The organism is Collinsella aerofaciens, assembly GCF_040910185.1.
GTDB classification, from domain to species: Bacteria; Actinomycetota; Coriobacteriia; order Coriobacteriales; family Coriobacteriaceae; genus Collinsella; species Collinsella aerofaciens_BF.
Genome location: NZ_JBDGBA010000002.1, coordinates 41472 through 99142 on the forward strand (window position 1 = coordinate 41472; position 57671 = coordinate 99142).

The window sequence follows — 57671 nt, forward strand, 5'->3', positions numbered from 1 at the left end:
GGACCTGTAGCTCAGTTGGTTAGAGCGTCCGGCTGATAACCGGGAGGTCACAAGTTCGAATCTTGTCAGGTCCACCACTTTCTTTCGCAATAAACACCCCAGCGAGAGCCGAGTCGCCGCTGGGGTGTTTATTACTGTCTCCGTGGGGGTTTAGCTCAGCTGGGAGAGCGCGGGCTTTGCAAGCCTGAGGTCAGGGGTTCGATCCCCCTAACCTCCACCATGATGGACCTGTAGCTCAGTTGGTTAGAGCGTCCGGCTGATAACCGGGAGGTCACAAGTTCGAATCTTGTCAGGTCCACCATCAAAACTGTGAAGAGCCCTGAGGCGTTGCCTCGGGGCTTTTTTCTTGTCTGCGATAAATCTCATTTTGGTTTTGTGTGCTGTGCGAAAGATTGGGTAGTATAGCTATTCAATGCGGTGGAGCTGCCGCGTGTTAACCGCTACGTACCGGAGGTGTTCCATGGTTCGTGTCGACATAGAGACCATCGTCATGGCCGCCGGTCCCGTGCCATCGCTTATCGTGCTTCGCGAGCGCTGCAGCAAATTGGACTCGCCCGCGCCGCTGCGTTCCCTTTCCATTCAGACTGGTTCGTTTGAAGCTGCTGCCATTAGCCGCGGCATCGATAGCGGTCGCGCCGAGCGCCCGATTACCCATGACCTGTTGCTCGATACTGTTGGTGCCCTGGGTGCCAAGCTCGAACGCATCGAAATCGTTCGCGCCGAGCCGCCCGTGTTTTACGCGACGGTTGTCGTGTTGGCCGATGGCAACGAGCATAAGATCGATGCGCGTCCGAGCGACGCCATCGCCCTCGCCGTACGCAGTAATGCCCCCATGTTCGTTGAAGACGACATCATGAATCGCCTGGGCACCGTTTCTGCCCATGCCGAGGAAGTCGACGACGAGCAAGAGTTCGAGAAGTTCGACGAGTTCGTCCATACGCTCTCCCCCGATGACTTCTAAATGCGGGGCGTCCAGGCTGCGGAGCGTTCGCTGATGGCCGGCGGTATGTCGGCTGAGGCGGCGGCCATTGCGCGCGAGGCCCAGATGCGCTCGGAGGCTTCTGAGGCGGCTCGCATTGCCTATGTGACGCAGGCCCGCACGCTTCGCGAACGCCGCGGCTCGTTTATCAAGATGGTTGTCGTCTCTGCCCTTGTCGCGGCAATCTGTTCGCGCCTTCGTGGTACAGTTGGTGCGCTTGGGTTTTCGATCTCTACGGGCCTTATGATCTGGGGCGTGGTCGATGCGGTCATGCTGACCAGTCAGATCAAGGTACTCGACAAGCGCGCGATGGATATGATGCGCGCCCGCGACGCTGCCGCTAAGATCGCTGCTGAGGCACAAGAACTGTAACGACGCCAGACTCGATGGGAAGGTCTAAAGATGGCACAGGATATGCAGGACGCCGGTAACGTCTCCGCCGAGCTCGACGCCATGGTGTGCGATCTGATCGGCGCGTTCTTGGACGACCTTGCCGCCGGTGAAAACCCTGGCGTGGTCGTGGCAATTGAGGACGCCGCTTCCAACCGTTATCTGGCGGCGCTCGACGAGGATGGCGAAGAGGCGTGCCTCGAGGCGGCCACCAACTTTATCTCCGAGCACAAGATGGGTCTTAAGGACGAGGGCCTGGGCCGTATCGCTCGCTATGCCATCGGCTACACCGGCTGCGTCGAGATTGACGGCGGCTATCACGATGCTCTGCTCGTGAGCTTCTTCGAAACCACGCTCGAGAGCGGTTTTTCGGCATATGTGCTGTATGAGGGCATGGGCGCCGGCGATGGTTTTATGTGGAGCGACCCTGAACCTGCAGGCGAGGAAACCCCTCTCATCTAAAATCGCTAAAATAAACGAGTTTTCGGTAAAAGGCTCAATATTCCCGCTGAGCGTTGTATCGCTGGGCGGGCCGCATACGCGTGCCGTTTGTATATGGATAGAAGATAGGGGAACTACATGCGCGTAGACAATCTGAGGAACATCGCCATCATCGCTCACGTCGACCACGGCAAGACGACGATGGTCGATAAGCTCCTGCGTGCCACGGACGCCTTCCGTGCCAACCAGCAGGTCGAGGACCGCGTCCTGGACTCTAACGACCAGGAGCGCGAGCGCGGCATTACGATTCTCGCCAAGAACATCTCTATCGAGTATAAGGACGTCAAGATCAACGTCATCGACACCCCAGGCCACGCCGACTTTGGCGGCGAGGTCGAGCGCGTGCTGCGTATGGCTGACGGCGCCCTGCTGCTGGTTGACGCTTTTGAGGGCCCCATGCCCCAGACCCGCTTCGTGCTGCGTCACGCTATCGACACCGGCCTTAAGATCATGATCGTCATCAACAAGATCGACCGTCCGGGCGCCAACCCCGAGAAGGCCTACAACGACTGCCTGGACCTCATGGCCGACCTGGGCGCCACCGACGACCAGCTTGAGTTCGCCATGGAGCACGTGGTCTACGCCAGCGCCATGAACGGCTTTGCCCGTCTTGACCCCAACGACGGCAACATGGACATGTACCCGCTGCTCGATATGATTATCGACGACATGCCCGCGCCCGAGGTTGACGAGAACGCTCCGCTGGCCATGCAGTGCGTGACCATCGACCACTCCAACTTCGTCGGCCGCATCGGTATCGGCCGCGTGTACTCTGGCGCCATCCACCAGGGCGACCAGATCCTGGTTGTCAAGAACGACGGCTCCAGCGCTACCGCCACCGTCAAGCAGCTCTTTACCTTCGACTACCTGGGCCGTACCGAGTGCCAGGAAGTCGGCGCCGGCGACATCGCCGCTGTCGTGGGTATCGACCGCACCGATATCGGCGATGTCTACACCGATCCCGAGAACCCTGTCGAGCTCGAGCCCATCGAGATCGACCCGCCGACCCTGTCCATCGTCTTTGAGGCTTCGACCTCCCCGCTTGTCGGCCGCGACGGCGACATCGTGGGCGCCCGTCAGCTCAAGGAGCGCCTGTTCAACGAGGCCGAGAACAACGTGACCATGAAGATCGAGGAGCTCGAGGATAAGAGCGGCGTCGAGGTCTCGGGCCGCGGCATTCTGCACCTGTCCGTTCTGATGGAGTCCATGCGCCGCGAGGGCTTTGAGTTCCAGGTCGGCCGTCCCCGCGTTCTGTTTAAGAAGGACGAGAACGGCAACAAGATGGAGCCCGTCGAGCAGGCCGTCGTCGAGTGCCCGGACGAGTACTCGGGCAAGGTCGTTGAGGTCTTCGGCACCTCCGGCGGCATCATGACGAGCATGGATACCTCGGGCATCGTGACGCACCTCGAGTTTAAGATTCCGACCCGCGGCATCATGGGTCTTAAGAACCGCATCATGAACGTCACCCACGGCGAGGGCGTGTTCTACCACACCTTCCTGGAGTACGGCCCCTATGCCGGCGAGATCGGCAACCGCCAGAACGGCGCAATGATCTCTATGACCACCGAGAAGGCCGTTGCCTATGCCCTGGGTACGCTGCAGGAGCGCGGTCAGCTGTTTGTTGAGCCAGGCACCGAGTGCTACGAGGGCATGATCGTGGGCGAGCGCAGCAAGGCTGGCGACATGGTCGTCAATATCGCCCGTACCAAGAACCTGGGCAACCAGCGCTCCTCGACCTCCGATATCTCCGTTCAGCTGGTGCCGCCCCGCACCTTCTCGCTGGAGGAGGCGCTGGAGTACATCGCCGACGACGAGCTGGTCGAGATCACTCCCAAGAACATCCGCCTGCGCAAGCGTCTGCTCAACGCCACCGACCGCAAGAAGGCTGCCGTTCGCGCCGGCCAGGTCAACAAATAAGCGCTGGGCTTTATAGCGACTAACAAGAAAGGGCGTCGACCATCGCGGTCGGCGCCCTTTTTGTGCAGTGGACAGGTTCGTTTGCACCACAGCTGGGGCGGTTATCCCTCCGAGCGGCTTTCCGGTCAAAGTTAAGTTGTTTAAACATATACATAATTCTACAGAATATAGTCGATATGATACAAAACTGTTAACAGGTAAATATCAACTGGTATTAAATTAAAAGACCTCTTGACCTGCGGTTTACATGATTGGTATCTATATTATATTTTATGCATTGTGGCATAGACGAACCGTCTTAGAAGGTGCTCCCCAATGGGTTCTTGCAATGCGCTAGGTAGGTTCTCGTTGATGTTGGGGCTTGTGTTCGATCCGACGATTCGCCGTATTCCACGCTGTGTTGTAGGAATTAGGGGACAACTATGGACGCACACCGCTCACGGTCACTGGGTATGGCGACCCTGGTCTTCATTTTAATTAGCCTCACCGCCGCAGTTTTTCACGGTGCAGCCCCCGTGCGCGCCGAGGATGCGACGACACCGACGCCGATTGTGATTGATGAGAAGACGGCGACGGTTGATGTCAAGCTGTATAAAGATGGCAGTCGTACAGAGCTTTTGGGCAATGACGCCGTGACTTCAGTTTCGACCCTCTACGGAACCTTCTCGGCGAACTTTCTGACTGGTCAGGCACCTACGTCTAGTAACTATGTCGCCGTCTATAAATTCCCTGACACCATTGACGTCGGTAACAATGATGGCGGCGATTTTAGGGATGGGCCCGGTGCTGACGCTGAAAAAGCCGGTGTATGGAAGATTGAAGACAATAAGGTTGTCTTTACGTTTGACAAGGGTTGGCTTGAACGGAATCCTGCGAACATTCGTGTCGCGGCAAACTTCTCGTTCCAGCTTAAAAACAAGGATGTCGGTTCTGGTGGCAACGCATCTGTCGTGTTTCCCGGTACGGGTGAGACGATTAGTATCCCCGTCAAGGACGGCAAGGTCACGGGGACGAAGGCGGGGGTCTTCTCCCAGGGATCCGATGGCGTAGCCAAGGTTACCTGGACCGTTACACTTACCGTTGAGTCGTACGCCACGAATGTCAAGTTAACCGATACGCTGGGCGAGAACTTTGAATTTGCGAACGACAGCTTTATGCTCGACGGAGAGAAGCTCAATCCACAGCCGAAGATCGACGGCCAGACCGCGACCCTCGACAGCATAGGCAACCTTTCCCACGGAGACCATAAGATTACGTATGAAACGGTGCTGAAAAGCGGCGTTTCTGTGAGCAACGGTGAATTTATCGACAAGCAGGAAGCATCCAGGAACACGGCGTCGTGGGGATGGGACGGTGCCGATGATCCCCAGAAGCCCACGGCTACGGCGTTCCCCAGCAACTTTCGCTACGACATGATTGGCAAGTCTAGCGACCGCAATAGCACGCCGTCCGACATCACGTGGACGGTCACACTCAACCAAGGCGAGCTCAAAGCCGACATGAGCGGCTACGTGTTCACCGACAAGCTGGACGACAAGCAGATGTATGCGGGGAACTATACGGTTTATAAAGGCAGCTCGGGGTCGACTGTTCTTGCCACCGGTGAGCTCGATCAGTCTGAGAAATCCTTTACCTACAAGTTCTCGGACAACCTTGAGGATAAGTACATCACCTATCGCATTGTTTATCACACCAAGATGAATGAAACGGGTTCGTATGACACCGTGCGCAACAGCGCAACGATCGAGCACGATGGTTCCGTTTCCGGCGCTGGTAAAGGTGAGTTTACGCCGCAGTTGGTGGACACACCGATCACCAAGGAACTCGTGGGTCGAGAGAACGCTGCAACAACTGGCGAGGCGAAGTGGAAGACGCGCGTGGCGCTGAAAGCTATTGTCAATGCGGGCAACCTTGATAAGGTGACGGTGAAGGATACGTTTCAATCGGCGTGGAAACAAGATATCGGTGTTGATGTCAACTCAATAAAGATCAAGATTGGTGAAACTGAGCTAGTTCGAGGCGACGACTGGAAGCTGACGACAAATGAGCTGAAAGATGGAAATAACGTTGTGCAGAAGGATGGGCACAAAAGAAACTTCAACCTCGACATAAACATTAACGACAAGGTGAAGGCGGCTCTCGCGAACGAGGATTACGCCGACATCACGTACACCACCACTTCTGATGCGCTGCCGGGCTGGTACTCGAACTTCGCATCTGTTACGGTGCCGGGGCAGAATGGCGGTTGGCCGTACTACACCGATAGTCCAATGTATGTTGTCAACAAGGAAACGACGCCCGCGGTCGAGAAGCCGGAAGCTGAGGCGAAGGTGTCTTGGAAGGAGGGCTTCGAATGGAGCGCCGTCGACGGCTCGGAAGAGAAGGGCGCATGGATTGTTGAGTGGACGGTGTACGCGAACCGTCACAAGAGCGACGCCGGAGAATATTATGGAGCCGGAAAACTCTACGGTAAATCGCTGAATATCGTTGACAGCCTTCCGGACGGCATGAGCTATGTTGTGAATTCCGCCAAGTACACGCTCGTGCAGAACCCCTATGAGCAACATATGGGGCTTGGGCGCGGAGGCGAGGCCAAGGAGGTCGTTACGGGTCGGACGCTCGCCGACGACAACGTCAGCAGGAATGGTAAGACGGTCACCTTCTCCATTCCCACAACAGAGCTTGATAAGTATGCCGGTTACGCCAAGCTTACGTACCAGACGGCGGTCAAGCGTAGCGAGCTCGACACCTCCACGAACGAGGTGAAGTTCACCAACTCGGCCAGCGCGGGGTCAGGAGATAAAAAGTTCGATTCCGGTAACGGTACCGTCATCATTAAGAACAACGTCATCAAAAAGTCCGGCGAGCAGGTTGCCAGTAGCAATCGCATCAAATACACCATTCATGTTAACGAGTCTGCCGTTGCCCTTAAAAATGGCACCGACTTCCTTGAGCTCGTTGATACCATGGATGCCAAGTGCACGCTGGTTCCGTCGACGCTTAAGGTCTATGAGCGTCTGAACGGTGACTGGGTTGCGCTGTCCCAGAAGGACTATCCATCGAAGATGGAGCAGGTCCCAGACAAAATTGGCACACGCACGAAGTTGACGCTTAATGTGCCCGACGAGAAATACCTCAAGGTCGAGTATGAGGTTATCCCGACTGGAAACCCCGGTGAAGAGGTGCCTCTTTCCAATACCGCCGAGCTTACGGGTGTGACGGAAGGCTCGGCGATCGACGAGAACACATGGACCATCCAGAGTGCTTCCGCCAGTGCGGGCGGCAACGGCTACGGCATCACGATGACCAAATACGATGCGCAGCAGGTTGGAGCGACGCTAGGGGGAGCTGAATTCACGCTCTATAGCGTGAACATGGATCAGGTCGCAAGGGTAGGTATCGAGAATGCAAGGACTAGGTTTGAAACCGCTAAGACCGACGCCAATGGCAAGATCTCATTCGGTACAAGAGACAAGGCGATGAGCAATGGCGTGCTCTACCAGCTCGTGGAGACGGATGCGCCCGAAGGCTACGCTGTGGCAAGCCCCACGTGGATCATGCTCAAGGGCGGCGTGAGCGACGAAGATTATCAAACTGCGCTAGCTAAGGCGAAGACCATCGCCGGCGGTGCGGAGATCATAGGCGATGACAAAAAGGACGAGATTTGGGTCTATGACAATCGTCTAAAGGGATCCGCAACAATTCGGGCTAAGAAAGTGCTTGAAGGGGGCACATTCAAGAAGGGGCAGTTCTCGTTCGCACTCAAGGACGCCGACGGCAAGGTGCTCCAGACGGTGACCAACGACGCCGAGGGCAACGTCTCCTTCAACGTCGACTACAACAAGGCCGATACCTACACTTACACCATCTCAGAGGTCGAGCCCGAGGGTGCCGTCGACCATGTTAAAGATCACATCGCCTATGACACGACCCCGCGCAAAGTCACGGTTAAGGTGACTAATGGCACGGACCAGCTCAACGCCGTAGTTACCTATGACGAGGGCTCTACAACCCCGCCGACTTTTATCAACAGGTATTCGACCATGCTTCCTGAGGCGGGCGGGGCTGGCTTGACTATGACATATCTTGCTGGCGCTTCGTTGCTGTGCTTCGCCGCGACGTGGATGCATGCTCGTCGCCATCGCGATCTGGATCGAGGTGATCACCATGAGTAGGCTTAGCCGCAGCTTGTTGGCTGTCGCGACGATAATCATGGTCGCTATTCTGTCTTTCGCGATTGCTCCTGGGGCGGCCCGTGCTGCCGATACCGGAGCCATTACGGTGGACGGTACAGTCGCGACGCGTTACGACGCGTACCAGCTCTTTTCGGCGACCGTTGTCGACGATGACGATGCTGGCCAAAAAATTGCAACTGACGTAACGTGGGCGAATGGCGCGGTTCGTCAAGCCGTTCTTCCGGTGCTTCATGATGCGGGGCTCGATAGCTCGGCATCGACGGCGCAAGCGGCAGCCGAATGGATGAATGCCGACGGGCATATGACGACCGCGCTGACGGCAAAACTTGCTCGCGCGATTTGCAATGTCGGCGCAACTTCCGTGGCCCTTAACGCGGACACGGCGGCCGAGCTGCCCTGCGGCTACTGGCTCATCGTCGCCGACGACGACGCCATCGCCCAGGGCGAGGCCGGCACCGCGCCGATCATGGCCCTGGTGGGCGGCAGCGCCGTCACCGTCAAGCCCAAGGCGGCGACGCCCAAGGTCGCCAAGCACGTGCTGGAGGACAGCACCGCCGCATGGCAGAAGGCCGCCGACGCCACGGTCGCCGACGACCTGTACTGGCGCCTCTCTGCCACGGTCCCGGCGGGGCTCACGGCCTACGACACCTATACGGTGCGGTTCGTCGACACCATGGGCGCGGGGCTCGACTCCTCCAAGGTCGCCGCGAGCATGCGCGTGTACGTAGCGGCGGGCGCGGACGGCGGCTTTGACGCCGTCTCGACCGGTAAGGACGGCCGCGCCGGCATCGAGCCCGCGAAGGGCTGGACCGACATCACGGCCCAGTGCGCCACCAAGGTAGCGGCCGACGGTAAGACCTTCACCGTGCGCACCGGCGACCTGATCGCCGCACTCGGCGGGGCCGACGCCTTCACCGCGGGCGCCCGCGTGGTCGCCGTGTACAACGCGCCGCTCAACGGCGCATGCAGCCACGGCATCGCGAAGGGCAACCCCAACGAGGTCTACCTGCGCTACCCGCGCTCTCCCTTTGCCGACCAGTCCGGCGACGCCGGCTTCACCCGCACGCCGAGCGATGACGCGTGCGCCTACACCTGGGGACTCAGTCTGATCAAGCGCTCAAGCTCGGACGATAAGCCGCTCGCGGGCGCCAAACTGCGCATCATCGACGACCGTGGGCGCATTCTAACGACTGACGGCTCGTGGTCGACGGATGCCGACGCGTGCGTCACCACAGGCGCGGATGGCCATGTGGAATTGAGCGGTGTGGACGCGGGTCTCTACACCGTCGAAGAGGTCGCGGCTCCCAAGGGATACACCGCCTTTGAGGGCAAACGAACGGTAACGGTTGCGTCCGAGGGTCTGGACGTTAAGCAGGTAGCAGCCGCGAAGCCCAAGGTGACCGTGTCGGCCGAAAGCCCTCTGCGGGTTGATACCGCCGATGCCGGGACGGGTTCGATCGAGCTGTCGGTGCTCAACACCCCAAGCAAAGAAGCAAGTCGAGGCTTTATGCCCTCGACGGGAGATAGAACGTTGGTACTGGTGGCGGTTTTGGCTGCCATCGGAGTGGCGGCTATTGTTGTCGCGCTCGTCATCAAGCGGGGAGCAGGTCGCGGTGAAAAATGATTGTCCCCTGCTCGGTGGCGTACTGCCTCCGTAGCGAGTGATGCGCAGGCCTAGCGACCTGATGGTCATTGGTTTTGAAAAAGTTACTAGAGAACCCTCCAAGAAAAGCGGGGCACCCGGTCGATATGACCGAGTGCCCCGCCTCGTTTGTTGGTGCAAAGTAACCTGACCCCTTTGCACCAACACAAAGGTGTCTGTCCCCTTTGTGGCGGTTGGTGGCTAAGCGGTGGGGAGTCCTGGCGTGTTAGCCGGCTGCTGCGGCTTGAGGCGGGCGTTTCGCCAGATGATCTGGATAACGTAGCCGAGCATAAAGACAAAGGCCACGCCGCTGATGAAGTCACCTACGAGGGGAAGCCCCGTGAGGGCGCCTGCGATTATGCCGCCCACGGCTGCCATGGCGTAGCGGTTCTGGTTGTGTCCGACCATGCGGGCGAGCGCGCACCCCGAAAAGGCACTCGACACCAATGCGATGCCGATAACGCCGCACAAGAGGGTTCCAGCAAGCGACAGACCAGCGATAGAGATAATCAGCAGTAGGACGGCGGGGGCGATAGCAATCGTGCCCAGAAGACCGCTCACCCACAGGGGCATGGGGCGCTGGTGGAGCATGCCGGCGGCGCCGGCGGTCGCGCGCGGAAAGACGAGCTCGAGCAGCAGAGCGACAAAGCAGGTCGAGAGTGCCGCGGCGACGATGCCGCCGATGACATCGTTAACGGTGGAAGTATCCTCGTTCTCGGTGCGGTCGATCTTGAGCGCGCCGACCTCGGCTCCCGCGGCACGCTCGGGGTCCTCGGAGACGTGCGCGTTCACGGTGCCGGTGATGTGGGCGTTCTTGCCTAGGATGAGTTTGTCGGCCCAAACCTCGACATCGCCATCGACGGTGCCATCGATGGTCACCGTATCGCCCGCGAGCGCTGCCGACTTGGTGGAGCCTCGCAGAGCAACCGTCTCGCCTATCGCGTAGAAACAGTTGGCGGTGCTGTCGGAATTGAGCACGACATGCTGGCCAGCGATGGTCACGCTGCCATCAACCGCGGTCTTGGCAATGTCGATGGTGCGTGCCGCCAGACGGACGGCGCCGCCCACCGTGCAGTCGCGGATGGAGAGGCTCTCGCCTGCTGCAATTATGTCGCGGCCGATGGACGCATCGTCCAAGTTGAGGGCCTGACCTGCCCAGTACAGGTCACCTTCGACGCCGGACGGATTGGCGTCATTGTCGGTCGCAAGTACGTTGCCTGCGGTGTCCGTGCCGGCGAACGACGCCGTGGGAAGCGCGGTGATCGCCAGCGCGATGAGCGCGAATGCCATAAGCAGGCAGCGACGCATCTTGTGTGACGGCGCCGCCGCGGTTTGATTGAAAGCCATGGTTGATCCTTTTGTTAGGTGTTTGGCATATACCTAACAGGGTACCCAACGCGCGGGCGCTCTAAAAGAACCTCTCGGTTGCATTTCGAAGGATGGGCCCGCGCCACCTATTTTTTGCGGTGCAAAAAGCGTGCGATGTCTTCCTCGGTGGGGCTTTTGATGTCAAAGCGCAGCGAGAGCCAGCGCAGACCCATGGTCACGACAACGCATACGACCAGCGCGGCGACATTGCTCATGATGCCGCTCATAACGAGACACACATAGCTTGTCGATCCGGCGATGGCGGCGATGGCATAAAAGTTAGTACGTTGGAAAATGCCCGGAACCACGCCCATAAAGCCGTCGCGCAACATGCCGCCGCCCACCGCGGTAAAAAAGCCCATCATGATGCACACCGCCGGTGCAAAGCCGTAGACCAGCGCCTTGTCCGCTCCGGTGGCGGCATAGATGCCGACCGAGATGATGTCGAGCAGGGGAATGAGTTTTTCGGGTTTGTCGACGATTGCCGGGAAAATGTAGATGATGGCTGCCGTGGCAATGGAAAGCGGCAGCGCCATTGGCTGGTTGAGGATGTAGACGTTGCCCACCTGCAGCGTCATGTCGCGTAAAAGACCGCCGCCCAAGCCACAGACCACGGCGAGCGCAACTGCACCCACCAGGTCGAGTTTGTGCTCGCGCGCGACCAACACGCCCGAGATTGAAGCCGCGACGACGGCGAACATTTCGAGCCAAAACGGGATGGCGACCATGGCATCCGTGGCGTGTGAGGTAACGGTCATAGCGGCGACGACGGGCAAGATGGGGTCCTTTGGGTTGTGGGTTTAGACAATGCCCGTACATAGTACATGGTTGGTGAGCGTGGCGACCCTATTGCTCGGTAAACGGTTGGGATCGGGTGGGGGCGTAGGTCCCATGTTTGGGGATCTGGACTGATGCTGAACGCGATGGGGGCGTGGCTGAATAGGAGGGATGTTCAAATTTTGAGCTTTGCTCAAAATTTATCCGGTCGGCTTACGCCGACCGCGCTGCGCTAAAAACGCGCCACGGGCGCGTTTTCTTTACGCGTCGCGCCCTGGCGGGTTCGAATCCCTCCTCCTCCGCCGTATTTGCTTGTTAGAGACTCAAAACAAAAAAAGCTCCCATTCTTGGGAGCTTTCTCAACCAAAATGGCGGAGGAGGAGGGATTCGAACCCTCGTGACCTTATACAGGCCAAACGGTTTTCGAGACCGCCGCATTCAACCACTCTGCCACCCCTCCGCGTGGGGTAAAAACAAAGCAGGCTCAAAGGCCTGCTTTGGAATTAACTGGCGGAGAGTCAGGGATTTGAACCCTGGAGACGCTTTTGACGCCTACACGATTTCCAATCGTGCTCCTTCGGCCACTCGGACAACTCTCCGTTAAATGCGAAAGTCAGTATACACGAGGAATCGCAAAGTGCAAACAGAAAAGTTGGCATTTTTTAAAACGCTTGGCCGCGCTTGTCGTTGCAGTGGGGTTTGAGGTGCCAAAAAACGGCTTCCGAACAGCGTGGTTGATTAACTCAATTGTTCAAAAGGGGTATTCATAAGCGACTTGGCAATGAATTTAAAAAATCTTTGGGTGGTGCTGTGGACCACTGGTATGCATTTTGCGACCACGGCCTTGTGCCCGTTGACCTGCGGCTTGACTCAGCTTGTCCCCGCGGCGTCGTATCTTGTCCACAAATCCGTCAAGCTCTTGGTCGGCATTTGGTTGGAATGCGCATGAAACGTCGTGCGAGTATGGACATATGTGGAGGTCATGAGGTTGTAGCTGCATATTCTTGCGGCCTGGGAGGTTGAAAGATATTATTACCAAGTCTTTTCCTGCTTCAGGCGCACCTTCACGACCTGAAGCCACATTTGCCCAGAGGAGGTGACAATATGAAGGCTTATGAACTGCTGTTCTTTGTTGACCCGTCGCTCGACCCCGAGACTCGTCTCGCTGTTATGAAGCGTATCGATACCACGATCGCTGAGGGCGCTGGCAAGGTCGACTCCGTTGACGAGTGGGGCAAGCGCAAGCTCGCCTACGAGATCAACGACCTCACCGATGGTGACTACACCCTCATCAACTTCCATGCAGATCCTACCCAGATCGCCGAGCTTGATCGCGTCCTGCGCATCACCGACGCTGCGGTCCGCCACATGATCGTCCGTCGCGACGACCAGGAGTAAGACTGTCGTTTTGGACTGGGCTTGTGCCCCAAGAGGAAGTAGTGAGTTATGAGCATCAATCGAGTGAACATCACCGGTAACCTCACCCGCGATCCCGAGCTGCGCGCCACCGCCGGCGGAACCCAGGTTCTGTCCTTTGGCGTCGCCGTGAACGATCGTCGCCGCAACGCGCAGACTGGCGAGTGGGAGGACTATCCCAACTTTGTCGACTGCACCATGTTCGGCACCCGCGCCGAGGCCGTGAGCCGTTTCCTGGCAAAGGGAAACAAGGTCGCGATCGAGGGCAAGCTGCGCTACAGCTCTTGGGAGCGCGACGGCCAGCGCCGGAGCAAGCTTGAGGTCATCGTCGATGAGATCGAGTTTATGAGCTCCCGTGGTGGCCAGGGTGGCTACGATCAGGGCGGTTACGCCCCCGCAGCTCCCGCGCCCGCAGCACGTCCTGCCGCACCGGTGGCTACGCCGCCCGCGGTCGACGTCTACGATGAGGACATCCCGTTCTAAGGGTTGTTCACCTATTTTTGAGTGAGAGGCGGCTTCGGTTCGCCGAAGTTGCCAAACGAAAGGTATTTTGACATGGCTAATGATTTTTCTGCACGTCAGCCGCGTCGTAAGTACTGCCAGTTCTGCAAGGAGAACACTGAGTTCATCGACTATAAGGACACTCAGCTTCTCCGTAAGTACATGACCGACCGTGGCAAGATCAAGCCCCGTCGCGTCACTGGCGCTTGCACGCAGCATCAGCATGACATCGCCAACGCCATCAAGCGCGCCCGCGAGATGGCTCTCCTGCCGTACACCGTCCCCGTGGTTTCCTCTCGTGGCAACCGCGACCGCGGCTAAGAAGGGAGACGCATCATGAAGGTTATTCTTCTCGATGAGATCAAGGGCAAGGGCGGCGAGGGTGACGTCGTAGAGGTCGCTCAGGGTTACGCTGAGAACTTCCTGTTCCCCAAGAAGCTCGCTGTTGCCGCCACCAAGGGCAACCTCAAGCAGCTTGACGAGCGTCGCAACAACATCGCCAAGCGCGAGGCCGTCCGTCTGGCTACCGCCAACGAGACCAAGGCTGCCTTCGAGGGCAAGACGGTCACCGTTGACGTCAAGGTCGGCGACGAGGGCATCCTCTTTGGCTCCGTTACCGCCGCTATGATCGCTGACGCCATCAAGGCTCAGCTCGGTATGGACATCGACCGCAAGCGCGTCGAGCTCGGTAAGCCCATCAAGGTTGCCGGTGCCCACACCGTTGCCATCTCGCTGTACCGCGAGATCAAGGCCGAGGTTGTCGTTCTCGTCGGCGTTACCGCCGAGGAGCTCGCTGCCGAGGCTGAGGTCGAGGAGGCCGCTGAGGTCGCCGAGGCCGAGACCGCCGAGGTCGAGACTGAGGCTGCTGCCGAGTAGCATTTGCTGCAACGCAACAATCTTGTTCTAAGAAGGGCGCTCTGGGAAACCAGGGCGCCCTTTTGTTTTTTTGCGCTGAGTGAGTGTCATAGTGAACGTCGCGTCGAAGTCCTATGTGCAGGACCGTTCATCCGTTTGGTTCGGTGATGATTGGCCGCGCGCGGCGCGTTTTGGGACCGTGGCTGATACTATGGATGCTCGCAAGCGATATGAATGAGGATGCTCATGGCATATGACGATAGGGAGATCGGGCTGACGGTCGAGGACCGCGGCTCAAAGTTGGGTCTTCCCCAAAACCAAGATGCAGAGGCCAATGTACTGGCCGCTATGCTGCTATCGCCCGAGGTGGTCGAAGAGGCCCAGGTCGAGCTGCAGCCCGATGACTTCTACCGGCCCATTCATAAGACCATCTATACCGCGATGGTCGATATGTACAACAGTCGCATTCCCATCGACTCCATCTCGCTGATCGATTACCTGCGAAGCATCAACAAGCTCGATGCCGTGGGCGGCGAAGCGTACATTTTGGAGCTGATGGGTCAGACCCTGTCGCTCGTCAACTGGCAGCACCATGCCGCCATCGTGCGTCGCGACTCGATGCTGCGCGAGTTGATCGGCGCCACCAACGAGATCAACGCGCTGGCCTATAACGCCCCTACCGACACCAAAGAGGTCGTGGAGCTGGCCGAGAGCAAACTGCTTAAGGTCACGGCACGCGAGGTCAAGTCGAGCTACAAGACGCTGACCGAGTTTATGGTCGAGGCCTATAACGAGGCCGAGGAAGTGTGCCAGGCCGGTGGCCAGGCTGCGGGCGTGCCCACGGGCTTTCCGTCACTCGACCGCATGCTCATGGGTTTTCGCGAGGGCCAGCTCATCATCATCGGCGCCCGCCCTGCCGTGGGTAAGACGTCGTTCGCTCTGAACTTGGCGCTGAATGCCGCCGCTGCGGGCTATACCGTCGGCTTCTTCTCACTGGAGATGTCGGGCAAGGAAATTGCCCAGCGTCTGATTTGCGCCTACGCCATGATCTCGATCAGTGACTTCCGCATGGGCCGCATTAGCCCCGAGCAGTGGGCCAATATCAACGAGGCCACGCAGACCTTGTCCAAGCTCGATATTCTGATTGACGATACGCCCGGCACCACAGTGACCGAGATTCGCGCCAAGAGTCGCCGCATGCTCCATAACAAGGAGAAGGCAATCATCATCCTGGACTACCTGCAGCTGGTGAGTCCTCCGCCGGGACGTCGCTCCGAGAGCCGTACTGTCGAGGTCTCAGAGATGTCGCGTGGTCTGAAGATCATGGCCAAGGAGCTCAAGATCCCACTCATCGCACTGTCGCAGCTCTCGCGTCAGGTCGAATCCCGTACCGGCAAGCGCCCGCAGCTTTCCGACCTTCGTGAATCGGGCTCCATCGAGCAGGACGCCGATATCGTTATGTTCTTGGACCGCTCCGCCGACGAGGCCGAAGCCTCGCGCGACGATCGACCCGACGAGGGCGTTACGCGTATCGTCGTGGCCAAGAACCGTTCGGGCCCGATCGGCGACGTCGACCTGATGTTCCTGCCGGCATCCACCAAGTTCTATGAGCTTGATGGGGCACATGCCGAGGAGTAGGACAGGCGCCCGTTGCACGGGTATACTGGGAATGTTTTGTGCTTCTGCGTGCCGGCATGGCGCGTAGACAGGCCATGAATGTAAGGAGTAAACATGCCGTCAACCGTTTTGGTCGGTGCCCAGTGGGGCGATGAGGGCAAGGGTAAGATTTGCGACCTGGTCGCCGGCGACTTCGATGCCGTCGTGCGCTACTCGGGCGGCAACAACGCCGGTCACACCATCGTCGTCAACGGCAAGAAGTACGGCCTGCACCAGGTGCCTTCCGGCATCATGTATTCCGACCACGTGTCGGTGATCGGTAACGGCTGCGTCGTCAACCCCAAGGTTGTCCTTGAGGAGATTGACATGTTCGAGGCCGACGGCATCACCACCAAGAACCTCAAGATTAGCGGCAACGCGCATGTCATCATGCCGTACCACATCGATCTGGATGGCGCCTTTGAGCAGAAGCTCGGCAAGAAGAACATCGGTACCACCAAGCGCGGTATCGGTCCGTGCTATCAGGACAAGATGGCCCGCATTGGCCTGCGCATGCAGGATATGCTGGACGAGACGCTGTTCCGCGACAAGCTGGAGACCGCTCTCGCCCGCGTGAACCCCGAGCTCGAGCTCATCTACAACCTGCCCACCTACACCGTGGACCAGATTTGCGACGAGTACCTGCCGATGGCCGAGCGCCTGCGCCCCTACATCACCGAGACGAGCCTGCTGCTCAACAACATGATCGACGAGGGCAAGGACCTGCTGTTTGAGGGCGCCCAGGCGACGCTGCTCGACATCGACCACGGCACCTATCCGTACGTGACGTCTTCCAACTGCACCGCCGGCGGCGCCATTACCGGCTCCGGCGTCGGTATGAAGAACGTCGACCGCGTGCTGGGCGTCATGAAGGCCTATATCACCCGCGTCGGTTCGGGCCCCATGCCCACCGAGCTTTCCTATGAGTCCGAGGCTGGCCACACGCTGACCGAGGAGGGCTATGAGTACGGCGTGACCACCGGTCGCCGTCGTCGCTGCGGCTGGTTTGACGGCCCTATCGCCAACTATGCCTCGCGCGTCAACGGCCTCACCGACATCGCCGTGACCAAGCTCGACGTGCTTTCGGCCTTCGACACCATCAAGGTGTGCGTGGCCTACGACGTCGATGGCGAGCGCTACACGAGCGTGCCCGAGCATCAGGTGCGCTTTGAGCATGCCAAGCCCATCTACGAGGAGCTCCCTGGCTGGAAGTGCGATATCACCGGTTGCCGCAGCTTTGACGAGCTGCCGCAAGAGGCTCAGGACTACGTGGCGTTTATCGAGGATCTGGCACACACCCGTGTGACGTTCATTGGCGTTGGCGCTGGTCGCGAGCAGATCATCAACCGATTCTGGAAGTAATCGGGACTATTTGGTTATTGCGATATACCCCTTTGCAGCCCGGACGGGCGGCCGAGGGGTATATTTGCTTGCAAAGGGCTCGCGCGGAGCGGGCCATTCATCCATAGAGGAGGCACCCTTGAAGGCGGACACTCAAACCATCGACATCCTGTTGTTGGGCAGCGGCGGCCGTGAGCATGCTTTGGCAGCCAAGCTCGCAGCATCACCGCGCGCCGGCAAGCTCTACATTGCGCCGGGTAACGGCGGCACCGCGAGCTGTGGCGAGAACGTTGTTCTCGACGACTGCGATCCTGCGGCCGTGGCGGCGTTTGCCCAGAGCCACGGATGCGGACTCGTGGTAATTGGCCCCGAGGCTCCGCTCGTGGCGGGCGTGGCCGACGCCGTGCGTGCGGCGGGTATTCCCTGCTTTGGCCCGGGTGCCGAGGGCGCCCAGATGGAGGGCTCCAAGCTGTTCTCCAAGCAGCTCATGGAGCGCGCGGGTATTCCGACGGCAGCCTACGGCTCGTTTACCGACGAGGCTTCGGCTCTCGCCTACGTACGCGAGCAGGGCGCCCCGCTGGTCGTTAAGGCCGACGGCCTTGCCGCGGGCAAGGGCGTTATCGTGGCGACCGAACTTGAGCAGGCCGAGGAGGCCGTGCGCGAGTGCTTTGGCGGCACCTTTGGCGATGCCGGCAACACCGTGGTTATCGAGGAGATGCTCGTTGGTCCTGAGTGCTCGCTGCTGGCCTTTACCGACGGCAAGACCGTGCGCCCCATGGCCACCTCGCAGGACCACAAGCGCGCGCTCGAGGGCGACAAGGGTCCCAACACCGGTGGCATGGGCGTCTACAGCCCGGTGCCCATCGTGACTGACGAGGAGCACGCCACCATGGTGAAGGTCATGGAGCAGACCGTGGCCGAGCTCGCTGCCGAGGGTATCGACTACCGCGGCTGCCTGTACGGCGGCTTTATGCTCACGCCTGCCGGCCCCAAGGTGCTGGAGTTCAACGCCCGCTTTGGCGACCCCGAGACGCAGGTCGTGCTGCCGCGCCTTAAGAACGACCTGGTCGAGGTCATGCTCGCCTGCGCCAACTGCGAGCTCGATCAGATTGAGCTCGACTGGCGTGACGAGTGGGCCGTGGCCGTTGTCCTGACGAGCGCGGGCTATCCCGGCAGCTACGAGAAGGGCAAGGTCATCACTGGCATTGAGGATGCCGAGGCCATGGAGAACGTGACCGTGTACCACGCGGGCACTGCCGTGGTGGACGGCCAGCTCGTGACCAATGGTGGCCGCGTGCTTGCCGTGACCGCTCTCGGCGACACGTTCGAGAACGCTCGCAACCTTGCCTACGAGGCTTGCGAGAAGATTGATTTTGAGGGCAAGACCCTGCGTCACGACATCGGCCTGCGCGCGCTGCGCGGCCGCGACGCCTGGGATGCCTAAAATCCGAGAGGAATGAGACGGATGGACGAGAAGAACGAAGAACTCGTGGACGCGCAGATCGTCGAAGAGGACAGCCGCATGTATGGGCACGCCGAGGGCGAGCCTGGTGGCGAGGTCGCTGACGAGCCGGCTCTGGTGCTGGGCGATGACGACCCGCACGATGCCGAGCTGCACGAGAAGATTCTTTCGGAGGAGTGCGCCTGGAAGGGCAAGATTCTCGACGTCCACCGTCTTGAGGTTGAGCTGCCCAACGGTCACCGCAGTGCCCGCGATATCGTTCGCCATCCGGGTGCGGCGGCCGTTGTGGCACTGACCGAGAGCGGCAAGATCGTACTGGTGCGTCAGTACCGCACCGCCATCGACCGCGTGACGGTCGAGATTCCCGCCGGCAAGCTCGATCCAGGCGAGGACCCGCTCGATTGCGCCAAGCGCGAACTGCACGAGGAGACGGGCTTTAGGGCCGGTCGTATTCGCTTTTTGACGTCGATTGTCACGTCCTGCGGTTTTTGCGATGAGATCATCCACATCTACTTGGCTACCAAACTCGAGTTCGATGCGCCCAACCCCGATGATGACGAGTTTGTCAACGTGGACCTGGTGCCGCTGCACGAGCTGATCGACGCCGTGCTCGACGGCAAGATCGAAGACGCCAAGACCGTCGTAGGCGCCTTGGCCTGCGATAGCATCGCACATAGGTTGGGCGGAGCCGAACTGTAACGAGTGGGGATAGCCCTGGGGCAAGTACTACTGATTGCTTTGTCCCAGGGCCTTACGTTGCTGATATTTCTTTGAGGATCACATGCTGAAAAGGTTTTTGTCTTATTACGAGCCCCAGATGGGGCTTTTTGTTGCTGATACTGTTTGTGCTCTGGTGCTTGCCGCCATTGACCTGGCGTTCCCCATTATCCTGCGCAATTTGACCGGTGGGCTATTTACTCAGGGTCAGGCTGCCATTATGCAGGCGCTCGGCATGATCGCGGTGGGCTTGGTGCTGATGTATGCCGTCCGCTGCGCCTGCCGCTATTTTGTGAGCTATTGGGGTCACGTGATGGGCGCGCGTATGGAGTCCAAGATGCGCGAGGACCTGTTCGACCAGTATGAGCGCTTTAGCTTTGCATACTTCGACCGCAACAGCTCGGGCGACATGATGAGCCGCGTGGTCAACGACCTGTTCGATATCTGCGAGGCGGCGCACCACGTGCCCGAGTGGATCATCATCTGCGGCATCGAGATTATCGGCTCGTTTGTGATCCTCTTTACCATCGCCCCGGTGCTGGCGCTCGCCATGGTCGTGGTGACGGCGGCGTTTGCGGTCATCATGTTTTGGCAGAACATGCGCATGCGCGAGGTCTTTAGCGACAACCGCAAGAAGATCAGCGGCATTAATGCACAGCTGCAGGATTCTCTGGCGGGCATGCGCGTGGTCAAGAGCTTTGCCAACGAGGAGACCGAGCGTGCCAAGTTCCGTGCCTCTAACGACCGCTACCTTTTGTCCAAGGAGAACATGTATCACGCCATGGGCGTCTATACCGCGACGTATGGCCTGCTCTCGGGTGTGCTCTATGTGATCGTGGTGCTGCTGGGCGGCTGGCTGGTCGCCCAGGGACAGCTGCAGGCGGTCGATATGGCGACCTTCGCACTCTATATTTCGCTGTTCTGCACGCCGCTCGAGACGCTCGTCAATTCGGCCGAAACGTATCAGAAGGCCATCGCCGGCTTTAAGCGTATGGACGAGGTGCTCTCGACCGCGCCGGATATCCAGGACAAGCCGGGCGCTACGGATCTGCAGGTGACTGCCGGCGCCGTGGAGTATCACGACGTGTGCTTTAACTACGAGGATGTTGAGCTGGGCGAGGGCGATGCCGACGAACGTCCCGTTATCGACCATATGGACCTGTCCATCAAGCCCGGGCAGACCATCGCTTTGGTTGGCCCTTCGGGCGGCGGCAAGTCCACGACCTGTTCGCTGCTGCCGCGCTTTTATGACGTGGCTGCCGGATCCATTAGCATCGACGGCCAGGACGTGCGTGATGTGACGCAACAGAGCCTGCGTCGTGCCATCGGCCTGGTGCAGCAGGATGTCTATCTATTTGACGGTACGATTGGCGAGAACATCGCCTACGGCAAGCCGGGCGCTACGGCTGAAGAGATCGCCGAGGCCGCCCGTCGCGCCAACATCGATGCCTTTATCGAGTCGCTTCCACAGGGCTATGACACCGTGGTGGGCGAGCGCGGCAGCCGTCTTTCGGGCGGACAGAAGCAGCGCGTTGCCATCGCGCGTGTGTTTCTCAAGAACCCCAAGATCCTTATTTTGGATGAGGCGACGAGTGCTTTGGATAACGAGAGCGAGGAGGCGGTGCAGGAGTCACTCGAAGAGCTGGCGCGTGGCCGCACCACGATTATCATCGCCCACCGTCTTTCGACCATTAAGCATGCCGATGAGATTGCGACCGTTGAGCATGGTCGCGTTGTGGAGCGTGGCACGCACGAGGAGCTTCTCGCCCGTGGCGGCACCTATGCCCGTTACTATCGAATGCAGTTCGAAGGTGCGCGTGCGCACGAGCTCGACTAATTGATATGACAGGAAGTTTATGGCTGACAAGAACCCTTTGACTCCGGAAGAAGTGACGGAGTTATTCTCCGAAATCGATGCATCCGGCGTCTTGGATCCCACGCTCGCCAAAAAGCGCACCGAGCGCATGCGTGAGAAGGAGGCTGCGGCCAAGCGCGGTGACAAAGCGGCGCTAGCGCAGCTGCGCAGCGAGGACCGCGCGAGCCAGGCAAAACATATCGACCCGCTGTCCGAGGACGACCCTTCGGGTTCGCAGGTGAGCCATACCATTACGAAGACTGCCATGGCCGTGGTTATCGGCATTTTGGTGCTGATCGTGGGCATGCAAATTGGCTACGGCGTGATGCGTCGTCTGAACACCGCGAACCTCTCCGAGAGCGTTTCGGTTGATACCGTTTCGACGGCGCTGAAGGGCGGCCTTGAGTGGGGCAACGGCTTTACGCAGTTCCCGCTCGACTTTACCGTCGATGAAGCCGATGAACGCACGGGCACGGTCGAGGTGACGGTGTTGGACACGTCTTCTGCCAACGAGCTCGAGCTGTTGTCCAACGGGCAGATTCAGGCCGCGGCGCTTGCGACCAACGCGCTGCTCAACGATAAGATCGACCGCGTGGTGTATAACGTTCACGCCTATATCGACGAGGATAGCAACATTCAGCACGATTCCTTCTTTGGCATGTTCCCCGCGCGGGGCCACCAGAGCGCCATTTTGACGTTCGTGTGGACCAAGAGCTCATCCAACGCCACGAGTATCGACTGGAAGATGCGTATCGTGAGTATGGATGACACCATCGCCGAGCGCATTCAGAAGCAGGTGAACTCGGTGTCGTCGTTGATTGAGGATCCGGTGGTGAGCCAGACCAAGATTGACGAGGAAAAGGCCGAGCGTGACCTGGAGCATCGTCTGCATGGCCGCGAGATTTTCCGCGGCGGCAAGCCCGATCGCACACCGTCCGAACTGCTGGAACAGGACAAGAAATAATAAGACGCCATCATCCCGCGTGAGCCACAAGCCCCGCGGGATGATTTTTCTGGGACGGGGATTAAAAAATCATTATGCATAGAAAGTCATAATTATCATTTCGTAAACATTTCGATGAAATTAACGCCATGAGGCATGCTTGCGGTTACAATACCGCGAGGCCTAACTACACACCTTTAAGCCGGTCCTGTGAGACCGGGAAGGAGAATTATGGCGAACAACCATACCGCGGGCGCTGCCGCCCGCACCTTCGCGCCCAGCGAGCTTTGCCAGCGTATGCTGGCCAAAACCAGCAAGGGCACCTGCGGTCCCTGCATCCTGTATCTTGAGGATGGGACCATTTTTTATGGACGTGCATGCGGCGCCGAGGGTACCGCGACCGGCGAAGTCTGCTTCAACACCTCGCTCGAGGGCTACTTTGAGGTCATGACCGACCCGAGTTATGCCGGCCAAATCGTAACCATGACCTATCCGCAGATCGGCAACTACGGTATCGACGAGACCGACGTCCAGTCGACCTTCCCCGGCGACGCCGTGCGCCCTGCGAGCGCTCCGGCTATGCGCGGCATGATCGTTCGCGACATGTGCACCACGCCTTCTAACTGGCGCTCGGCCGTCAGCGTGCCGGAGTACCTGCGCGCTCACGGCATCGTCGCTATCGAGGGCGTCGACACCCGCGCTCTTGTGCGCCACCTGCGTGACAACGGCTCCAAGATGGGCATTATCTCGACCGAGATCTTCGACGTCGACGAGCTTGCTGAGCGTCTGGCCGCAGCGCCCACGCTGGTAGGCGAGAACCTGGTCAAGACCGTGAGTTGCCCCGCGCCTCACGAGTTTGCAGCTGCCGACCTGCCCGCTACGCATGACTTTGCGCTTGCCTCTGCCGCTCCTGCCCGTCACAAAGTGGTCGCCTACGACTGCGGTGTGAAGCGCGGCATTCTGGAGGGGCTGGTCCGCGCCGGCTGCGACCTTACCGTCGTGCCGTGGGACACGCCTGCCCAGCAGGTGCTCGACATGAATCCCGACGGCGTCTTTTTGTCCAATGGCCCCGGCGACCCCGACGCCGTGGTGGAGACCTACGAGCAGGTGCAGCAGCTGATCGGCAAGGTGCCGGTCTTTGGTATTTGTCTTGGTCACCAGATGATCAGCCTGGCCTGCGGTGCCCAGATGGAAAAGCTTAAGTTTGGTCACCGCGGTGGCAACCAGCCGGTCATGAACCTGGTAAGCCGTCGCGTGGAGATCACCGCGCAAAACCATGGCTTTGGCCTGCTGTTCCCCAGCTTGGGCAAGCTTGTCCCCGAGCTTTCCGGCGGCGAGACCGAGCATGCGGCCGATGGAGATCTGCGCGTCTGGGTGCGCCGCGGAATCGCGCCGGTCGTGATGAACGAGCGCTTTGGCCGCATTCGCCTAACACATGTGAACCTCAACGACGGCACCGCCGAGGGCATCCAGCTGCTCGACGCCCCGTGCTTCTCGGTCCAGTATCACCCCGAGGCCTCGCCTGGCCCCACCGATGCCCACTATCTCTTTACCGCCTTTACGCGACTCATGGACGGCGAGGAGAACTACCTGGACATCGACACCGCGAAGGACCGCCTGGCTGGCTGGAATTTCGCCGAGACCGCCGCGACCGAGACCGAGGAGAACTAACATGCCGAAACGTACTGACATCAAGCGCATCCTCGTCATTGGTTCGGGCCCCATCGTCATTGGTCAGGCTTGCGAGTTCGATTACTCCGGCGCCCAGGCCTGCAAGGTGCTCAAGGAGGATGGCTTTGAGGTCATCCTGGTCAACTCCAACCCGGCGACCATCATGACCGACCCGGGTCTTGCCGACCGCACCTATGTCGAGCCCATCACCGCCGAGTTTATCGAGCGCGTAATCAAGAAAGAGCGCCCGGATGCGCTGCTGCCCACACTGGGCGGCCAGACCGGTCTGAACGCCGCCGTCGAGCTGGCGAAAGACGGTACGCTCGACAAGTACGGCGTCGAGATGATCGGCTGCGACCTGGCCGCCATCGAGCGCGGCGAGGACCGCAAGCTCTTTAACGAGGCCATGGCCGAGATCGGCCTGGAGGTCGCGCGCTCGGGCTATGCCTACAGCGTGGCCGACGCCGAGGCCATCGCCGAGCGCGTGGGCTATCCCTGCGTACTGCGCCCGAGCTTTACCCTCGGTGGCGCCGGCGGCGGCATCGCGCATACCCACGAGGAGCTCGTCTCCATCGTGAGCCAGGGCCTGGAGCTCTCGCCCGCCCACGAGGTGCTGGTCGAGGAGTCCATCGAGGGCTGGAAAGAGTACGAGATGGAGGTCATGCGTGACCACGCCGGCAACGGCATCATCGTGTGTTCCATCGAGAACCTCGACCCCATGGGCGTGCATACCGGCGACTCCATCACCGTGGCGCCGGCGCAGACCCTTTCCGACCTTGAGTATCAGCGCATGCGCGTGGCCTCGCTCGCCATTCTGGAGAAGATCGGCGTCGAGACCGGTGGCTCCAACGTGCAGTTTGCCGTGAACCCCAACACCGGCCGCCTGATCGTCATCGAGATGAACCCGCGCGTGAGCCGCTCGTCCGCACTGGCCTCCAAGGCCACGGGTTTCCCCATCGCCAAGGCCGCCGCGCGCCTGGCCGTGGGCTATACGCTCGACGAGATCGTCAACGATATCACCAAGGCAACGCCCGCCTGCTTTGAGCCCACGATCGACTACTGTGTGGTCAAGGTGCCGCGCTTTGCCTTCGAGAAGTTCAAGGGTACCGACCCCACGCTCACCACGCGCATGAAGGCCGTGGGCGAGATTATGGCGATCGGCCGCACCTTTGAGGAGGCCTTTGACAAGGCCATGCGTTCGCTGGAGGACGGTCACCAGGGCATTTGCGCCGGTGGCAAAGAGGGTGCCGATAAGCTGAGCGACGACGAGCTTGCTCAGGCCGTGGCGACCCCGACCGAGCATCGCATCTTCTTTGTGGTCGAGGCCCTGCGCCGCGGCTGGGACATCGCTCGCATCCATGCCATCTGCGGTATCGATCCGTGGTACCTCAACCGTATCAACGACATGGTGCAGGTCCAGGAGAGCATCCGCGGCCTGCGTGTGGAGGATATCGACGCCGACGCGATGCGCCTGCTCAAGCAGTACGGTACGAGCGACGCCGAGATCGCCGCGCTGACCGGCTCGGACGAGCGCTTTGTGCGCGCCTATCGCAAGGGTCTGGGCGTGGTCCCCAGCATGAAGACGGTCGATACCTGCGCTGCGGAGTTCTCGAGCGCCACGGAGTACCACTACAAGACGTACGAGAACATCTACCGCACGAGCCCGGATGCCAAGAAGTGCGTGGCTCCCGACGAGACCACGCCGGCGGACAAGCCCAAGGCGATGATCCTGGGCGCCGGCCCCAACCGCATTGGCCAGGGTATCGAGTTCGATTACTGCTGCGTGCACGCGAGCTACGCGCTGGCAGCCCGCGGCTTCGAGACCATCATGGTCAACTGCAACCCCGAGACCGTTTCGACCGACTACGACACGTCCGACCGCCTTTACTTTGAGCCGCTCACCTACGAGGACGTCATGGATGTCATCGATGTTGAGCGACCCGACGGCGTCGTGGTGACGCTCGGCGGCCAGACTCCGCTTAAGCTGGCGCGCATGCTCGAGGAGAGTGGCGTTAACATCATGGGCACCAAGCCCGATGCCATCGACTTTGCCGAGGACCGCGAGCGCTTTGCCGCCCTGCTCGACAAGCTGGGCATTATGTATCCGCCGGCGGGCCAGGCAACCTCGTTTGAGGAGGCCGAGGCCGTGGCCGCGCACATCGGCTACCCGCTGCTGGTGCGTCCGAGCTACGTGCTGGGCGGCCGCGGCATGATGATCGCCTACGATGCCGAGCATCTGCGCGATTACATGGCCGAGGCTGCACGCATTAGCCCCGACTACCCGGTGTATCTGGATCGCTTCTTGGAGGGCGCGATCGAGTCCGATGTCGACGCCCTGTGCGATGGCGAAGAGGTCTACATCGGCGGCATTCTGGAGCATATCGAGGAGGCCGGTATTCACTCCGGCGACTCTGCGACCTGCATCCCGCCGTTCAGCTTTAGCGAGAGCCTGCAGGCAAAGCTTCGCGAGACCACGCGCCGCATCGCGATGGCGCTGGGCGTACGCGGCCTGGTCAACGTGCAGTACGCCATCAAGGGCGAGACCGTTTACGTGATCGAGGCCAACCCGCGTGCCAGCCGCACCGTGCCGTTTATCTCCAAGGCCACCGGCGTGCCGCTCGCCAAGTGTGCCGCACGTATCATGGCGGGCGATTCCATCGCCAGTCTGGGCCTGCCGAGCGACGAGCGTCAGCTCGATTGGTTCTGCATGAAGGAAGCCGTTATGCCCTGGGGTCGTTTCCCCGGTGCCGACGTTATCCTGGGGCCCGAGATGAAGTCGACGGGCGAAGTCATGGGTATCGCCAAGAGCTATCCCGAGGCATACGCCAAGACGCAGCTGGCAATTGACTACAAGCTGCCCGACCCGAGCGCCGGCAAGGTGTTCATTAGCGTGTGTGACCGCGACAAGCGTCATATCCTTTCGGTCGCGCGTATCCTGCGCTACCTGGGCTTTGATATCTGCTCAACCGAGGGTACGGCGCGCGTGCTGCGCGGCGGCAACGTGACGTGCGAGGTCGTGGAAAAGATCAGCGGCCCGCACGACGGTGAGCGCCCCAACATCGGCGACCTCATCGCCGATGGCAAGATTGCGGTAATCATCAACACGCCGTACGGCCCGGGTTCGCGTGGCGACGGCTATCTGTTGCGTACCGAGGCGGTGCGCCGCGGCGTGACCTGCGTGACGGCGATGTCTGCCGCCAACACGTACGTGAGTGCCATCGAGGCCGTGCGCGAAGACCAGCAGGGTCACGGCAGCGCCAACGACATGGGCATGGACGTCATCGCCCTGCAGGACCTGCCGCAGTACACGGTGTAGGGTGACCTGTCCGGCCGGGGCGGGGGCCGAGTTTCCCCCTTCGCTCCGGCTGCAAGCAGAGTCGCTCAGTGGGAAACTCGGCTCCCCCGCCCCGGCCTGCGGTGACTTGGTTGTGCCGTGTGCTGCAGAAGGGGCTTTGTGCGTCCGGTGGCAATCAGGGTTCCGGCAACGGTGGGCAGACATCCGGCGGTTCGAACGATGGCGCCCAGGCGGGAAAGCCCGCTGGTGACAAGGCTCAGGGTGGCAAGTCCGCTAACTCACTTGCGAGCACCGGTGATCAAACGGTGGCGACCGTCGCCGCGATCGGCGGCCTGGGTGCCGCGATCGCCGCAATCGGAGTCTTCCTTGCTCGTTTCCGCCGCAAGGAAGACTAGCGCGAGCGATTGACAATCGCACACGTTTCCCAAGAGGGCCGCGGTAACCGTCGCGGCCCTCACTTTACCGGAGCGGTCTGAGGACTCGCGTCTTTCGCTTCGGACTGCTGCGCAGGGTCAATCAGGCGGAGATCTCACCCGTGTCGGGTTTGCGATAGCTTGGCGAATATAATTACGCGAAATCTAGGATTTCTCAAAAACGCGAAGTAGATGATATATTGTACTTCGCGTTTTTCAGTTAATCTTAATTTTGCGAAGTGGATTGCCATGAGACTTATTAATCGACCGTTCTATATGGATAAGCTCTCCAAGGTGGCGGGTTCGCCAGACATCAAGGTGATTACCGGAATCAGGCGATGCGGAAAATCGAAATTGCTTGAGGCGTTTGCCAGCCAACTTCGTTCAAACGACCCCTCGGCCAACGTCATACACGTCAACTTCAATCTACTTGAGTTCGAGCCGTTGGCGGAATACCATGCGCTGCATACATATGTGGAAAAGCATTATATCGAGGGTTGCCGGAATATCGTCATGATCGACGAGGTCCAGATGTGTGAAGGGTTCGAGCGGGCTATCAACAGTCTTCATGCGTCAGAGAAATATGACATTTACATCACGGGGTCGAATGCCTTTCTTCTCTCAAGCGACCTCTCGACGTTGTTCACGGGAAGAACGGTGGAGATCGAGGTCTTTCCGTTTTCACTTGCGGAGTTCTCGGCGTATCACGAGATCACTTCTCCAGCCGAGGCCCTTGCTCGCTATGTCCGCGAGGGAGGAATGCCGGGTTCCTATATCTACCAGGACGAAAGGATGCGTTTCTCATACATCTCGGATGTGCTTGAAACTCTTATCCTGCGCGACATCAGACAAAAATATCGTATACGTAATGCGGAGCAGCTTAAACGTTCCTGCGAGTTCCTGATGGATAACGTCGGAAACATCTCTTCTCTCAAGGGGATGGCGGCTGAGCTGTCACGAGCGAACCTTAAGATAAGCGACAAGACGCTGGCTGTGTATATCGACTACCTGTGTGATGCGTTTGCGTTCTACCGGTTTCGTCGCTTTGACGTCTCAGGAAAGAAATACCTGTCGACGGGAGATAAATACTACCTGGCCGACCACTCGTTTCGCTACGCCGCGCTTGGTACGAAAAAGCTCGATTTTGGCCATGTTTACGAGAATATGGTGGCAATCGAGCTTATGCGCCGCGGATGGGAAGTCTACGTGGGCGTTCTCTACCAAAAGGAAGTAGACTTTGTCGCCATCAGGCGTGACCGCCGTGTCTATATCCAGGTGAGTGACGACATTTCCCAAGAAGCGACGCTTGAGCGTGAGCTTGATCCGCTGCGACGGATTCGAGACGCCTATCCCAAGTGCGTCATCGCCCGAACAGGGCACGAAACGACTGATTGGGATGGCATCAAGGTCGTCGACCTGGCACGATGGCTTATGGGTGAATCAGGCGAGCTGGCCGTCTAGCACGCGATGACGCGGGCTGGAACGAACGAGCGAGGATTCCGTCCCGCGAGGAGGCCAATACGGCCCTCTTCGAGGGACGGAATCCTCGCTCGATCTCTTGGCGGGACATTTTGCTCGGTCGATGATCAACGGTTGGTGGAAAGCGATGCCTCGTCCGTGCCACTATTCCGTGATTGCTGGTATTTTCTGCATGCTAAAATGAATGCATAAAAGACTTTATATTTGGAGGTCTCGATGCCTGCTTTAAAGATGCTCGACAATCTTGTTCCCATCAGCGATTTCAGTCACGGTAAGGGTCCCGCTGCGTTTTCGAGAGTGAGCAACGACAACCCGGTTGTAGTTTTGAAACACAACAAGCCGGCGTTCGTTATCGTGACGCCCGATGAATACCGAGAGGCTAAGCAGGCGGAGGAGGACCTCGCCTTGTTGACGTTGGCCCTTAAGAGGACGGCTGCGACAAGCGATGATGAACTCGTTTCCCTATCTGATGTTATGGCAGAGTTGGGTGTGGGCCAGGACGAACTCGATCAGATGGATGAGGTCGAGTTTGAATGAGCGGGTACGAAGTCGCTTTCTACCCGGATACTCTCAAGGATCTCAAGCGTCTCGATGGTTCCCAGCGAAAACACGTGTTTAAGGCTATAGAAAGAATCAGAACGAACCCATTGCCGCAGAACGAAGGCGGATTCGGCAAGCCTCTTGGAAACAAGGCAGGCACGGATTTGACGGGCTTCATGAAAATCAAGCTCAGGGGAAGTGGCATTCGGATTATGTACCGCCTCATTAAAATCAAAGGAAAAATGGCCATCGTAGTGGTAGGCGCTCGTGAAGACATGGAAGCGTACCGAACCGCCCAAAGGCGTGCGATTGATTTCGAGAAGTGGGCGGAAGAGGCTCTCTAACTTCATGGGCGAAAACAGGAATGCAGCGATGTGCTTCAGGTGTGCGAGTTTTGAAAGGCTCTGGTGATTCGGAGGTCCGCCAGAGCCTTTTTCTATCTGTGGACATTCCTCTTGGACAGTTAGTTCAGATACGTATTTTTCAGAGGACGTGTGGAGGCCAATTTGGGCACAATTGAGCTATTTTTGATAGTCTGGACCGACAAGGCCGCGCGGGCAATAGCGAGAAAGACCTATTATTAGATCTAAAGCGACTTAAAACCAGTTTGTTAGCGCCAATTAGCACCGCCAAAATATACGTATCTGAACTAACTGTCCACCACCCTCCAACAACCTCCTATTTCAAATCAAATCAGCCACCGTGCGTCATGGATATTCCCGGTGGGTCGCGGGGTGGCGGCTACGACTTTCCCTCAGGATAATTCGCGAAGCCCGTTTTCCGAGGAAAGGTATTGGTTATGTAATACCAGTTAAACAGTAAAATTATGCTTAAGTGGTATCTGGCTGGAGAACCAATTGGTATGGTTGATTAGACCCACTTCGCCATCTACGTTCATTTTTATACCGCTGGGAGAATTCCAAACTTAATTTGCGCAACTGCTCACGTATGCTGGTCCAACCTTATAGGTGGATATCTGGTTACTACCAGTTGACCACTTGGTAACGGGTGGGCCCACTGCACGGAATGTACCGAACACCCCTCCCGTTTGATGCGTGCGCCATGCTGCAGGGCGTGCGTCCGCGACACTTCCGCATGTCGGAGGAAAGGAGTCCAGGTGTGTAGGAATTCCATTTTTACGAAACGGTGGGTGAAGGGAAGCGCGGTCCTCGTTGCCACTGCAGCGACGCTTGTGTTTGCCAATCCCCAGCAGGCGATTGCCACGCCACTCAAGGGTGTCGACTCAGCGACCGTGTCTCAGTCTGCCTCGAACGTCGTCGACATCGATTTCGCTGACGGCATCAAGGGCCGTATTACGTTCCTCGAGGACGGTATTTTCCGTTATAACGTCGACCCCAAGGGTGAGTTTTCCGAGTACGCCACGCCGCGCAGTAAGTCCCACACGGCTAAGATCCAGGCTCAGCCCGATACCTCGGACACCTACAGCAAGCCGAGTGCGACGGTTGCCGACAAGGGCGACACTATCGAGATCACCGGCGGAAAGGCGACCGTGATCCTGGACAAGGCGACTGGCAAGATGAGTATCAAGTCAGGCGACCGTGGCGTGGTTTCTGAGTCTGCGCCCCTCGACCTTGATAAGAAGGGTACCGTCCAGACGCTCGCCAAGGAGAAGTCCGAGAACTTCTTTGGCGGCGGCACCCAGAACGGCCGCTTCCTGCACACCAACCAGACCATCGCCATCTCCAACACTAACAACTGGACCGATGGCGGCGTTGCCTCGCCCAACCCGTTCTATTGGACGAGCGACGGCTACGGCGTGCTCCGAAACACGTTTGCAGAGGGTTCCTACGACTTCGGTTCCACGGACTCATCGACGGTCACGACTTTGCACAGCGAGAATGAGTTTGATGCCTATTACTTCGTGGCGACCAACGAGGGCGCCTCGAACGTGGCAACCGAGATGCTGCAGGACTACTACAAGGTGACCGGCAATCCGGTGCTGCTGCCCGAGTACGGTTTCTACCTGGGTCATCTTAATGCCTATAACCGTGATGGCTGGTCAACGACCTCGGGTCAAAAGAGATGGGAGACCAAGGGCAGCAAGTCCTCGAGTGAGAAGGGCGACGTTAAATACGAGTCCGGCATGTCGACGGGCTACAAGCTCGACGGCACGCTTGCGGCCGAGACGCTCAACGGTGAGGGCCCTACGGTTGATACCGAGAACATGAAGGCGACCGATTTCGACCGCCAGTTCTCCGCCCGGCAGGTTATCGATGACTACGAGGACAACGACATGCCGCTCGGCTGGTTCCTGCCGAACGACGGTTACGGTGCTGGCTACGGCCAGAACGGTTACTACAAGACCGGCGGCGTCAACTCCGACGGAACGAGTTCTGCCGAGCGCCTCAACGCCGTGCGCGCCAACGTCGACAATCTTAAGAAGTTCACCGAGTATGCCAACTCCAAGGGCGTGAGCACCGGTCTCTGGACCCAGTCGAACCTCGAGCCCGATAGCAACTCCGAGACCCCGTGGCATCTGCTGCGCGATTTCGATTCTGAGGTTAAGACTGGTGGCATCACCACGCTCAAGACCGACGTCGCTTGGGTCGGCTCCGGCTACTCCTTTGGCCTCAACGGCATCAAGACGGCCTATGACACCGTGACCACCGGCGCCAACAAGCGCCCCAACATCATCACGCTTGACGGCTGGGCCGGCACGCAGCGCTTTGGCGGCATCTGGACCGGCGACCAGTACGGCGGTAACTGGGAGTACATTCGCTTCCATATCCCCACGTATATCGGCCAGAGCCTCTCGGGCAACCCCAACATCGGCTCCGATATGGACGGCATCTTTGGTGGCGATCCCATCATCTCCGCTCGCGACTACCAGTGGAAGACATTCACGCCCTCTATGCTTGACATGGACGGTTGGGGCACCTACCGCAAGTCGCCCATGACGCACGGCGATCCATACACGGGCATCTCGCGCTTCTATCTCAAGCTCAAAGCACAACTCATGCCCTATATCTACACGAGCGCGGCCTCGGCGGCCAACATCGACACGGGCAACGGCGATACCGGCCTTCCCATGATCCGCGCCATGCTGCTTTCCGACAACTCCGAGTACGCCGCAAGCACCTCGACGCAGTACCAGTACATGTTCGGTGAGAACTTCCTGGTGGCACCGGTGTATCAGGATACCCAGGCAGATGAGAACGGCAACGATGTCCGCAACGGTATCTACCTGCCCAACTACGGTACCGACGAGAATCCCACCATCTGGATTGACTACTTCTCGGGCAAGCAGTACCGCGGCGGTCAGGTCCTCAACAACTACGAGGCTCCGCTTTGGAAGCTGCCACTCTTTGTTAAGGCCAACGCCATCGTGCCGATGTACGCCGAGAACAACAACCCCGAGGCTGTGACCGAGACCAACACCAAGGGCACCAATCGCAGCCAGCGTATCGTCGAGTTCTTCGCCACCGAGGGTGAGGGCAGCTTTACGCAGTACGAGGATGACGGCTCCTCCATCGAGAACAACACGACCGAGGACGATTCCTACGGCACAATCGACAATATTTCCTACGGTGAGCATGTGAGCACCGTCTATAAGTCGAGCGTGGTGGGCGGCACGGCGACCTTTACCGCCGAGGCATCGCAGGGCGGCTACAGCGGCTACGACTCCAACCGCACCACGACCTTTGTGGCCAACGTCTCCGCCAAGCCCACGAGCGTCTCCGCCAAGAACGGCGGATCCGCGCTCAACGTGGTTGAGGTCGACTCGCAGGAGGCCTTTGACGCCGCGACCCCCGAGGCCGGCCAGGCGGTCTACTTCTACAACGAGACCCCCAACCTCAACCACTACGGTAGCGACGCAGGCAGCACCGAGGCCGAGCAGGGCGAGAGCTTCAACAACACCAAGATCACCACGAATCCCAAGGTCTACGTCAAGTTCGCGAAGACCGATGTCGCCACGGCAGCGCAGACGCTCGAACTGGGCGATTTCGTGAACGCCGATGCCACGCTCGCGGCCGACCGCTTCAACGAGAACCTCTCCGCACCCGCGAACCTTGCTGCCCCCGAGGACGCCACGACCCCCACGAGCATTAAGCTCACCTGGGGGAAGGTCGATGGTGCTACCTCCTACGACCTTAAGGTAGACGGCACTGTGTTCGCCGTGGGCGATGCGGCAGAATTCACGCATACCGATCTTGCCTACAACAGCAAGCATACCTACCAGATTCGTTCGCGCAACGCCGATGGCTACTCCGCATGGAGCGACGTGCTTGAGGCGAACTCTGCGCTCGACCCGTGGCGGAACGTGCCTGAGGCCGAGGAAATCACTTGGGAGGGCTCGCTCTACGGTAGCCATAAGGCCGAACTCGCCTTCGACCATGAGTTCCAGTCGGGCGACGGCGGTTTCCACTCCGGTGGCAACGATCTGGGCAAGGCGCTTACCGTTGACTACGGTCGCGCTTACAAGCTCGACAAGCTCGAGTACTATCCGCGCGATGATGCCGGTAACGGCACTGTGACCAAGATGCGCATCGAGACGAGCCTCGACGGCGTGCATTGGACGACGCAGGAGGTCGACTGGGAGCGCTCCGCCGCTTGCAAGACGGTGGCGTTCGACGGCGCCGTGGCCGCGCGCTACGTGCGTATGACGCCGCTCGCGTCCGTGGGCAACTTCTTCTCCGCCTCCGAGATCGCCATCTACAAGACCGACGGCACGGACGGCTTCGCTGTGGGCTCCAACCTCAACAAGGCCACGGTCTCCGACGGCGACTACTCCAACATGAAGAATTACCTGGGTCTTGAGAACCGCGAGCCCGACACCTCGACGTTCGACTCCCAGATCCGCGCCCACTTCGCCGACCTCAACGGCAACGGCGTCTACGACGTGTACGACTACTCCTTCACCATGGCGGCGCTCGACGGCGGCACCAAGCAAAAGGGCAAGGCTGCTGGCACCCTCGCGGTGATCCCGAGCAAGATGGAGGTCGAGGCCGGCGACGAGATCACGGTCGACGTCTACGCCACCGACGCCGAGAACATCAACGCGCTCGGTGCGCTCGTCAACTTCAACAGCGACCAGTTCGAGTATGTCTCCGAGAGCATCGCGCAGGATGCGTCGACGGCGGGCATGGAGAACCTCTCGCGCGAGAAAGTGCAGTTCACGGATGGCCACCAGACCATCAACCTGGCCTTCGCCAACCGCGGCGACGCCAAGCTCTTCAACAGTACTGGTGTGGTCGCGAGCTTTAAACTCAAGGCTAAGACGGCCGGCAAGGTCGAGCTGCCCTCGACGTCTTGGCTCGTCGGCCCGGCGTGCGACGCGCTCGAGTTCGTGAGTGATGGCACCGTGACGATGCCCGGTGTCCCGCAGCCCACCAAGTCCGAGTACGGCCGCGACGCCTTTGACATCACGATGACCAACGACGAGCTCCCCACCGACGACGGCACCAACGTCGAGAAGCTCATCCAGCAGAAGAGCTATGACGGACTGTTCGACAACAATGAGGGCGGCAACGACTTCGAGTTCCTGTGGAACTATGGGCCCAACTGGATCGACGGCAAGATGCCGACCTACGTCAAGCTGCCCGCCACGATGACGTTCGCCTTCAAGACGCCGTCGAAACTCGATAGCGTCGAGGTCGTTAACCGCAACGGTGGCAACGGCACCGTGCAGAAGATTAAGTCCGTCGTGACGTTCGAGGACGGCTCGACCCAGGAGTTCTCGGGCGGAAGCTTTGATTCCTATCAGGCTCGCTACGCCTTTGGCCTCTCTGCCGAGAACAAGGGCAAGAAGGCGACCAAGGTCGAGATCACGCCGCTTGAGGCATCGGGTGACCAGATGCTCACGCTGCGCGAGATCAACTTCAACTACACACAGGGTGTCGAGGCCATCGAGGGTGTCGAACTGGGCAAGAACCAGACCGAGTTCTTCGAGGGCGATGTGACGCTCGTCGACGCCAAGGCCACGCCCGAGAGCGCCGGCTACCCCTATGTGACGGTCGAGAGCTCCGATCCTTCTGTGGTGAGCGTCTCCGCTGTCCAGGCCGGCGATAGCGTGAGCTACTACCTGCGCGCCAACAAGGCCGGCAAGGCAACGATCACGGTGGCGTCGGTGCTCGATCCCTCCAAGACCGCATCCTATGAGGTCGAGGTCAAGGCTGGTGTCGACACCTCTGCGCTCATGGCAGCGCTTTCCAAGGCCGCGGGCTACAGCGAGTCCGTCTACACCAAGGATTCCTATGCAGCCCTCACCGCTGCGGTCGAGGCGGCTCAGAAGCTCCTCGATGGCGGCCAGGGCAGCTATAGCAAGAAGGATGTCGCAGACGCCACGGCCAAGATCGAGAAGGCAATCGACGGCCTCAAGATGCGCCCCGTCGATGAGAAGAGCCTCATCAACACGCCCGAGAACCGCGAGAACGTCAAGGTGACCGGCTTCTCGAGCGAGGCCGACTATGAGGGCAGCAACGCCGTCAACGCTCTTGACGGCGATGAGCAGACGCTCTGGCACAGCGACTGGGCCTATAAGGCCGGTATGCCCCAGTACCTGACCGTCGACCTGGGCCGCGACTACGATCTCACCGACGTCACGTTCCTGCCGCGCCAGGACGGCGGCACGAACGGCGATATCTTTGAGGCCGAGGTGCTGGTTTCCGACACCGCCGACGGTTATGAGATGGGCACCGCCACGTCGATGGGTACGTTTACCTTCGACAACGACGGCCGCGTGCTCACCGACCGTGGCGACTGGAAGCAGATGAGCTTTGGTGCCGCGCGCGGTCGCTACGTGACCGTCAAGGTGCTCCACGCCGGCGGTGGCAGCGTTGACGCCTACTGCAGCATGGCGGAGCTCAAGTTCTACGGTACGGCCGTTCCCAATCCGGTGGCGAAGGACGACCTCACTGCCGCGATTGAAAAGGTTGATGCCGAGGTTGCAGCCGGCGACCTTAAGGCCAGCGACTACACCGAGGCTTCCTGGACCGCGTTCCAGAACGCCTTGGCGAGCGCCCGCGCCATCCTGAACGACGAGAACGCCACGCAGGACGAGGTCGACCAGGCACTCAAGGCACTCGAGAGTGCTCGCGACGCGCTTGAGAAGACTCCGGTGACCCCGGTCGAGAACCCGACCAAGAAGCAGCTCAAGGCCTTGGTCAAGCAGGCGAAGGAGACTGACACCAGGGGCAAGACGGACGAGTCTGTCAAGGCCCTGACGGATGCCATTACCTACGCCGAGGACGTCTTGGGTGATGAGAATGCTTCCGACATCCAGCTCCAGGCGGCCTATGACCAGCTCAAGCTGGCCATTGAGAGCCTCAAGGATGCCGATTCCGGCAACCAGGGCGGCTCGGGCAACCAGGGTTCCGGCAATGGCTCAAACGGCGGCAACCAGGCGGGCAAGCCCGCAGGCGACAAGGCCCAGGGCAGCAAGAAGAGCGGTTCGGCGATCCCCAATACCGGCGACCAGACGGCGGCGACCGTCGCGGCCGTCGGTGGTCTTGGCGCCATCATCGCCGCGATCGGCGCTTTCTTCCATCGTCGCAGCAAGGCTAAGTAGTCCCAGCGACAACTAAGCAAACGTGCCCGCCGCTCCGTCAAGGACGGCGGGCATTGCTTTATTATTTCAGCCAACGTACGTCATGGCAATATCCGGTAGGTCGCAGGGCGCTTCGCGGGCGGGCCAGGCTCTATCTGAACGACTTTGCGAAGCAACCGGAGTGAAGATAAAGCCTGGCCCGCCCGCGAAGCGCCACAGAGACCGCAGGGACGGGAGCAGCTATACTACTCTCAGTAGTTAAGGGTCGCGGAAATGCCGCGTCACCGCTCTCAACAGGAGGTCTTTGTTTATGGCAGATCAGAAGCCGGTTGTCGGGATCATCATGGGCTCCAAGTCCGATCTGGGCGTTATGGAAGGTTGCACCGCCGAGCTCGAGGCACTGGGCGTGCCCTATGAGCTCGTGATTGCAAGCGCGCATCGCACGCCGGCGAAGGTCCATGAGTGGGCCTCGACTGCTGCCGACCGCGGCATCAAGGTGATTATCGCTGCCGCTGGCAAGGCTGCTCACCTGGGCGGTGTCGTGGCTGCGTTTACGCCGCTGCCGGTCATCGGCGTGCCTATGAAGACGAGCGATCTGGGTGGTATGGACTCACTGCTGTCGATGGTGCAGATGCCTTCGGGCGTGCCCGTTGCCTGTGTGGCCATCAACGGTGCCAAGAACGCTGCCATTTACGCCACGCAGATTCTGGGCGCATGCGACCCCGAGTACCGCAAGGTTATCGAGAAGATGAAGCAAGAGATGGCTGACGCCTAAGCGCTCTGCCAGTCCATTTGCAGCATAAGGAGAGCCATGTCCGACTATCAGGGAAAGCGTTTTTCGGCTTCTCGGATTCCCGATCCATCGAAGCCGGGTGCTGCCCATGCGGCACAGCAGGGTCGGACATCCTCTCCTCAGCAGCCGCGCGCGCCGCGTCCCGTAACGCCGATGTCCCATCATCGCCAGGATACGCCGGCTGCATATCGCCCTTCGTCGTATGATACGGCCAAGAAAGAATCGCGTTCTACGAAACAGTCGGGCGCTGCTCCGTCGAGCTATACCGAGCCGCCGCGCAAAAAGCGCCGCTCCGTTATCCCCATCTTGCTCATCATTATTGGCATCGGCCTAATCGTTGCTGCTGCCGCCATCTTTATCAACGCCCAGATTGGCTACAAGCAGGCGAGCGAGTCGTATCAAAAGATCGAAAAACAATATGTGAGCGACAAGGACGCCAGCGGCGTGCCGATTATCGACTTTGATGCACTTGCCCAGACGAATCCCGAGGTTGTGGGTTGGATTTATGCGCCCGGCACCAACATCAACTATCCCGTCGTGCAGACCAACAACAACTCCAAATACCTCAACACGCTGTTTGACGGTACGGCTAACGCGTCCGGTGCCATCTTCTTGGATAGCGACGACACCGCGCCGGGCATGGTGGATCAGCAGACCACGATCTACGGCCACCATATGAACGATGGGTCGATGTTCAACGTGATTTCGGACACCACCGACCAAGCGACGTTCGATAGCATCGAGTACGTGTATTACATCACGCGCGATGCAACGTATAAGCTGCGTCCGCTGGCGACCAAGGTGGTCGAGGACACGTATGCCAAGGCGCGCACGCCCAACTTTGAGGGCGATGACGGACTGAAGAATTATCTGTCCGAGATGCTCGACGGTGCCTCTGCCGTGGCGAGCGATGCCACCGATCGTGCCGCTTCGGCAACCAAGGTCGTAACGCTTGTGACCTGCCGTTCGCTGTCATTTAGCAATACGCGCGCCGTCATGGTGCTCACGCCGGTCGAGGAATAAAGTGTCTGGGCCCCGTCCCAAAAAGACTACCCTGGAAATCAAAAGGAGAAATGATGCTTGAGAACGGCAAATCGATGCCTTCGGTTGATGCTTGGCTGCGCGAAGCCAAGGCCGATGTTTCGGCGGCTGATTGTGGGATGTACCTGACACACAACGGCGTGGTGCGCGCGACGCCCAAGGCCGAAGTGCGCGGAGTCGAGACCGATGGCGTGGCGCCAGGCCACAAGGTGGGCGGCATGGTGTTTGGCTTCGATGCCGAAAAGGTGCAGGCCGCTATCGAGGCGACGCGCACGATGCCGGGTATCGGCTATGTGCGCGTGTGGCTGGCGAGCGGCGAGTTTACCGTGGGCGACGACATCATGCTCGTGCTCATTGGCGGAGACATTCGCCCGCATGTGGTCGATGCGCTGCAGTCGCTCGTCGGCACCATCAAGAACGAGTGCGTGAGCGAGGTCGAGCGCGAGGCGTAAGGCCTCGTCGGCAATCCGAGTCTGTCTATAGCGAAAGCCCGCCGGCAGTTCATGTAGATCTGCCAGCGGGCTTTGATGTGTTGGAGCTATTTTGCTCTGGCGTTTGCTACACGCGTGTGGCGTCCTTGGGGCTCATGGTCATACTCTGAAAACGGTTCTCCATATATTCGTTATCGAAATGCTTGTCATAGAACTGTGCGACGGGAATATTTCGAACGGTTCCGTTGACGCGCTGATACCAATAGTCGAGCGATTGCAACGTCATGACGCCGTCGATCAACATGACGGCGGTCAGGATGACGGTAGCAGAGTAGCGGCGTTTCCATGGAATCATATTGATGAGCTTAAGCAGGCGCGGCAGCAAGACCTTGATCCAGATGAGGCCACCCAGGCCCCACATGCAGGCAAACGGCGTGCATGTGCGTCCCCCGGTCAATACCGCGATGGGATCGGGCATGCCGAATAGCCTAATGTGTGAATAGCTCCACGACACCACGCCAAATGAGGTCTGCATAAACCAGCCTACAAACACCTCGAAAGCGCCGCCGATCAGGGCACTTACCAGGAAAATGATCAGAGGATTCTTTTTATAGAAGCGGTTGAGCGCCATGGTCATGAGCACCGCGCCAAATCCGTAGATGGGGCTAAAGGGGCCAAATAGCATACCGGCACGGTCCTGATAGACGCCGGGATCGACGACGACCATATGCCAGACTTCCTCGAGAATGAGACCTAACACGCTGCAGACGAAGAATACCCAGAACAGGTTGAAGTAGTTGAGCTTGATGTAGCCCTCGCCGGTTTCGTCGCGGCCGAGCATCCCCTCGGCGGCGGCATCGCGGTCGAGCATCTCTTGCAGACGGCGCTGCAGTTCGCGCTCCTGGCGTAGCGTGGGGTCGACGGTGGCCGACAGCGCAATGAGGATGACAAGCTGGACGGCGGGGCGCAGCAGGAAGGGTCCGATGCCCTGGAGCATCACGTCAACTAAAAGCTCCACGACGGTAAATGCGATGAGGACGTAAGACAGGCGGGCGGCATTGCGCCGCTGGTCCTTGATGAGGTCCAGGCCAAAGACGATCAAGATGATCGCGCTTGCCGCCGAGAGCATAATGCCGGCGACGATAAGGCCAACCGCGACCAGGGTGTTATCACCGATCTTAGCGGCGACGTTGCCGTTAATGAGTGCGGTGATGACCTGCCACATAAAGACGGCGACTGACGGGAGCGTGCCCACGCCAGATAGGGTGCACAGGACTGCGTAGACCTTGATGATAAGGGGGACCTTCTTGGCCTCCGTGGTGCTGGGGACACTGGGGTCGAGTTGATTTCGATCCATACGCTACCTTTCTCGTCTTGTAGTAGCCTACAAGGATACGCCGACGACCAGCTAAAAGACAGGACGAACGTCCCAATTGCAACAATGTAGCCCCTAGCGCGGGCGAGACACGGCGCACGGGAAGTCTTCGAGGCCGTTGCCCCTGAGAGTGGACTACCCAATAAAATGTTTGGTCGCAAAACGGATAATAAGCTCGGTGGGCTTTTAAAAAGCGCTGCTCATGCGCTGGGGAGCGCGTCGCGCCGTGCGTATAATAAGGCGGGTAACGCCAAAATACGAGGCTCTGAGGGGATGCCATGTCTCAAGAAACCATCCGCGCGGCCGAGCGCGCCGCGGGACAGGTGAACGCCATGTCGACGTATGATCCGGACTCCGACCAGCTGCATGAGGAATGCGGCGTTTTTGGTGTCTGGGCGCCCGATCGCGACGTGGCTCGACTGACGTACTTTGGCCTGCGTGCACTGCAGCACCGTGGCCAAGAATCGGCGGGAATCGCCGTGGGCGACGGCGGTACGGTTATGGTCCGCAAGGATCTGGGCCTGCTCGACCGCGTGTTCTCCAATGCCGACTTGTCGACGCTCTCCGGTCAGCTGGCCGTGGGTCATGTGCGCTACGGCACCGCCGGCGCCAAGAGCTGGGAAGCCTCTCAGCCGCACCTCTCTACCATCAATAGCGTCATTATCGCGCTCGCGCACAACGGCACCCTCGTCAACACCGACGAGCTGCGCCGCCAGCTGATCGAGCTGGGCGTGCCGTTCCTCTCCAACTCGGATTCCGAGGTCGCGACTAAACTCATCGGCTACTTTACTCAGCGTACAGGCCATCTGCGCGAGGGCATTCGCAAGACCATGGAGCTCGTGCGCGGCGGTTACGCCATGACGCTCATCAACGAGCAGGCGCTCTACGCATTCCGCGATCCGCACGGCATTCGCCCGCTCGTGCTGGGCAAGCTGGTGGACGAGGGCCTGGACCAGGCCGATGCCGCATCCGTTTCGCAACTGCCGTCGCAGGACGGCGCCGCGACGGTCGACGCCACCACCCATGTCACCCGCGCCGGCGGCTGGGTCGTCGCCTCCGAGACTTGTGCGCTCGACATTGTGGGCGCCGAGTACGTCCGCGACGTCCGTCCCGGTGAGATTTTGCGCATCAGCGCCGAGGGCCTTGTGTCCGAGCAGGGCGTGCCTGCCGCCGAAGAGCCTGCTAACTGCATCTTTGAGCAGGTCTACTTCGCTCGCCCCGATTCCATCATGAACGGCAAGAGCGTCTACGCCTGCCGTTATGACATGGGTCGTCAGCTGGCACATGAGGAGCCCGTCGAGGCCGACCTGGTCATCGGCGTGCCCGACTCCGGCCTGCCGCCCGCGGAGGGGTATTCGCACGAGAGCGGTATTCCCTTTGGCGAGGGCCTCATCAAGAATCGTTATGTGGGCCGTACGTTTATCGAGCCCACGCAGGAGCTGCGAGCCATGGGCGTGCGCATGAAGCTCAATCCGCTGCGCGACAACATCGAGGGCAAGCGCCTGGTCGTCATCGACGACTCCATCGTCCGCGGTACCACCATGGTGCAGCTCGTCAAGATGCTGCGCAACGCCGGCGCCAAGGAGATTCATATCCGCATCAACTCGCCCGAGGTCATCTGGCCGTGCTTCTACGGTATCGATACCGACGTGCAGTCGCAGCTTATCAGCGCCAACAAGACGGTCGACGAGATTTGCGAGTACATTGGCGCCGATTCGCTGGCCTTCCTTTCGGTCGAGGGCCTGCTGAAGGTCATGCCCAAGGGCGGTTACTGCGATGCGTGCTTTACCGGACGCTACCCCGTGGCGATTCCCGAGAGCTTTGGCCGCGACAAGTTTATGGAGGGCTTTAAGCCCCGCAACCTGGACAAGCCGCTGCACTTTGACGACGACGCCGTGGTCGAGAAATACGACGACCGCAGTTGGGAAGAGGAACACGGCGAGGCCTAAAGCCTGCCATGTAGGGACAGGTTTATTTTGGTAGGTTTTACCTGCTGTTTTGTTGATATGACGGCGCGTGCTGTTATGGCGCGCGCCGAAATGAACGCAACTATGAGTACCGTTTGGCGCCCGCGCGGCGCCACGGTAGTGGGAGAGGAAGGCTCAGATGAGCGACAGCAAGCATGTGACGTACGAGGACGCCGGCGTCGATACCGCCGAGGGCGGCCGCGCCGTCGACGCTATTAAGCAGATGGTCAAGGACACCAACCGCCCCGAGGTTATCGGCGGCATCGGTGGTTTCGGTGGCCTGTTTTCGGCCGCCGCGCTCAAGGATATGGAAGATCCGATCCTGATCAGCGGCACCGACGGCGTGGGCACCAAGCTCGTGCTCGCCCAGATTATGGACCGTCACGAGACGGTGGGCCAGGACCTGGTCGCCATGTGCGTCAATGACATTTTGGCTTCGGGCGCCGAGCCGCTGTTCTTCCTGGATTACGTTGCCATCGGTCACATTGAGGCCGAGCACATGGCAAAGATCATCAAGGGCGTGGCCGACGGCTGCAAGCTCGCGGGTTGCGCACTCGTGGGCGGCGAGATGGCCGAGCACCCGGGCGTCATGGCCCCCGCCGATTACGACCTCGCCGGCTTTACCGTGGGTGTTGTCGATCGTCCCAAGATGCTCGACCCCGCGAACGTTCGCCCCGGCGATGTGATCCTGGGCCTGCCCTCCACCGGTGTGCACTCCAACGGATACTCGCTCGTGCGTAAGGTCATCGGTGTCGACGGTATCAAGCCGGGCACGCCCGAGGCTGCCGCTAAGGCCGAGGAGCTAAGCCGTCCGCTCGAGGAGCTCGGCGGCGCTTCGCTGGCCGACGCCCTGCTGGCCCCCACGCGCATCTACGTCAAGCCGATTCTGGAGCTGCTCCGCGGTGGCGCCAACGTTCATGCCATTGCCCATATCACCGGCGGCGGTATTACCGAGAACCTCAACCGCGCGCTTGCCGACGACGTCGACGCCGTGGTCACCCGCAACGGCGCCGAGATGGGCTGGGATGTTCCGCCCGTCATCACCTACGTGTCGCGCCAGGCCGAGCTCGCGCCCAACGAGGCATGCAAGACCTTCAACATGGGCGTCGGCCTGTGCCTGATCGTCGCTCCCGAGGACGAGGCTGCCGTGACCGAGGCACTGGTCGCGCTAGGCGAGAAGCCGTTCCGTGTGGGCGAGTGCGTCGAGGGCTCCGGTAAGGTCGTGTACTCCGATGAGCGCTAACGAGCAGATGGCTGATGCCGAGGGCCTGGGCTTTGTGCCCTATACCCGTCCGACCGGTACCGATACGGCTGAGCCGCTCAAGATCGGCGTGCTTATCAGCGGTTCGGGTACCAACCTGCAGGCGCTGATCGACCTGATTGCCGCCGGCAAGCTCAACGCTTCGATTGAACTTGTGGTGTCGAGCCGTCCTTCGGCCAAGGGCTTGCAGCGTGCCGAGCGTGCGGGCATCCAGACACTCACGCTGTCCAAGGATGTCTACGCCGACCCCATCGCTGCTGACGAGGTCATCGCGCATGAGCTGCTTGAGCGCGGCTGCGAATATGTGGTCATGGCCGGCTACATGCGCATGGTGCATACGCCGCTGCTGGCGGCGTTTCCCAACCGCGTGGTCAACTTGCATCCGGCGCTGCTGCCGAGCTTTACCGGCGCGCATGCGATCGACGATGCCTTTGCGCGCGGCGTCAAGGTGACCGGTGTGACCGTGCATTTTGCCAACGAGATCTACGACAACGGCCCCATCATCGCCCAGCGTGCGCTGGCTGTCGAGGAGGGCTGGGACGTCGACACGCTCGAGGAGCACATCCACGCGATCGAACATGTGCTGTATCCCGAGGTCGTGCAAATGCTCGCCGACGGCCGCGTTCACGTGCTGGAGAGCGGCAAGGTCGCAATTGATGCGCCTCGCGGCTAGTGGCGCACAGTACAATTTAGCCGAGTAGTCAGGGTGGTCATTGGCGCCAAGGCGCAAGTGGCCATCCTTTGTTTTAGGTAATCACCTGCGACGATCTTCAATGACTAGTCGTTAAAGAACGTCGCAGGTGACAAGGTGAGAGAGGTGGGCCCATGGCGGATAACGAAGCATTGTTTACGCCTGAGCTGGTGTTTTTTGATTGGGAGTGTGCGACGCCGGATGAGGTGTTTGCGCAACTCGAGGACGAGCTCGCTCCGCGTGGCTACATTGCGCCCGGTTGGCTCGACGCCGTTCGCACACGTGAGGATGCCTATCCCACGGGCCTTGCCATGCCGGCGGCCAACATTGCCATCCCACATACCGATCCGGGATTTGTGGCCAAGCCCTATATCGCGGTGGTAAAGCCCGCCGCACCCGTGACGTTCAACGCGATGGCGGGCATGGGCGCCCCGGTACCGGCGCAGATCGTCATCAATCTGGGTATTGCCGAGCCGGGCGGTCAGGTCGAGGCACTTCAGGCGCTCATGAATATCTTTATGGATGCCGATGCCGCAGCCGATGTACTCGGCCAAACCACGCCGCAGGGCATGGTCGACGCCATCCGTCGCCACTTCTAAAGTCGGCACTTGGGGACTGTCCCTAACTGCCGGCAGAAAAGGAACGTCCCTAACTGCCAACTGCCAGACCTGTCCCCTTTGCACCAAAATGGTGCAGATTAACCTGTCCCCCATGCACCAGGTGTGCCGCGGGGCTGCGTTGTGACACAATGGCGTTTGTTCGATTCGTGATGCGAAAGGCCAAACATGGCAAACAAGAAAAAGAACCCCGAGGTCGCGCCGACGTCCGAGCAACGGTCCCGCGCCGCCTCCAGCTCTCGTAAGAAGCAGCGCAAGACCTATGTGTCCAAGACCGTCAAGATCGTTCTGGTGGTCATCGGCGTGCTGGCGATGCTGCTTTCCGTCTCGGCGATGGCGTGCTCCGGCCTTATGTCGCAGGCTGAGGACACCTCGGGCTACAAGCTGACCGGCGGTGTTGCTGCCACTATCAACGGCACCAACCTTACCGAGGACACCGTGACCAAGCAGATCATGAGCATGCGCACATCCAACGGCTACACCAAGGATAAGGATTGGGCGCAGTATCTGGTTGACAACGACCTCACGCCCAAGAAGTACCGCAAGCAACTCATCGACTCCTATACGCAGCAGATTCTGCTTCAGCAGGCGCAGAAGGAAAACGGCGTGACGGTGTCGGACGAGGAGGTCGAGAAGGCTTGGAAGGACGCGTGCAAGAGCGCGGGCGGTGCCAAGGCCTTTAAGAAGACCCTCAAGACCTACGGCTATACCGAGGACACCTACAAGGACTCGCTCAAGGAGAGTCTGGCGCAGCAGAAACTCAAGGATGCCGTCGCGCCCACGAGCAAGCCCAAGGACAGCGAGATTGTCGATTACATCAACGAGAACCTGTCCAACTACAACGACGCCCGCCGCTCGTCGAACATCCTGATCAAAGTTGATTCCGACGCTTCCGATGAGGACAAGGCTGCTGCTAAGGCCAAGGCGCAGGAGTGCCTGGACAAGATCAACTCCGGTGAGCTGAGCTTTGAGGACGCCGTTGAGCAGTACTCCGAGGACACCGGTTCCAAGGAGAAGAAGGGCGATGTGGGCTGGGATAAGCTCACCACCTTCGTCGACAGCTACCAGACGGCGCTCGAGGGGCTCAACAAGGGCGACGTGAGCGAAGTCGTCGAGTCGACCTATGGCTACCACATCATCAAGTGCACCGACTACTTCCATGTCGATAATCAGGTCGATGACATTAAGCAGGTGCCCAAGGACATCAAGAAGTACGTCTCCAACGTGGTGAAGACGCAGGCGGCCAGTACTGCATACAGCGAGTGGCTGGAGCAGTACAAGAAGGACGCCGACATTACCGTCAACCCCATGCCCAAGGACGTACCCTATAACGTGAGTCTGAAGGGCGTCACCAAGAGCTCGACCGACGATTCGTCGACGACTGAGTAATCATGGGGCGGTGCTCGCGCGAGTGCCGCCCACGCTATTAGAGAGGATTTGCAGATGACCAACGAAGAGCTGCAGAAGGAAATGATCGCCGCCATGAAGGCCAAGGACAAGGTCCGCCTGTCCATCATTCGCCAGGTTAAGGCCGAGGTGAAGAATATCGAGGTCAACGAGCGCCGCGATGTGACCGAGGAAGACGTCAACAGCATGATCAAGCGTCTGATCAAGCAGACGAGCGAGACGCTGGAGATGTCCATCAAGGCCGGCACCGACCAGGAGCGTACCGACAACCTGACCGAGCAGGTCAAGATTCTGGAAAGCCTGCTGCCCGCGCAGGTTTCGGGCGAGGAGCTCGAGGCCCTGATCGAGCAGGTTATCGCCGAGCTGGGCGCCACGTCCAAGAAGCAGATGGGCCAGGTCATGGGTGCCTTGGGCAAGGCCACCGGCGGCAACTTCGACAAGCCGGCAGCGGCAAAGATCGTCGGAGCAAAGCTGGCTTAAGGGCCGAGCGGTACATAGTTGATGTTAAGGGGACGTGACCATTGCGGTCGCGCCCCTTTTTGCTGGGCTGGGCAATCATTGGGGACGGGCTTAAATGAGTGCCCAATGAGCGGGTACTCATTTAAGTCTGTCCCCAATGAGTGCCAACGAGCAGGTGGAAGGTTGCGGGTTCTTTACGGGAATGTAGTGTGGGCTGCGGAAACGCGGTTCTTTCCGTACAATAGTTCAACTCGTGTAAACGCAGGGAAGGGACATTCATGGCAGACATGATCGAGATCAAGCATCTCAACAAGTACTTTGGCGACCTGCATGTGCTCAAAGATATCAATCTCACCGTCAAGCGCGGCGAGAAGCTCGTAATGATCGGGCCTTCCGGCTCGGGTAAGTCGACGCTCATCCGTTGCGTCGATTATCTGGAGGAGCCCACGTCGGGCGAGGTCGTCATCGACGGTACGCCGCTCACCAAGAAGAATCACCTGGAGATGGCTCGCAAGTATAGCTCCATGGTGTTTCAGCAGTTCAACCTGTATCCCAACATGACGGTGCTGGGCAACCTGACGCTCGCGCCCATCAAGCTGCAAAAGAAGAGCAAGGAGGAGGCGACCGAGATCGCCATCGCCGCGCTCAAGCGCGTCGGCATGGCGCATAAGGCCGGCGAGTATCCGCAGAATCTCTCGGGCGGTCAGCAGCAGCGCATCGCCATCGCCCGCGCTCTGTGCACCAAGCAGCCCATCATCCTGTTTGACGAGCCGACTTCGGCGCTCGACCCCGAGATGGTCCAGGAGGTTCTGGACGTTATGATTGAGCTCGCGCAGGAGGACATCACCATGATCTGCGTGACGCACGAGATGGGCTTTGCGCGCCAGGTGGCCGACCGCGTCATCTTTATGGAGGACGGCCGCATCCTGGAGGAGGGCACGCCCGAGCACTTCTTCGATAACCCCGAGAACCCGCGCTGCCGCGAGTTCCTGTCCAAGATTCTGCACTAGGCGCGGTGATGGACATGACGGATATGACGAGGGCGGCCGTGTCGCGCCGTCACTTTTTGCAGCTGGCTGGCGCCGGCATGCTTGCGCTGACGGGGACCGCGCTTGCCGGTTGCGGCAACTCCACCAGCGGCGAGGGCTCCGACAAGGGATCCAAGCTTGCGGCCATCAAGTCGCGTGGCCATCTGAATGCCGGCGTTAAGAAGGACGTTCCCGGCTATGGCTATTACGACACCGCCAAGGGCCGCTTTGAGGGCATGGAAGTCGATTTGTGCTACCAGATCGCCGCTGCCGTCTTTGGCGTGAGCTACAAGGAGGCCCGCGCCCAGGAGCTAGTCGAGTTTACCGACGTAACGCCCAAGACGCGCGGCCCGCTGATCGATAACGGCCAACTCGACGTGGTCGCGGCGACCTACACCATCACCGACGAGCGCAAGAAGAGCTGGGATTTCTCGACGCCGTACCGCACCGACTACGTGGGGCTCATGGTCAAGAAGCGTTCGGGCTTTACCTCGATTGAGGACCTGGACGGCAAGGTCATCGGCGTGAGCCAGGGCGCCACCACGCAGAGCCTGATCGAGCAGATGATCAAGGACAACGGCTTTAGCTGCAAGCCCGAGTTTAGGGCCTTTAGCGGTTACCCCATCATCAAGAGTTCGCTCGACGCCGGCAATATCGACGTCTTTGCCATGGACCGCTCCACGCTGGCCGGCTATATGAACGAGACCGTTGAGTTGCTGCAGCCCGAGGTCAAGTTTGGCGAGCAGGGCTACGGCGTGGCGACCAAGAAGGGCTGCGACCTTTCGGCCGTGGTCGATCAGGTGATTTGCGATCGCCTGGCCGATGGCTGGCTCGACCAAGAGGTCAAGACCTGGGGTCTTGTATAGGCGCATCGTCCAAGGAAGGAATCAAATGCTCGAAGGATTATTTGACGCCGACCGTTGGTCGACGACATTTCAAAACATGGGGCCCTTCTGGGAGGGCTTTGGCGTGACGCTGCAGGTGGTCGTTGCCGGCCTGCTGCTGTCGCTGGTGCTGGGCACGCTGCTTGGCGTGTTCTCTACCACTCGCTCGCGCGTGCTGCGCGCCATAAGCCGCGTGTACGTGGAGTTTTACCAGAACACCCCGTTGCCCGTGCAGGTGCTCTTTATGTACATGGCCGGTCCGCAGTTTTTGCAGGCCATAACCGGTGCCGACCAGCCGGTGCGCATCGCGCCGTTCGTGCTGGGCTTCTTGGGTGTGGGCCTGTATCACGCGGCTTACATTTCGGAGGTCATCCGCACTGGTATCGAGGCGGTTCCGCGCGGTCAGATGGAGGCGGCCCAGAGCCAGGGCTTCACCCGTGCGCAGGCGTACTGGTACATCGTGCTGCCCCAGACGTTCAAGATCATTTTGCCGCCGCTGTGTAACCAGGCGCTCAACCTGGTCAAGAACACGTCGGTGCTGGCGCTTGTGGCTGGCGGCGACCTTATGTACCGTTCCGACAATTTTGTGAGTCTGTACGGTTACCTGCAGGGATATATCGTCTGCTGCCTTATGTACTTCATCATCTGCTTTCCGCTCGCCATGCTGGTGCAGTGGCTCGAGCGCCGCTCCAAGGAGCGTCCGCGCGGCGTGAGCCTGGCCGAGCTGGGGCTCGACAATGTAGAGGAGGCCTAGCGCATGGAAATCTTCAACGCGACCAACCTGCTCTACATTTGGGGCGGCTTTGTTAAGACAATCGAGATCTCGGCGCTGTCGATCTTTTTCTCGCTCATCTTTGGCACGGTGCTGGCGCTCGTTAAAAGCTATGCGCCCCGCCCGTTCCGTATTTTGGTGAGCGCCTATATCGAGCTGTTCCGTTGCACGCCGAACCTGCTGTGGATCCTGTTTATCTACTTTACGGTGCAGGGTTTGGACATTGTGATTTCGACCATCGCCTTCACGCTGTTTACCAGCGCTGTTATGGCCGAGATTGTGCGCGGCGGCCTCAACTCGATTCCGTGCGGCCAGTTTGAGGCGGCGCAGAGCCAGGGCTTCGGCTTCTTTGCCACCATGCGCTACATCATTCTGCCGCAGACGTTTAAGACGATCATTCCGGCGCTGTTTAGCCAGTGCACGACCGTCATCAAGGACAGTTCGTATCTTTCGGGCATTAACGTGGCCGAGCTCATGTACACGGCAAACGTCGTGATGGCCCACGCGATTGACCTGTCGCAGGTGCTTATGCTCTACGGCCTGGTGTTTGCGATGTACTTTGTGCTCAACTTTGGTATCTCGCTGCTGGTGAGAGCGTATCAGAGGCGAATGGTGGCAGCGTAGAATGTGGCAAAGGGACAGCCCCTTTGTCACATAGAGAAAGGAATCGCGATGAGCGATCTGGAGAACAAGAAGAATCCTGTGGTCATTACCATCGCGCGCGACTTTGGCGCCGAGGGCCACGAGATTGGTCGCATGCTTGCCAACGAGTTGGGGATTCCGCTGTACGATAACGAGCTGCTGGTGCGTGCGTCGCTGCGCGCGGGCGAGTCGCTCGACAAGATGGCCGCCTACGACGAGCGTCTGGCTGTGGAGAACATGGCGTTTCTGCCCGACCGCTACGATGCGCGTTCGTACTCGGATAAGTTGTTCCAAAAGATGAGCCAGGTGATTTTGGACCTGGGCGAGACCGAGAGCTGCATTATCGAGGGTCGTCTGTCCGATTACCTGCTGCGCAACAACCCTAACCACATTGCCGTGCTGGTGACCGCTCCCTTTGAGGACCGCGTCGAGATCGTGCGCAAAAAGCGTGGCCTTAACAAAAAGAAGGGCGCCAAGCTGGTCAAGCAGCAGCAGAAGGCGCGTGAGGCGTTCTACAAGCGCTACAGTGCCGGAAAGTGGAAGATGACGAGCGGTAAAGACATCGTCGTCAACCGCGCCAAGCTGGGCCGCGAGGGTTGCAAAGACGTTATTGCCGCCGCCTACCGCTACAAGGTGGCGCAGCTCGAAGGCTAACCGACCAAAACCACCACAAAGGTGCCTGTCCCCATCGTGGTGGTCGGGCGGCCGGCATAGAAAAAGTCCCCGCCGAGCGTGTGCTCGACGGGGACTTTGCCGTTTGGTGGCTAACGCTGTAGGTGATTACTCGCCCAGCAGGCTCTTGGTGATGGAAGCGGCGGCCTTCTTGCCGGCGCCCATCGCCAGAATGACCGTAGCGGCACCGGTGACGATGTCGCCGCCGGCCCAGATGCGGGGATCGGTGGTCTGGCCGGTCTCCTCGTCGGCGACGATGTAGCCCCACTTGTTGAGCTCCATCTTGCCGCCGATCTTCTTTGCGAAGGGGTTGGCGTTGGTACCGATAGCCGAGATTGCGACGTCGCAGGGAATCTCCTCGATGGCGCCCTCGATGGGCACCGGGCGACGACGGCCGGACTCATCGGGCTCGCCGAGCTCCATCTTCTGGACCTTGACGGCGCACACGGAGCCGTCCTCGCCAGCGACAAACTCGAGCGGGGAAACGAGCGGCAGAACCTCGACGCCCTCGGCCTTGGCATGGTGCAGCTCAGCGCGACGGCAGGGCATCTCGTCCTCGGTACGACGGTAGGCGATGATGGCGTGCTCAGCGCCCAGGCGCTTGGCGGTACGGACGGCGTCCATAGCCACGTTGCCGCCACCAAAGACAACGACGTTCTTGCCGTGCTTGGTGGGGGTGTCGTACTCGGGGAACTTGTTGGCCTTCATCAGGTTCACGCGGGTGAGGTACTCGTTCGCGAAGAAGACGTTGGGCAGGTTCTCGCCGGGGACGTTGAGGAACTTGGGCAGGCCAGCGCCGGTCGCCACGTAGATGGCGTCGAAGCCCTGCTCGAACAGCTCCTCGGCCGTGGCCATGTTGCCCACGACGGAGTTGTACTCAAACTTGACGCCCATGTCCTCCAGGCCGTCAATCTCGCGCTTGACGACTGCCTTGGGCAGACGGAACTCGGGGATGCCGTAGACCAGCACGCCGCCGCCGGTGAAGAAGGCCTCAAAGACGGTGACGTCAAAGCCGTTGCGGGCGAGCTCGCCAGCGCAGGTGATGCCGGACGGGCCGGAACCGACGACGGCGACCTTCTTGCCGTTCTTGGGGGCCATCTTGGGCGTGGAAGCGAGCTCGGGGCGGTCACCCAGGAAGCGCTCGAGCTGGCCGATGGCCACGGGCTCGGACTTCTTACCACGGATGCACTTGCCCTCGCACTGGTTCTCCTGCGGGCAGACGCGGCCGCAGATGGCGGGAAGCATGGAGTCCTCGCGGATGGTATCGAGAGCGCCGCCGAAGTTCTTCTCGCGGATCTGCTCGATAAAGCGGGGGATGTTGATGTTGACGGGGCAGCCCTCAACACAGAACGGCTTCTTGCAGTTGAGGCAGCGCTCGGCCTCGGCCAGCGCCATCTCCTCGGTGAAGCCCTTGTCGACGGGGCGGAAGTCGCAGGCGCGCTCGGCAGCCGGCTCCTCGTTATCGGGGGTGCGGGGCGACTTCATATCGGCAACGAAACGACCGTTAACTAGTGGCATGCGCAGCTCTTTTCCTCATAGGCCTTGAGGGACTCGCCCTCTTCGGAACGGTAAGCGGCCTGGCGGGCACGAAGGTCATCCCAGTCGACCAGGGTGGCATCGAAGTCGGGGCCGTCGACGCAAGCGAACTTGGTCACGCCGCCCACCTCGACGCGGCAGCAGCCGCACATGCCGGTGCCGTCAACCATGATGGGGTTGAGCGACGCGGTGATGGGGGTGTCGTACTTTTGGGCGGTGAGGGTCGAGAACTTCATCATCGGAACGGGGCCGACGCAGAAGACCTGGCTCACGGCCTTGTCCTGCAGCAGGCGCTCCAGCGGAGCGGTGACAACGCCCTGCTCGCCGTAGGAACCGTCATCGGTAGTGATGTGGATGTGGTCCTCGTCGAGGAGCTCGCGGAACTGGTCCTCCATGAGCAGGAGGTCCTTGGTGCGGGCGCCCATGATGGCGTGCACCTCGTGACCGGTCTCGACCAGGTGCTTGGCGACCGGGAAGGCAATTGCCAGGCCGACGCCGCCGCCAATGACAGCGCAGGGGCCCTCGGCCATCTCGGTAGGAACGCCCAGCGGGCCCACGACGTCGCGCAGCGACTCGCCGGCCTCGTAGGTGGACAGCATCTCGGTGGTCTTTCCGATCACCATGAAGATGAACTCGACCCAGCCCTCGTCACCGTTCCAGCCGGCCAGGGTAAACGGGACGCGCTCGCCCGTCTCGTTGGCGCGGACCATGAGGAACTGTCCAGCGTGCGCATGCTTGGCGATTGCAGGCGCCTCGATGCGGAACTTGAACACCTTCTCCGAGAACTGCGTCTTCTCCAGGATCTTATACATAGAACCCCTCTCTTGTTAGGGCCGCCGAACCGTGCCTCCACGGAAATGGACGGTAGCCCGAATAAAACCGTACGCGCACAGGCGTTGTGCAGACATACGGTGCAAATTATACCCTCATGGACATGTCGCTTACGTGTGTCTTTGGCAGGCGGGAAAAGTGACCTGCCATTTAGGGACAGGTTTATTTTGGCAGGTTTTATCAGGCAAAACGGCAAAGGGGGTCGGCCTCGCGCATCGGTGAGGCCGGCCCCCTTTGGAGCGTTGCGTATGTATGGCGGCACAGGGTTTATTGCGACGCGGCTGTCGCGGCGTTTCCGCATATAAAACCTGTCAAAATAAACCTGTCCCTAAATGGTAGGTTTTAGTGTTTGCCGTTGGCGGAAGCGGCGCCGTTTACGTGATCGCGGGCGTAGATTACGCCGTGGACGATGGCCAAACCGGCGGCATCTGCGGCGCGGGCGCAGGTGTCCTGGAAGTCCTCGGCCTCGCGGGTGCGCAGCTGCTTGAGCACGTAGTCGGCCACGGCCATCTTGCCGGGAGGGTTGCCGATGCCGGTGCGGATGCGACTAAAGTCGCGGCTGCCCATCTTGTCGATGATGGAGCGCAGGCCGTTGTGGCCGGCGTGGCCGCCGCCCACCTTAACGCGTACGTCGCCGGCGGGAATGTCGAGCTCATCATGGATCACGAGCAGCTCCTCGGCCTTGATCTTGTACTCGCGGCAGAGCTTGGAGATGGGGCCACCCGAGGTATTCATATACGACTGCGGCTTGACCAGCACGATTTGGCGCTTGCCGCCCTCTTCCTCGGCATCGTTGATATTGATGAGCGCGACCTCGGCGCCTGCCTGGTTTTTCCAGTACGTGACACCGGCCTGACGGGCCAACTCGTCGATTGCTTTGAAGCCAGCGTTGTGGCGGGTCTCGGCATATTCCTCGCCAGGGTTGCCAAGTCCGGCAACCATGCGAATCTTAAGCGGCTGTGCAGCTGCCATATTTGTCCTCCGTTACGTAAATAGTTCAATCAACGACAAAGGCTACCACGCTCGCCGAAGGCGAGGAAAGGTTGCAGCAAAGTCATTTCAGAAAACAGCTGCCCCGAGACAGCAGGAAGCCCCGGACACGCCGGGAGGGGTTATCAAAGCGAACATCCCGCAGCCGCAAAGCGGCGAGGACGTTCGCGTGATAACCCCGCAGGCGTGACCGGGGCTTCCGGAGGGATGCGAGGGTCGAGCGACTACAGCGCGAAGTCGCCGCCGACGAGCGTGGAGACGGGCTCCTCGTGGTAAACGGCGGAGATGGCCTGAGCGAACTCCTCGGCGACCGAGATGGTCTTGATCTTGCCGCCGACCTCAACGGGAATGGCGTCGGTGACGAGACACTCGACGATCGGGGCGTCGTTCAGACGCTCGATGGCCGGACCGGAGAAGATGCCGTGGGTGGCGCAGACGTAGATGTCGCCAGCGCCCATAGCCTTGAGCTCCTTGACGTTGGCGCACAGGGTGCCAGCGGTGTCGATCATGTCGTCGTTGATGATGCAGGTCTTGCCCTTGATGTCACCGATGATGCCCATGACCTCGGCGGCGTTGTGGCGCGGACGGCCCTTGTGGGCGATGGCCAGGTCGCAGCCGAGCATGTCGGACAGCTTCTTGGCGGCCTTGGCACGACCCACGTCGGGGGAGACGACAACCAGGTTGTCGGTGTCGAAGTGCATGTTGTTGTAGTACTGGCCAAACAGCGGCAGCGCGGACAGGTGGTTAACCGGGATATCAAAGAAGCCCTGGATCTGGCCCTGGTGCAGGTCGAGGGTGATGATGCGGTTGACGCCGGCGCGCTCGAGCAGGTTGGCGACGAGGCGGGCGGTGATGGGCTCGCGCGGGCCGGCCTTGCGGTCCTGGCGGGCATAGCCGTAGTGGGTGATAACGGCGGTGATGGAGCGGGCGGATGCGCGCTTGGCAGCGTCGGTGGCGATGAGCAGCTCCATGAGCATGTCGTTAACGTTGCCGCCGGCCACGGACTGAATCAGGAAGACGTCGGCGCCGCGGACGGTCTCGTCGTAGCGGGCGTAAATCTCACCATTGGCGAACTGCTTTAGCGTAAGGCCCGAAAGCTCGACCCCAAGGTACTCAGCGATCTTCTGAGCGAGGGGACGGTTGGAGGAACCGGAATACACGCGGATGGACTTGCGCATATTCTCCGACTTCTCGGGATCATTAATCGGCATTACCCTTCTCCTTTATATCGAATGCCATATAGATGCCTTGTTGCATTGTAACCGCGCGGCGGGGTTTATCGAGTCTTGATAACGTCTTTACCGTCAACGGACACGAACCGACCACTCATCCGGTTGCGCAGGTCACGATAGAAAAAGGAGCCGCCCCCATGGGAACAGCTCCTTAGATGCTTGGTAAAACGTTATACCTCGTCGTCCTCGTGCAGACGGCGGCGATAATCGGCGGCCCAGCCCTCAATGTTTACCTGACGGGCGCGGCCCAGGCCAAGTGCGTCGGCCGGGACCGGCTCGGTGATGACGGATCCGGCGGCCACGAGCGCGCCGTCGCCGATCTGGGCGGGCGCGACCATCATGGTGTCGGAACCGATGAAGGCGTCCTTGCCGATGACGGTCTTGTGCTTGTGCACGCCATCGTAGTTGCAGGTGATGGAGCCCGCGCCCACGTTGACACCGGAGCCCATGGTGGTGTCGCCGATGTAGGACAGGTGCGGCACCTTAGAGCCCTCGCCGATCGTGGACTTCTTGATCTCCACGTGCGTGCCGGCCTTGGATCCGTCGAGCATGTGGGTGCCCGGGCGCAGGTAGGCGCGTGGGCCGCAGTCGACGCCGTTCTCGATGACGGCCTCGATGGCGATAGTCTCATCGATGACGCAGCCGCTGCCGACGGTGGTGTCGGTGAGGCGGCTGTTGGGGCCAAGCTGGCACTCCTCGCCCACGGTGACGTGGCCGATCAGGTGCGTCTGCGGCCACACGACGGTGTCACGGCCGATAACGGCGTCGGGGCCGATCCAGGCCTGCGTGGGATCGATGAACGTGACGCCCTCGGCCATCCAGTGCTCGTTGATGCGGTCGCGCGCGATGGCGGTGAGCTGCGCGAGCTGAATGCGGCTGTTGACGCCCAGGCCGTCGCGGTAGTCATCGCAGTGGAAGATGGAGACCGCCTGGCCGTGACCCTTGAGGATTTCGAGCATGTCGGGCAGGTAGTACTCGGACTGCGCGTTGTCGTTGCCGATCTCGTTAATGTGGGCGGCGAGCTGCGCGCCGTCAAAGGCGTAGCAGCCGGCGTTGCACTCGAGCAGCGTGGCGGCCTGCTCGGGCGTGCAGTCCTTCTGCTCGATGATACGCTCGATCTGACCGTCGGCGCCCAGCTTGATGCGGCCGTAGCCGAAGGGGTCGGGCGGGGTCATGGTCATGACGGTGCAGGCGAGCTCGCCGGTGGCGACGGTTTGCGCGAACTTGGCGACGGTGTCGGCGGTGATGAGCGGCAGGTCGCCGTTGAGCACCACGACGGGGCCTTGCGCGATGCTGCAGGCCTCGAGCGCGACCTTCACGGCGTGGCCGGTGCCCAGGCGCTCGGTCTGCTCGACGCACTCGACCTTGGTAGCGCTGTTGGCATAGGCGCCGTCGATGAGGGCGCGCATCTCGTCGGCGTGGCTGCCGATGACGACAACGACGCGGCTGCAGCCGGCCTTGATGGTAGCGTCGACGATCCACTGGACCATGGGCTTGCCCAGGATCTTGTGCGAAACCTTGCAGTGGTTCGACTTCATGCGGGTGCCCTCGCCGGCAGCGAGGATAATTGCGGTTGCGTCCATGTGATCTCCTGTTACGTTATAGAGACGTGTGTTTGGAA

General features: G+C 60.0%; 45 protein-coding genes and 5 tRNA genes. 40 read left to right on the forward strand and 10 right to left on the reverse strand.

The window, feature by feature from the left end:
- The 9 genes from AB5Z54_RS01435 to AB5Z54_RS01475 all read left to right on the forward strand — a co-directional run bounded on the left by AB5Z54_RS01435 (position 1) and on the right by AB5Z54_RS01475 (position 9607).
- Positions 1-77 (forward strand) — tRNA-Ile (locus AB5Z54_RS01435).
- A 67-nt stretch (positions 78-144) separates the two neighbouring features.
- A tRNA-Ala gene (locus AB5Z54_RS01440) sits at positions 145-220 on the forward strand.
- 4 nt (positions 221-224) lie between these two features.
- Positions 225-301: transfer RNA gene (locus AB5Z54_RS01445), tRNA-Ile, on the forward strand.
- Positions 302-460: 159 nt separating this feature from the next.
- A complete protein-coding gene (locus AB5Z54_RS01450) occupies positions 461-961 on the forward strand; it encodes a bifunctional nuclease family protein (protein WP_368159801.1) in 501 nt (166 codons plus the stop codon).
- Positions 962-1351, forward strand: coding sequence for a hypothetical protein (locus tag AB5Z54_RS01455; protein ID WP_368159804.1), 390 nt, complete (start codon positions 962-964; stop codon positions 1349-1351).
- A gap of 30 nt (positions 1352-1381) precedes the next feature.
- Positions 1382-1831 carry a hypothetical protein gene (locus AB5Z54_RS01460; RefSeq protein WP_089572580.1) on the forward strand — a complete coding sequence of 150 codons (450 nt, stop codon included), beginning with the start codon at positions 1382-1384 and terminating at the stop codon, positions 1829-1831.
- Positions 1832-1948: 117 nt separating this feature from the next.
- Positions 1949-3787 (forward strand): translational GTPase TypA, encoded by a 1839-nt coding sequence (typA, locus tag AB5Z54_RS01465; RefSeq protein WP_055287536.1) that lies wholly within the window; start codon positions 1949-1951, stop codon positions 3785-3787.
- A gap of 422 nt (positions 3788-4209) precedes the next feature.
- A complete protein-coding gene (locus AB5Z54_RS01470; RefSeq protein ID WP_368159806.1) occupies positions 4210-7962 on the forward strand; it encodes a Spy0128 family protein in 3753 nt (1250 codons plus the stop codon).
- Positions 7955-9607, forward strand: coding sequence for a SpaA isopeptide-forming pilin-related protein (locus AB5Z54_RS01475; RefSeq protein ID WP_368159809.1), 1653 nt, complete (start codon positions 7955-7957; stop codon positions 9605-9607). Before AB5Z54_RS01470 ends, AB5Z54_RS01475 begins: the two co-directional genes overlap by 8 nt.
- A gap of 219 nt (positions 9608-9826) precedes the next feature.
- Here AB5Z54_RS01475 and AB5Z54_RS01480 read toward each other — a convergent pair whose 3' ends face one another.
- The 4 genes from AB5Z54_RS01480 to AB5Z54_RS01495 all read right to left on the reverse strand — a co-directional run bounded on the left by AB5Z54_RS01480 (position 9827) and on the right by AB5Z54_RS01495 (position 12369).
- Positions 9827-10972: a bactofilin family protein gene (locus tag AB5Z54_RS01480; RefSeq protein WP_368159811.1), complete on the reverse strand. Its 1146-nt coding sequence runs from the start codon at positions 10970-10972 to the stop codon at positions 9827-9829.
- Between the two features lie 107 nt (positions 10973-11079).
- A complete protein-coding gene (locus AB5Z54_RS01485; protein ID WP_229057814.1) occupies positions 11080-11769 on the reverse strand; it encodes a trimeric intracellular cation channel family protein in 690 nt (229 codons plus the stop codon).
- A 370-nt stretch (positions 11770-12139) separates the two neighbouring features.
- Positions 12140-12230: transfer RNA gene (locus AB5Z54_RS01490), tRNA-Ser, on the reverse strand.
- A gap of 48 nt (positions 12231-12278) precedes the next feature.
- Positions 12279-12369, reverse strand: a tRNA-Ser gene (locus AB5Z54_RS01495).
- A 505-nt stretch (positions 12370-12874) separates the two neighbouring features.
- Between AB5Z54_RS01495 and rpsF the strand changes: the two genes are divergently transcribed.
- The 20 genes from rpsF to AB5Z54_RS01595 all read left to right on the forward strand — a co-directional run bounded on the left by rpsF (position 12875) and on the right by AB5Z54_RS01595 (position 39707).
- A complete protein-coding gene (gene rpsF, locus AB5Z54_RS01500) occupies positions 12875-13168 on the forward strand; it encodes a 30S ribosomal protein S6 (RefSeq protein WP_368159812.1) in 294 nt (97 codons plus the stop codon).
- A gap of 48 nt (positions 13169-13216) precedes the next feature.
- Positions 13217-13669 (forward strand): single-stranded DNA-binding protein, encoded by a 453-nt coding sequence (locus AB5Z54_RS01505; protein WP_006235830.1) that lies wholly within the window; start codon positions 13217-13219, stop codon positions 13667-13669.
- Positions 13670-13741: 72 nt separating this feature from the next.
- A complete protein-coding gene (gene rpsR / locus AB5Z54_RS01510; RefSeq protein ID WP_006235829.1) occupies positions 13742-14008 on the forward strand; it encodes a 30S ribosomal protein S18 in 267 nt (88 codons plus the stop codon).
- A 15-nt stretch (positions 14009-14023) separates the two neighbouring features.
- Positions 14024-14563, forward strand: a complete 540-nt coding sequence (gene rplI, locus AB5Z54_RS01515) for a 50S ribosomal protein L9 (protein ID WP_022094073.1) — start codon at positions 14024-14026, stop codon at positions 14561-14563.
- Positions 14564-14782: 219 nt separating this feature from the next.
- The gene (gene dnaB, locus AB5Z54_RS01520; protein ID WP_138374342.1) at positions 14783-16180 is read left to right on the forward strand and encodes a replicative DNA helicase; all 1398 of its coding nucleotides are present in this window, start codon (positions 14783-14785) and stop codon (positions 16178-16180) included.
- 93 nt (positions 16181-16273) lie between these two features.
- Complete coding sequence (locus tag AB5Z54_RS01525) at positions 16274-17560, forward strand: adenylosuccinate synthase (RefSeq protein WP_118260035.1); 1287 nt, start codon at positions 16274-16276, stop codon at positions 17558-17560.
- Between the two features lie 118 nt (positions 17561-17678).
- A complete protein-coding gene (gene purD, locus AB5Z54_RS01530; RefSeq protein ID WP_368159815.1) occupies positions 17679-18983 on the forward strand; it encodes a phosphoribosylamine--glycine ligase in 1305 nt (434 codons plus the stop codon).
- A 21-nt stretch (positions 18984-19004) separates the two neighbouring features.
- Positions 19005-19700 carry an NUDIX domain-containing protein gene (locus AB5Z54_RS01535; RefSeq protein ID WP_195232596.1) on the forward strand — a complete coding sequence of 232 codons (696 nt, stop codon included), beginning with the start codon at positions 19005-19007 and terminating at the stop codon, positions 19698-19700.
- A gap of 82 nt (positions 19701-19782) precedes the next feature.
- Positions 19783-21555: an ABC transporter ATP-binding protein gene (locus tag AB5Z54_RS01540; protein WP_368159817.1), complete on the forward strand. Its 1773-nt coding sequence runs from the start codon at positions 19783-19785 to the stop codon at positions 21553-21555.
- Positions 21556-21574: 19 nt separating this feature from the next.
- Positions 21575-22537, forward strand: coding sequence for a hypothetical protein (locus AB5Z54_RS01545; RefSeq protein ID WP_035136527.1), 963 nt, complete (start codon positions 21575-21577; stop codon positions 22535-22537).
- Between the two features lie 210 nt (positions 22538-22747).
- Positions 22748-24187 (forward strand): glutamine-hydrolyzing carbamoyl-phosphate synthase small subunit, encoded by a 1440-nt coding sequence (carA, locus tag AB5Z54_RS01550; protein WP_368159819.1) that lies wholly within the window; start codon positions 22748-22750, stop codon positions 24185-24187.
- Position 24188: 1 nt separating this feature from the next.
- Entirely contained in the window at positions 24189-27503 is a 3315-nt protein-coding gene (gene carB, locus AB5Z54_RS01555) for a carbamoyl-phosphate synthase large subunit (protein WP_368159821.1), read from the forward strand.
- A 119-nt stretch (positions 27504-27622) separates the two neighbouring features.
- Complete coding sequence (locus AB5Z54_RS01560; RefSeq protein ID WP_171021465.1) at positions 27623-27877, forward strand: LPXTG cell wall anchor domain-containing protein; 255 nt, start codon at positions 27623-27625, stop codon at positions 27875-27877.
- A 267-nt stretch (positions 27878-28144) separates the two neighbouring features.
- A complete protein-coding gene (locus AB5Z54_RS01565) occupies positions 28145-29356 on the forward strand; it encodes an ATP-binding protein (protein ID WP_138374288.1) in 1212 nt (403 codons plus the stop codon).
- Positions 29357-29590: 234 nt separating this feature from the next.
- On the forward strand, positions 29591-29911 hold the full coding sequence (locus tag AB5Z54_RS01570) for a type II toxin-antitoxin system prevent-host-death family antitoxin (RefSeq protein WP_138374289.1): 321 nt from the start codon (positions 29591-29593) through the stop codon (positions 29909-29911).
- On the forward strand, positions 29908-30258 hold the full coding sequence (locus AB5Z54_RS01575) for a type II toxin-antitoxin system RelE family toxin (RefSeq protein WP_368159823.1): 351 nt from the start codon (positions 29908-29910) through the stop codon (positions 30256-30258). Before AB5Z54_RS01570 ends, AB5Z54_RS01575 begins: the two co-directional genes overlap by 4 nt.
- A 773-nt stretch (positions 30259-31031) precedes the next feature.
- A complete protein-coding gene (locus tag AB5Z54_RS01580; protein ID WP_368159825.1) occupies positions 31032-37442 on the forward strand; it encodes a discoidin domain-containing protein in 6411 nt (2136 codons plus the stop codon).
- A gap of 289 nt (positions 37443-37731) precedes the next feature.
- On the forward strand, positions 37732-38196 hold the full coding sequence (gene purE / locus AB5Z54_RS01585; RefSeq protein ID WP_006235810.1) for a 5-(carboxyamino)imidazole ribonucleotide mutase: 465 nt from the start codon (positions 37732-37734) through the stop codon (positions 38194-38196).
- Positions 38197-38232: 36 nt separating this feature from the next.
- Complete coding sequence (locus AB5Z54_RS01590) at positions 38233-39237, forward strand: class B sortase (RefSeq protein ID WP_368159827.1); 1005 nt, start codon at positions 38233-38235, stop codon at positions 39235-39237.
- Between the two features lie 53 nt (positions 39238-39290).
- Complete coding sequence (locus tag AB5Z54_RS01595) at positions 39291-39707, forward strand: molybdenum cofactor biosynthesis protein MoaE (protein ID WP_368159830.1); 417 nt, start codon at positions 39291-39293, stop codon at positions 39705-39707.
- A 106-nt stretch (positions 39708-39813) separates the two neighbouring features.
- On the opposite strand, the gene AB5Z54_RS01600 is transcribed toward AB5Z54_RS01595, so the two are convergent.
- Positions 39814-41043, reverse strand: a complete 1230-nt coding sequence (locus AB5Z54_RS01600; protein ID WP_368159832.1) for a putative ABC transporter permease — start codon at positions 41041-41043, stop codon at positions 39814-39816.
- A gap of 296 nt (positions 41044-41339) precedes the next feature.
- On the opposite strand from AB5Z54_RS01600, the gene AB5Z54_RS01605 reads away from it, so the two are divergent.
- The 11 genes from AB5Z54_RS01605 to AB5Z54_RS01655 all read left to right on the forward strand — a co-directional run bounded on the left by AB5Z54_RS01605 (position 41340) and on the right by AB5Z54_RS01655 (position 51443).
- A complete protein-coding gene (locus tag AB5Z54_RS01605) occupies positions 41340-43010 on the forward strand; it encodes an amidophosphoribosyltransferase (RefSeq protein WP_148331751.1) in 1671 nt (556 codons plus the stop codon).
- Positions 43011-43167: 157 nt separating this feature from the next.
- Entirely contained in the window at positions 43168-44271 is a 1104-nt protein-coding gene (gene purM, locus AB5Z54_RS01610; RefSeq protein ID WP_055251557.1) for a phosphoribosylformylglycinamidine cyclo-ligase, read from the forward strand.
- Positions 44261-44962, forward strand: coding sequence for a phosphoribosylglycinamide formyltransferase (purN, locus tag AB5Z54_RS01615; protein WP_368159835.1), 702 nt, complete (start codon positions 44261-44263; stop codon positions 44960-44962). Before purM ends, purN begins: the two co-directional genes overlap by 11 nt.
- 152 nt (positions 44963-45114) lie before the next feature.
- On the forward strand, positions 45115-45579 hold the full coding sequence (locus tag AB5Z54_RS01620; RefSeq protein ID WP_368159838.1) for a PTS sugar transporter subunit IIA: 465 nt from the start codon (positions 45115-45117) through the stop codon (positions 45577-45579).
- A gap of 186 nt (positions 45580-45765) precedes the next feature.
- Positions 45766-46986 (forward strand): peptidylprolyl isomerase, encoded by a 1221-nt coding sequence (locus tag AB5Z54_RS01625; RefSeq protein WP_368159840.1) that lies wholly within the window; start codon positions 45766-45768, stop codon positions 46984-46986.
- 54 nt (positions 46987-47040) lie between these two features.
- A complete protein-coding gene (locus tag AB5Z54_RS01630; RefSeq protein WP_006235801.1) occupies positions 47041-47484 on the forward strand; it encodes a GatB/YqeY domain-containing protein in 444 nt (147 codons plus the stop codon).
- 257 nt (positions 47485-47741) lie between these two features.
- Positions 47742-48473 (forward strand): amino acid ABC transporter ATP-binding protein, encoded by a 732-nt coding sequence (locus tag AB5Z54_RS01635; RefSeq protein ID WP_022094215.1) that lies wholly within the window; start codon positions 47742-47744, stop codon positions 48471-48473.
- An 8-nt stretch (positions 48474-48481) separates the two neighbouring features.
- Positions 48482-49357: a transporter substrate-binding domain-containing protein gene (locus tag AB5Z54_RS01640; RefSeq protein WP_215673704.1), complete on the forward strand. Its 876-nt coding sequence runs from the start codon at positions 48482-48484 to the stop codon at positions 49355-49357.
- A 25-nt stretch (positions 49358-49382) separates the two neighbouring features.
- Complete coding sequence (locus AB5Z54_RS01645) at positions 49383-50129, forward strand: amino acid ABC transporter permease (protein WP_035136546.1); 747 nt, start codon at positions 49383-49385, stop codon at positions 50127-50129.
- Between the two features lie 3 nt (positions 50130-50132).
- On the forward strand, positions 50133-50771 hold the full coding sequence (locus AB5Z54_RS01650; RefSeq protein ID WP_118289504.1) for an amino acid ABC transporter permease: 639 nt from the start codon (positions 50133-50135) through the stop codon (positions 50769-50771).
- 48 nt (positions 50772-50819) lie between these two features.
- Positions 50820-51443 (forward strand): cytidylate kinase-like family protein, encoded by a 624-nt coding sequence (locus tag AB5Z54_RS01655; protein WP_138341243.1) that lies wholly within the window; start codon positions 50820-50822, stop codon positions 51441-51443.
- Between the two features lie 126 nt (positions 51444-51569).
- Here the strand turns inward: AB5Z54_RS01655 and gltA are convergent, their stop codons facing one another.
- The 5 genes from gltA to glmU all read right to left on the reverse strand — a co-directional run bounded on the left by gltA (position 51570) and on the right by glmU (position 57633).
- Positions 51570-52979 carry an NADPH-dependent glutamate synthase gene (gltA, locus tag AB5Z54_RS01660; protein ID WP_368159844.1) on the reverse strand — a complete coding sequence of 470 codons (1410 nt, stop codon included), beginning with the start codon at positions 52977-52979 and terminating at the stop codon, positions 51570-51572.
- Positions 52970-53809, reverse strand: coding sequence for a sulfide/dihydroorotate dehydrogenase-like FAD/NAD-binding protein (locus AB5Z54_RS01665; protein WP_006235793.1), 840 nt, complete (start codon positions 53807-53809; stop codon positions 52970-52972). The genes gltA and AB5Z54_RS01665 overlap by 10 nt, the downstream gene beginning before the upstream one ends.
- Before the next feature lie 361 nt (positions 53810-54170).
- On the reverse strand, positions 54171-54800 hold the full coding sequence (gene pth, locus AB5Z54_RS01670) for an aminoacyl-tRNA hydrolase (RefSeq protein WP_368159847.1): 630 nt from the start codon (positions 54798-54800) through the stop codon (positions 54171-54173).
- Between the two features lie 242 nt (positions 54801-55042).
- Positions 55043-56029 (reverse strand): ribose-phosphate diphosphokinase, encoded by a 987-nt coding sequence (locus AB5Z54_RS01675; protein ID WP_138374313.1) that lies wholly within the window; start codon positions 56027-56029, stop codon positions 55043-55045.
- Between the two features lie 191 nt (positions 56030-56220).
- Complete coding sequence (gene glmU / locus AB5Z54_RS01680; protein WP_260699061.1) at positions 56221-57633, reverse strand: bifunctional UDP-N-acetylglucosamine diphosphorylase/glucosamine-1-phosphate N-acetyltransferase GlmU; 1413 nt, start codon at positions 57631-57633, stop codon at positions 56221-56223.
- Positions 57634-57671: the final 38 nt, after the last annotated feature.

Excerpts from the sequence above, each read along its gene's own strand:
- AB5Z54_RS01575 (WP_368159823.1), top strand. The coding sequence starts at position 29,908 with ATGAGCGGGTACGAAGTCGCTTTCTACCCGGATACTCTCAAGGATCTC.
- AB5Z54_RS01655 (WP_138341243.1), top strand. The coding sequence starts at position 50,820 with ATGAGCGATCTGGAGAACAAGAAGAATCCTGTGGTCATTACCATCGCG.
- purM (WP_055251557.1), top strand. The coding sequence starts at position 43,168 with ATGAGCGACAGCAAGCATGTGACGTACGAGGACGCCGGCGTCGATACC.
- AB5Z54_RS01645 (WP_035136546.1), top strand. The coding sequence starts at position 49,383 with ATGCTCGAAGGATTATTTGACGCCGACCGTTGGTCGACGACATTTCAA.
- rpsR (WP_006235829.1), top strand. The coding sequence starts at position 13,742 with ATGGCTAATGATTTTTCTGCACGTCAGCCGCGTCGTAAGTACTGCCAG.
- AB5Z54_RS01625 (WP_368159840.1), top strand. The coding sequence starts at position 45,766 with ATGGCAAACAAGAAAAAGAACCCCGAGGTCGCGCCGACGTCCGAGCAA.
- gltA (WP_368159844.1), bottom strand. The coding sequence starts at position 52,979 with ATGCCACTAGTTAACGGTCGTTTCGTTGCCGATATGAAGTCGCCCCGC.
- AB5Z54_RS01590 (WP_368159827.1), top strand. The coding sequence starts at position 38,233 with ATGTCCGACTATCAGGGAAAGCGTTTTTCGGCTTCTCGGATTCCCGAT.
- AB5Z54_RS01620 (WP_368159838.1), top strand. The coding sequence starts at position 45,115 with ATGGCGGATAACGAAGCATTGTTTACGCCTGAGCTGGTGTTTTTTGAT.
- purN (WP_368159835.1), top strand. The coding sequence starts at position 44,261 with ATGAGCGCTAACGAGCAGATGGCTGATGCCGAGGGCCTGGGCTTTGTG.
- AB5Z54_RS01480 (WP_368159811.1), bottom strand. The coding sequence starts at position 10,972 with ATGGCTTTCAATCAAACCGCGGCGGCGCCGTCACACAAGATGCGTCGC.
- AB5Z54_RS01470 (WP_368159806.1), top strand. The coding sequence starts at position 4,210 with ATGGACGCACACCGCTCACGGTCACTGGGTATGGCGACCCTGGTCTTC.
- AB5Z54_RS01675 (WP_138374313.1), bottom strand. The coding sequence starts at position 56,029 with ATGCCGATTAATGATCCCGAGAAGTCGGAGAATATGCGCAAGTCCATC.
- AB5Z54_RS01650 (WP_118289504.1), top strand. The coding sequence starts at position 50,133 with ATGGAAATCTTCAACGCGACCAACCTGCTCTACATTTGGGGCGGCTTT.
- pth (WP_368159847.1), bottom strand. The coding sequence starts at position 54,800 with ATGGCAGCTGCACAGCCGCTTAAGATTCGCATGGTTGCCGGACTTGGC.
- dnaB (WP_138374342.1), top strand. The coding sequence starts at position 14,783 with ATGCTCATGGCATATGACGATAGGGAGATCGGGCTGACGGTCGAGGAC.
- glmU (WP_260699061.1), bottom strand. The coding sequence starts at position 57,633 with ATGGACGCAACCGCAATTATCCTCGCTGCCGGCGAGGGCACCCGCATG.
- AB5Z54_RS01535 (WP_195232596.1), top strand. The coding sequence starts at position 19,005 with ATGGACGAGAAGAACGAAGAACTCGTGGACGCGCAGATCGTCGAAGAG.
- AB5Z54_RS01525 (WP_118260035.1), top strand. The coding sequence starts at position 16,274 with ATGCCGTCAACCGTTTTGGTCGGTGCCCAGTGGGGCGATGAGGGCAAG.
- AB5Z54_RS01475 (WP_368159809.1), top strand. The coding sequence starts at position 7,955 with ATGAGTAGGCTTAGCCGCAGCTTGTTGGCTGTCGCGACGATAATCATG.
- carB (WP_368159821.1), top strand. The coding sequence starts at position 24,189 with ATGCCGAAACGTACTGACATCAAGCGCATCCTCGTCATTGGTTCGGGC.
- AB5Z54_RS01605 (WP_148331751.1), top strand. The coding sequence starts at position 41,340 with ATGTCTCAAGAAACCATCCGCGCGGCCGAGCGCGCCGCGGGACAGGTG.
- rpsF (WP_368159812.1), top strand. The coding sequence starts at position 12,875 with ATGAAGGCTTATGAACTGCTGTTCTTTGTTGACCCGTCGCTCGACCCC.
- AB5Z54_RS01505 (WP_006235830.1), top strand. The coding sequence starts at position 13,217 with ATGAGCATCAATCGAGTGAACATCACCGGTAACCTCACCCGCGATCCC.
- AB5Z54_RS01570 (WP_138374289.1), top strand. The coding sequence starts at position 29,591 with ATGCCTGCTTTAAAGATGCTCGACAATCTTGTTCCCATCAGCGATTTC.
- AB5Z54_RS01640 (WP_215673704.1), top strand. The coding sequence starts at position 48,482 with ATGGACATGACGGATATGACGAGGGCGGCCGTGTCGCGCCGTCACTTT.
- carA (WP_368159819.1), top strand. The coding sequence starts at position 22,748 with ATGGCGAACAACCATACCGCGGGCGCTGCCGCCCGCACCTTCGCGCCC.
- AB5Z54_RS01635 (WP_022094215.1), top strand. The coding sequence starts at position 47,742 with ATGGCAGACATGATCGAGATCAAGCATCTCAACAAGTACTTTGGCGAC.
- AB5Z54_RS01540 (WP_368159817.1), top strand. The coding sequence starts at position 19,783 with ATGCTGAAAAGGTTTTTGTCTTATTACGAGCCCCAGATGGGGCTTTTT.
- typA (WP_055287536.1), top strand. The coding sequence starts at position 1,949 with ATGCGCGTAGACAATCTGAGGAACATCGCCATCATCGCTCACGTCGAC.
- AB5Z54_RS01455 (WP_368159804.1), top strand. The coding sequence starts at position 962 with ATGCGGGGCGTCCAGGCTGCGGAGCGTTCGCTGATGGCCGGCGGTATG.
- AB5Z54_RS01595 (WP_368159830.1), top strand. The coding sequence starts at position 39,291 with ATGCTTGAGAACGGCAAATCGATGCCTTCGGTTGATGCTTGGCTGCGC.
- AB5Z54_RS01545 (WP_035136527.1), top strand. The coding sequence starts at position 21,575 with ATGGCTGACAAGAACCCTTTGACTCCGGAAGAAGTGACGGAGTTATTC.
- AB5Z54_RS01565 (WP_138374288.1), top strand. The coding sequence starts at position 28,145 with ATGAGACTTATTAATCGACCGTTCTATATGGATAAGCTCTCCAAGGTG.
- AB5Z54_RS01460 (WP_089572580.1), top strand. The coding sequence starts at position 1,382 with ATGGCACAGGATATGCAGGACGCCGGTAACGTCTCCGCCGAGCTCGAC.
- AB5Z54_RS01630 (WP_006235801.1), top strand. The coding sequence starts at position 47,041 with ATGACCAACGAAGAGCTGCAGAAGGAAATGATCGCCGCCATGAAGGCC.
- purE (WP_006235810.1), top strand. The coding sequence starts at position 37,732 with ATGGCAGATCAGAAGCCGGTTGTCGGGATCATCATGGGCTCCAAGTCC.
- rplI (WP_022094073.1), top strand. The coding sequence starts at position 14,024 with ATGAAGGTTATTCTTCTCGATGAGATCAAGGGCAAGGGCGGCGAGGGT.
- AB5Z54_RS01600 (WP_368159832.1), bottom strand. The coding sequence starts at position 41,043 with ATGGATCGAAATCAACTCGACCCCAGTGTCCCCAGCACCACGGAGGCC.
- AB5Z54_RS01665 (WP_006235793.1), bottom strand. The coding sequence starts at position 53,809 with ATGTATAAGATCCTGGAGAAGACGCAGTTCTCGGAGAAGGTGTTCAAG.
- AB5Z54_RS01450 (WP_368159801.1), top strand. The coding sequence starts at position 461 with ATGGTTCGTGTCGACATAGAGACCATCGTCATGGCCGCCGGTCCCGTG.